General features: G+C 42.2%; 56 protein-coding genes, 2 tRNA genes and 3 rRNA genes (2 of these 61 only partly in view). 33 read left to right on the plus strand and 28 right to left on the minus strand.

Features of this window, described 5'->3' with window-relative positions:
- A protein-coding gene (locus tag AC4MC0_RS13780; RefSeq protein WP_114837564.1) for a hypothetical protein crosses the window boundary here: on the plus strand, positions 1-306 show its 3' portion. It extends 117 nt beyond the left edge of the window; 306 of the gene's 423 nt are visible here — the last part of the coding sequence; its start codon lies beyond the left edge, outside the window; it ends in the stop codon at positions 304-306.
- A gap of 7 nt (positions 307-313) precedes the next feature.
- Here AC4MC0_RS13780 and AC4MC0_RS13785 read toward each other — a convergent pair whose 3' ends face one another.
- On the minus strand, positions 314-1,324 hold the full coding sequence (locus tag AC4MC0_RS13785; RefSeq protein WP_234304534.1) for a metallophosphoesterase: 1,011 nt from the start codon (positions 1,322-1,324) through the stop codon (positions 314-316).
- Positions 1,325-1,425: 101 nt separating this feature from the next.
- On the opposite strand from AC4MC0_RS13785, the gene AC4MC0_RS13790 reads away from it, so the two are divergent.
- Complete coding sequence (locus tag AC4MC0_RS13790) at positions 1,426-3,054, plus strand: phospholipase D family protein (protein ID WP_335998874.1); 1,629 nt, start codon at positions 1,426-1,428, stop codon at positions 3,052-3,054.
- A 4-nt stretch (positions 3,055-3,058) separates the two neighbouring features.
- Here the strand turns inward: AC4MC0_RS13790 and AC4MC0_RS13795 are convergent, their stop codons facing one another.
- The gene (locus AC4MC0_RS13795; protein ID WP_335998876.1) at positions 3,059-3,883 is read right to left on the minus strand and encodes a lysophospholipid acyltransferase family protein; all 825 of its coding nucleotides are present in this window, start codon (positions 3,881-3,883) and stop codon (positions 3,059-3,061) included.
- Positions 3,884-4,270: 387 nt separating this feature from the next.
- Here AC4MC0_RS13795 and hflX point away from each other — a divergent pair, with 387 nt between their 5' ends.
- The 5 genes from hflX to AC4MC0_RS13820 all read left to right on the plus strand — a co-directional run bounded on the left by hflX (position 4,271) and on the right by AC4MC0_RS13820 (position 7,962).
- Positions 4,271-5,602, plus strand: a complete 1,332-nt coding sequence (hflX, locus tag AC4MC0_RS13800) for a ribosome rescue GTPase HflX (protein ID WP_004695107.1) — start codon at positions 4,271-4,273, stop codon at positions 5,600-5,602.
- A gap of 43 nt (positions 5,603-5,645) precedes the next feature.
- Positions 5,646-6,017, plus strand: a complete 372-nt coding sequence (locus AC4MC0_RS13805) for a hypothetical protein (protein ID WP_335998851.1) — start codon at positions 5,646-5,648, stop codon at positions 6,015-6,017.
- A 10-nt stretch (positions 6,018-6,027) separates the two neighbouring features.
- Positions 6,028-6,702 carry an LrgB family protein gene (locus tag AC4MC0_RS13810; protein WP_004695104.1) on the plus strand — a complete coding sequence of 225 codons (675 nt, stop codon included), beginning with the start codon at positions 6,028-6,030 and terminating at the stop codon, positions 6,700-6,702.
- 87 nt (positions 6,703-6,789) lie between these two features.
- Positions 6,790-7,233: a DUF2147 domain-containing protein gene (locus AC4MC0_RS13815; protein ID WP_335998855.1), complete on the plus strand. Its 444-nt coding sequence runs from the start codon at positions 6,790-6,792 to the stop codon at positions 7,231-7,233.
- A 279-nt stretch (positions 7,234-7,512) separates the two neighbouring features.
- Positions 7,513-7,962 (plus strand): DUF2147 domain-containing protein, encoded by a 450-nt coding sequence (locus AC4MC0_RS13820; protein WP_058951671.1) that lies wholly within the window; start codon positions 7,513-7,515, stop codon positions 7,960-7,962.
- A 43-nt stretch (positions 7,963-8,005) separates the two neighbouring features.
- Here AC4MC0_RS13820 and AC4MC0_RS13825 read toward each other — a convergent pair whose 3' ends face one another.
- From AC4MC0_RS13825 to pdxA, 3 genes are read right to left on the minus strand one after another with little or no spacing between them, the layout of a single operon-like run.
- Positions 8,006-8,854, minus strand: coding sequence for a symmetrical bis(5'-nucleosyl)-tetraphosphatase (locus AC4MC0_RS13825; protein ID WP_160362178.1), 849 nt, complete (start codon positions 8,852-8,854; stop codon positions 8,006-8,008).
- A 1-nt stretch (position 8,855) separates the two neighbouring features.
- Positions 8,856-9,668, minus strand: a complete 813-nt coding sequence (gene rsmA / locus AC4MC0_RS13830; protein WP_004695098.1) for a 16S rRNA (adenine(1518)-N(6)/adenine(1519)-N(6))-dimethyltransferase RsmA — start codon at positions 9,666-9,668, stop codon at positions 8,856-8,858.
- 32 nt (positions 9,669-9,700) lie between these two features.
- Complete coding sequence (gene pdxA, locus AC4MC0_RS13835; RefSeq protein ID WP_335998859.1) at positions 9,701-10,669, minus strand: 4-hydroxythreonine-4-phosphate dehydrogenase PdxA; 969 nt, start codon at positions 10,667-10,669, stop codon at positions 9,701-9,703.
- Between the two features lie 490 nt (positions 10,670-11,159).
- Here pdxA and rplM point away from each other — a divergent pair, with 490 nt between their 5' ends.
- On the plus strand, positions 11,160-11,588 hold the full coding sequence (gene rplM / locus AC4MC0_RS13840) for a 50S ribosomal protein L13 (RefSeq protein ID WP_004695096.1): 429 nt from the start codon (positions 11,160-11,162) through the stop codon (positions 11,586-11,588).
- Between the two features lie 12 nt (positions 11,589-11,600).
- A complete protein-coding gene (gene rpsI, locus AC4MC0_RS13845) occupies positions 11,601-11,987 on the plus strand; it encodes a 30S ribosomal protein S9 (protein WP_004695095.1) in 387 nt (128 codons plus the stop codon).
- Positions 11,988-12,113: 126 nt separating this feature from the next.
- On the opposite strand, the gene AC4MC0_RS13850 is transcribed toward rpsI, so the two are convergent.
- Positions 12,114-12,395 carry a hypothetical protein gene (locus AC4MC0_RS13850; protein ID WP_155115823.1) on the minus strand — a complete coding sequence of 94 codons (282 nt, stop codon included), beginning with the start codon at positions 12,393-12,395 and terminating at the stop codon, positions 12,114-12,116.
- Between the two features lie 171 nt (positions 12,396-12,566).
- Here AC4MC0_RS13850 and AC4MC0_RS13855 point away from each other — a divergent pair, with 171 nt between their 5' ends.
- From AC4MC0_RS13855 to AC4MC0_RS13885, 7 genes are all read left to right on the plus strand, one after another.
- Positions 12,567-13,220, plus strand: coding sequence for a glutathione S-transferase N-terminal domain-containing protein (locus tag AC4MC0_RS13855; RefSeq protein WP_004695093.1), 654 nt, complete (start codon positions 12,567-12,569; stop codon positions 13,218-13,220).
- Positions 13,221-13,228: 8 nt separating this feature from the next.
- Positions 13,229-13,660 carry a ClpXP protease specificity-enhancing factor gene (locus tag AC4MC0_RS13860; RefSeq protein ID WP_005400226.1) on the plus strand — a complete coding sequence of 144 codons (432 nt, stop codon included), beginning with the start codon at positions 13,229-13,231 and terminating at the stop codon, positions 13,658-13,660.
- Positions 13,661-13,677: 17 nt separating this feature from the next.
- Positions 13,678-14,337, plus strand: a complete 660-nt coding sequence (locus AC4MC0_RS13865; RefSeq protein WP_335998867.1) for a hypothetical protein — start codon at positions 13,678-13,680, stop codon at positions 14,335-14,337.
- Positions 14,338-14,731: 394 nt separating this feature from the next.
- The gene (locus tag AC4MC0_RS13870) at positions 14,732-15,091 is read left to right on the plus strand and encodes a hypothetical protein (RefSeq protein ID WP_004695079.1); all 360 of its coding nucleotides are present in this window, start codon (positions 14,732-14,734) and stop codon (positions 15,089-15,091) included.
- An 82-nt stretch (positions 15,092-15,173) separates the two neighbouring features.
- Positions 15,174-16,139: a hypothetical protein gene (locus AC4MC0_RS13875; protein ID WP_335998869.1), complete on the plus strand. Its 966-nt coding sequence runs from the start codon at positions 15,174-15,176 to the stop codon at positions 16,137-16,139.
- 9 nt (positions 16,140-16,148) lie between these two features.
- Positions 16,149-16,697 (plus strand): GTP-binding protein, encoded by a 549-nt coding sequence (locus AC4MC0_RS13880; RefSeq protein WP_004695077.1) that lies wholly within the window; start codon positions 16,149-16,151, stop codon positions 16,695-16,697.
- Positions 16,698-16,715: 18 nt separating this feature from the next.
- Complete coding sequence (locus AC4MC0_RS13885) at positions 16,716-17,123, plus strand: roadblock/LC7 domain-containing protein (RefSeq protein WP_335998872.1); 408 nt, start codon at positions 16,716-16,718, stop codon at positions 17,121-17,123.
- 189 nt (positions 17,124-17,312) lie between these two features.
- Here the strand turns inward: AC4MC0_RS13885 and rrf are convergent.
- From rrf to AC4MC0_RS13910, 5 genes are all read right to left on the minus strand, one after another.
- Positions 17,313-17,427: ribosomal RNA gene (rrf, locus tag AC4MC0_RS13890) — 5S ribosomal RNA — on the minus strand.
- 175 nt (positions 17,428-17,602) lie between these two features.
- Positions 17,603-20,496 (minus strand): 23S ribosomal RNA (locus AC4MC0_RS13895).
- Between the two features lie 420 nt (positions 20,497-20,916).
- A tRNA-Ala gene (locus AC4MC0_RS13900) sits at positions 20,917-20,992 on the minus strand.
- A 68-nt stretch (positions 20,993-21,060) separates the two neighbouring features.
- Positions 21,061-21,137: transfer RNA gene (locus tag AC4MC0_RS13905), tRNA-Ile, on the minus strand.
- Between the two features lie 61 nt (positions 21,138-21,198).
- Positions 21,199-22,736, minus strand: a 16S ribosomal RNA gene (locus AC4MC0_RS13910).
- Together the 16S, 23S and 5S rRNA genes with 2 tRNA genes alongside form the textbook arrangement of a ribosomal RNA operon.
- Positions 22,737-23,286: 550 nt before the next feature.
- Here AC4MC0_RS13910 and AC4MC0_RS13915 point away from each other — a divergent pair.
- The 6 genes from AC4MC0_RS13915 (at position 23,287) to AC4MC0_RS13940 (ending at position 28,203) form a co-directional block, all read left to right on the plus strand.
- Positions 23,287-24,189: an MlaA family lipoprotein gene (locus AC4MC0_RS13915; RefSeq protein ID WP_125274109.1), complete on the plus strand. Its 903-nt coding sequence runs from the start codon at positions 23,287-23,289 to the stop codon at positions 24,187-24,189.
- Between the two features lie 98 nt (positions 24,190-24,287).
- Complete coding sequence (gigA, locus tag AC4MC0_RS13920) at positions 24,288-25,256, plus strand: RsbU family protein phosphatase GigA (RefSeq protein WP_336000129.1); 969 nt, start codon at positions 24,288-24,290, stop codon at positions 25,254-25,256.
- Between the two features lie 112 nt (positions 25,257-25,368).
- On the plus strand, positions 25,369-25,890 hold the full coding sequence (gene gigB / locus AC4MC0_RS13925; RefSeq protein ID WP_004692241.1) for an anti-anti-sigma factor GigB: 522 nt from the start codon (positions 25,369-25,371) through the stop codon (positions 25,888-25,890).
- A 23-nt stretch (positions 25,891-25,913) separates the two neighbouring features.
- Positions 25,914-26,738 (plus strand): carbon-nitrogen hydrolase family protein, encoded by an 825-nt coding sequence (locus AC4MC0_RS13930; protein ID WP_168159490.1) that lies wholly within the window; start codon positions 25,914-25,916, stop codon positions 26,736-26,738.
- A 342-nt stretch (positions 26,739-27,080) separates the two neighbouring features.
- The gene (locus tag AC4MC0_RS13935) at positions 27,081-27,506 is read left to right on the plus strand and encodes an organic hydroperoxide resistance protein (RefSeq protein ID WP_005400731.1); all 426 of its coding nucleotides are present in this window, start codon (positions 27,081-27,083) and stop codon (positions 27,504-27,506) included.
- Positions 27,507-27,609: 103 nt separating this feature from the next.
- Positions 27,610-28,203: a hypothetical protein gene (locus AC4MC0_RS13940; RefSeq protein WP_491887133.1), complete on the plus strand. Its 594-nt coding sequence runs from the start codon at positions 27,610-27,612 to the stop codon at positions 28,201-28,203.
- Positions 28,204-28,250: 47 nt separating this feature from the next.
- Here AC4MC0_RS13940 and gspE read toward each other — a convergent pair whose 3' ends face one another.
- Positions 28,251-29,738, minus strand: coding sequence for a type II secretion system ATPase GspE (gspE, locus tag AC4MC0_RS13945; RefSeq protein ID WP_336000135.1), 1,488 nt, complete (start codon positions 29,736-29,738; stop codon positions 28,251-28,253).
- A gap of 114 nt (positions 29,739-29,852) precedes the next feature.
- On the opposite strand from gspE, the gene AC4MC0_RS13950 reads away from it, so the two are divergent.
- Positions 29,853-30,665, plus strand: a complete 813-nt coding sequence (locus AC4MC0_RS13950; RefSeq protein WP_332477296.1) for a DUF432 domain-containing protein — start codon at positions 29,853-29,855, stop codon at positions 30,663-30,665.
- Positions 30,666-30,674: 9 nt separating this feature from the next.
- Positions 30,675-31,598 (plus strand): mechanosensitive ion channel family protein, encoded by a 924-nt coding sequence (locus tag AC4MC0_RS13955; RefSeq protein WP_004692251.1) that lies wholly within the window; start codon positions 30,675-30,677, stop codon positions 31,596-31,598.
- Positions 31,599-31,647: 49 nt separating this feature from the next.
- On the opposite strand, the gene AC4MC0_RS13960 is transcribed toward AC4MC0_RS13955, so the two are convergent.
- Complete coding sequence (locus AC4MC0_RS13960; protein ID WP_336000138.1) at positions 31,648-34,344, minus strand: DUF2339 domain-containing protein; 2,697 nt, start codon at positions 34,342-34,344, stop codon at positions 31,648-31,650.
- A gap of 162 nt (positions 34,345-34,506) precedes the next feature.
- Between AC4MC0_RS13960 and polA the strand changes: the two genes are divergently transcribed.
- Positions 34,507-37,272, plus strand: a complete 2,766-nt coding sequence (gene polA, locus AC4MC0_RS13965; RefSeq protein WP_336000140.1) for a DNA polymerase I — start codon at positions 34,507-34,509, stop codon at positions 37,270-37,272.
- 138 nt (positions 37,273-37,410) lie between these two features.
- On the opposite strand, the gene AC4MC0_RS13970 is transcribed toward polA, so the two are convergent.
- The 5 genes from AC4MC0_RS13970 to ppx are packed head-to-tail and all read right to left on the minus strand — an operon-like array spanning position 37,411 to position 42,526.
- Positions 37,411-37,980: a YggT family protein gene (locus AC4MC0_RS13970; RefSeq protein ID WP_004692255.1), complete on the minus strand. Its 570-nt coding sequence runs from the start codon at positions 37,978-37,980 to the stop codon at positions 37,411-37,413.
- Positions 37,981-38,005: 25 nt separating this feature from the next.
- Positions 38,006-38,836: a pyrroline-5-carboxylate reductase gene (gene proC, locus AC4MC0_RS13975; RefSeq protein ID WP_004692257.1), complete on the minus strand. Its 831-nt coding sequence runs from the start codon at positions 38,834-38,836 to the stop codon at positions 38,006-38,008.
- A gap of 28 nt (positions 38,837-38,864) precedes the next feature.
- A complete protein-coding gene (tilS, locus tag AC4MC0_RS13980) occupies positions 38,865-40,211 on the minus strand; it encodes a tRNA lysidine(34) synthetase TilS (protein ID WP_336000143.1) in 1,347 nt (448 codons plus the stop codon).
- A complete protein-coding gene (locus tag AC4MC0_RS13985) occupies positions 40,148-40,972 on the minus strand; it encodes an acetyl-CoA carboxylase carboxyltransferase subunit alpha (RefSeq protein WP_087011556.1) in 825 nt (274 codons plus the stop codon). The genes tilS and AC4MC0_RS13985 overlap by 64 nt, the downstream gene beginning before the upstream one ends.
- A 30-nt stretch (positions 40,973-41,002) precedes the next feature.
- Entirely contained in the window at positions 41,003-42,526 is a 1,524-nt protein-coding gene (ppx, locus tag AC4MC0_RS13990; protein WP_325087606.1) for an exopolyphosphatase, read from the minus strand.
- Between the two features lie 263 nt (positions 42,527-42,789).
- Here ppx and trxA point away from each other — a divergent pair, with 263 nt between their 5' ends.
- The 3 genes from trxA (at position 42,790) to AC4MC0_RS14005 (ending at position 45,383) form a co-directional block, all read left to right on the plus strand.
- Positions 42,790-43,116 carry a thioredoxin gene (trxA, locus tag AC4MC0_RS13995; protein WP_004692264.1) on the plus strand — a complete coding sequence of 109 codons (327 nt, stop codon included), beginning with the start codon at positions 42,790-42,792 and terminating at the stop codon, positions 43,114-43,116.
- A 330-nt stretch (positions 43,117-43,446) separates the two neighbouring features.
- Entirely contained in the window at positions 43,447-44,715 is a 1,269-nt protein-coding gene (gene rho, locus AC4MC0_RS14000) for a transcription termination factor Rho (RefSeq protein ID WP_004692266.1), read from the plus strand.
- Between the two features lie 410 nt (positions 44,716-45,125).
- A complete protein-coding gene (locus AC4MC0_RS14005) occupies positions 45,126-45,383 on the plus strand; it encodes a hypothetical protein (RefSeq protein WP_005400740.1) in 258 nt (85 codons plus the stop codon).
- 140 nt (positions 45,384-45,523) lie between these two features.
- On the opposite strand, the gene AC4MC0_RS14010 is transcribed toward AC4MC0_RS14005, so the two are convergent.
- From AC4MC0_RS14010 to pheS, 3 genes are all read right to left on the minus strand, one after another.
- On the minus strand, positions 45,524-45,820 hold the full coding sequence (locus tag AC4MC0_RS14010; protein WP_004649746.1) for an integration host factor subunit alpha: 297 nt from the start codon (positions 45,818-45,820) through the stop codon (positions 45,524-45,526).
- The gene (gene pheT / locus AC4MC0_RS14015) at positions 45,817-48,198 is read right to left on the minus strand and encodes a phenylalanine--tRNA ligase subunit beta (RefSeq protein WP_058868972.1); all 2,382 of its coding nucleotides are present in this window, start codon (positions 48,196-48,198) and stop codon (positions 45,817-45,819) included. Before pheT ends, AC4MC0_RS14010 begins: the two co-directional genes overlap by 4 nt.
- Before the next feature lie 132 nt (positions 48,199-48,330).
- Positions 48,331-49,311, minus strand: coding sequence for a phenylalanine--tRNA ligase subunit alpha (gene pheS / locus AC4MC0_RS14020; RefSeq protein ID WP_004979194.1), 981 nt, complete (start codon positions 49,309-49,311; stop codon positions 48,331-48,333).
- A 157-nt stretch (positions 49,312-49,468) separates the two neighbouring features.
- Here pheS and AC4MC0_RS14025 point away from each other — a divergent pair, with 157 nt between their 5' ends.
- Complete coding sequence (locus AC4MC0_RS14025; RefSeq protein ID WP_336000155.1) at positions 49,469-50,485, plus strand: hypothetical protein; 1,017 nt, start codon at positions 49,469-49,471, stop codon at positions 50,483-50,485.
- Between the two features lie 61 nt (positions 50,486-50,546).
- On the opposite strand, the gene AC4MC0_RS14030 is transcribed toward AC4MC0_RS14025, so the two are convergent.
- The 4 genes from AC4MC0_RS14030 to rpmI all read right to left on the minus strand — a co-directional run bounded on the left by AC4MC0_RS14030 (position 50,547) and on the right by rpmI (position 52,158).
- Positions 50,547-50,759, minus strand: coding sequence for a KOW domain-containing RNA-binding protein (locus AC4MC0_RS14030; protein ID WP_078388714.1), 213 nt, complete (start codon positions 50,757-50,759; stop codon positions 50,547-50,549).
- Between the two features lie 129 nt (positions 50,760-50,888).
- The gene (locus tag AC4MC0_RS14035; protein ID WP_325087604.1) at positions 50,889-51,440 is read right to left on the minus strand and encodes a P-loop NTPase family protein; all 552 of its coding nucleotides are present in this window, start codon (positions 51,438-51,440) and stop codon (positions 50,889-50,891) included.
- 152 nt (positions 51,441-51,592) lie between these two features.
- Positions 51,593-51,952, minus strand: a complete 360-nt coding sequence (rplT, locus tag AC4MC0_RS14040) for a 50S ribosomal protein L20 (protein ID WP_004692276.1) — start codon at positions 51,950-51,952, stop codon at positions 51,593-51,595.
- An 11-nt stretch (positions 51,953-51,963) separates the two neighbouring features.
- On the minus strand, positions 51,964-52,158 hold the full coding sequence (rpmI, locus tag AC4MC0_RS14045) for a 50S ribosomal protein L35 (protein ID WP_004278281.1): 195 nt from the start codon (positions 52,156-52,158) through the stop codon (positions 51,964-51,966).
- Between the two features lie 221 nt (positions 52,159-52,379).
- Between rpmI and AC4MC0_RS14050 the strand changes: the two genes are divergently transcribed.
- Together AC4MC0_RS14050 and AC4MC0_RS14055 are read left to right on the plus strand one after the other, a co-directional pair.
- Positions 52,380-53,633: an MFS transporter gene (locus AC4MC0_RS14050; RefSeq protein ID WP_325087601.1), complete on the plus strand. Its 1,254-nt coding sequence runs from the start codon at positions 52,380-52,382 to the stop codon at positions 53,631-53,633.
- Positions 53,634-53,737: 104 nt separating this feature from the next.
- Positions 53,738-54,469, plus strand: a complete 732-nt coding sequence (locus AC4MC0_RS14055; protein ID WP_325087600.1) for an energy transducer TonB — start codon at positions 53,738-53,740, stop codon at positions 54,467-54,469.
- A gap of 105 nt (positions 54,470-54,574) precedes the next feature.
- Here the strand turns inward: AC4MC0_RS14055 and AC4MC0_RS14060 are convergent, their stop codons facing one another.
- The 3 genes from AC4MC0_RS14060 to AC4MC0_RS14070 all read right to left on the minus strand — a co-directional run bounded on the left by AC4MC0_RS14060 (position 54,575) and on the right by AC4MC0_RS14070 (position 56,034).
- Positions 54,575-55,003, minus strand: coding sequence for a YqaA family protein (locus tag AC4MC0_RS14060; RefSeq protein ID WP_281963359.1), 429 nt, complete (start codon positions 55,001-55,003; stop codon positions 54,575-54,577).
- A 1-nt stretch (position 55,004) separates the two neighbouring features.
- Positions 55,005-55,298: a hypothetical protein gene (locus AC4MC0_RS14065; protein ID WP_114836810.1), complete on the minus strand. Its 294-nt coding sequence runs from the start codon at positions 55,296-55,298 to the stop codon at positions 55,005-55,007.
- 115 nt (positions 55,299-55,413) lie between these two features.
- A complete protein-coding gene (locus AC4MC0_RS14070) occupies positions 55,414-56,034 on the minus strand; it encodes a glutathione S-transferase family protein (protein ID WP_004692287.1) in 621 nt (206 codons plus the stop codon).
- Positions 56,035-56,357: 323 nt separating this feature from the next.
- Between AC4MC0_RS14070 and AC4MC0_RS14075 the strand changes: the two genes are divergently transcribed.
- Both AC4MC0_RS14075 and AC4MC0_RS14080 read left to right on the plus strand, forming a co-directional pair.
- On the plus strand, positions 56,358-56,810 hold the full coding sequence (locus tag AC4MC0_RS14075; RefSeq protein WP_151837201.1) for an Hsp20 family protein: 453 nt from the start codon (positions 56,358-56,360) through the stop codon (positions 56,808-56,810).
- Positions 56,811-56,911: 101 nt separating this feature from the next.
- A protein-coding gene (locus AC4MC0_RS14080; protein WP_279665443.1) for an IS3 family transposase occupies positions 56,912-57,671 on the plus strand; the annotation gives its coding sequence in 2 pieces (ribosomal slippage) (positions 56,912-57,248 and positions 57,248-57,671; 1,239 coding nt in all); it runs 478 nt beyond the window's last position.

Here is a 57,671-nt window from a genome sequence, read left to right on the forward strand (position 1 = left end):
TACGATGATGCACAAGAAATCGTGACTGAACTCACGAAGCGGCATGATGCTGCACTAAAAAGCATGTATCGCCATAAACGACACCAACAACAACGCATATCAACCGCTGAATTAAGACACCACAGCTCCCTTGTGTCTGAAGGACGGAGCTTTACACAACAACAGCCACAAAGCCCGCATAGCCCAGCAGTGAATAACCTCGATACTATGCAAGACCTACAAGAGCTCCATACAAAAAACCACAACCTTTGGATTATCTTGGCTGTGGTCATTTTGGTTTTAAGCTTTATTTTTTATTGGTTCTAAGCCCAACTTAAATCAGTTCAATAATATCGATGGTCGGTGGTACACGAAAACGAAACGGCACACCCACCATGCCTGTTCCAACCGTGACAAACACATCCGCATGTTCATGTCGGTACAAACCTTTTTTGTGTCCTAATATAGACACCTTCTTCATCACATAATCTGTAAGCCATGGCAGCTCAACTTGACCACCATGCGTATGACCTGAAAGCATTAAAGGACGACTGGGTAAAGCAGGTACCATATCGACCGTGTCAGGATTATGCGACAAAATCACCCAAGGTTTGTCTCGCGGTAAATGCGGCATAAAACGCATATCTGCCTTACCTGCCCACAAATCCCCAACACCCATCAGACGAAATTCTTCGAATTCCACAATCTGACCTTCAATATCAATGACATTGTTGACCTTCAAAGCATGTCTTAATAAATTTTGAATTGGTGGTCCAGGATATTGTTCGTCATGGTTACCATTGACTGAATAGACAGGTGCATTGATTTGCTTTAACACCTCTAACTCTTCTGCCAGTTTATTTTCGGGTTCATAAGTCCAATCCCCTGCAACCACCACCAAATCAGGCTTTTGCTCATTGACTCGTTTGACAATGGTTTTCAGCTGCCGCTCATGCCCTGAAAATAGACCAATATGTAAATCGGCAATTAAGGCGATACGGACGGGTTTGAGTAATTTATAATCTTTTTGAATTTGATATTGAGTGGTTTTGACATGCACAAAATGTGGTTCAATGAAACGTGCATAGCACAATATACCACTGACCAAAAATACAAAAATAGCTTCATGCCATGAATAATAGCCCTGAAAACCTGCGTATATGCTAAAGAAAAACAAAGGAATGAGTAAATACGAAAGATAAAAAGCCAATAAATGCACAAAGGCTTTAAACGGATGAATCGTCTCCGTATTGGTTTGACTGATCCATGCCTGATACACCGCCCACCCTGCAAGCAAGGCCATCGCAATATAAAAATAGAACACGACGGAGTGTGTATTGATCATAGACTTTTACTCACAATTTGTTCATCAAGAACACATAATCTTCTGTTTATCTTTTCACAGCTCAGAATTATACTCAAACCAAATTTATAGACTTTATGATGATGGAAAAACCTCACGGCTTAGCAAAACAAACTTCATTCCGTTCATCTTCGACTCAGCAAAATGCCAAATTGTTGTTGCTGAGCTGTATGGTTTTGACTGTTCCCGCGTGTAATACCTTACCTAAACAGATACCGCAGACGCCCGTCTATGCCTTTGATCTACCAACAGATCAAACCAGTTTAGGTAAAATCGTACTGCCTTTGCGTGAGCAACATCCAGGACTGACGGGCTTTCATGTTCTTTACAACCCGCTCGAGGCATTGGCTGCACGTATCCATCTCATTGATAAAGCAGAAAAGACATTAGATCTACAATACTATATTTGGGACAATGATCGTATTGGTTCTTTAGCGCTTTATTCTATTTTGAAAGCCGCCGATCGTGGAGTGAAGGTTCGCTTACTGATCGATGATAACAATGCCAAGAAAATGGAAGGCATCTATTTAGCACTCGATCAACACACCAACATCGACATTAAACTGTATAACCCCTACCGCTTCCGTCACTATCGTGCCATGGATATGGTCTTAAACTTAAAACGCATCAACCGTCGTATGCACAATAAGAGTTTCATTGCCGATAATCAAATTTCTTTGATTGGTGGGCGCAACATGAGCAATCAATATTATAACGTCAGCGACAGTTATCAGTTTTCCGATGTTGATGTAATGTTGGTCGGCTCTGCCTCAGATGAAATTGTGCATTCTTTCGATGAATACTGGAATGACGATTATGCCTTTCCAGTGCGTCAAATTGTCAACGCCAACCATTACAGCTTGCGTTATGAAGGTTTAAAAACCCAGTTAGCGCAGCACTATCAGGAAGTGACCGTCCAAAATTATCTCGATCTGGCCAATCGTTCGCAAGCCTTTGAACACTGGTTAAATGATAGTATCCAATTCGATTGGGTCAAAGCCGAAGTGGTGAAAGACTCACCGAGTAAAATCAAATCACGGGCAAAAAAAGAAGAACATTTAAACTTCCAGTTGCAAACCCATTTAGAAAAGCCAATGGAAAGCATCGACATTATTTCAGCCTATTTTGTACCTGAACGTAAAGGCAAAAAACATCTGGCAAATCTAGCTCAAAGTGACATTCAAGTTCGCGTACTGACCAACTCATTTAAAGCCAATGATGTACCATTGGTGCATGCTTTCTATGGAAAATATCGTGAAGACTTGCTGGAAAGTGGTGTTCAACTCTATGAGTTTTTAGCCACACCTGCGGCCGAAGCCCTAAACGAAAACAATGAAGAAATTTCGAAAAAAGCCAAAGTCAGCATCAAAGGATTAAGCCGCTCGAGTCTACATGCCAAACTCATGGCCATTGATGAGAAACAGGTTTTTATTGGTTCATTTAATTTTGATCCCCGCTCTGCCAACTTAAATACAGAAATTGGGGTTTTACTGAACAGTCCACCGCTGGCCAAAGCGGTACACTACACCATGGACCAAAACCTCAGTAAATATGCCTATAAGCTGGTTTTAGATGCAAATAAAAACATTAACTGGCAAATCAAACAAGCTGATGGTTCTACCAAAACCTATACCACTGAACCCCAAATGAATTGGTTCAAACGTGCTGGTCTCAAAGTCGTCTCTTGGCTACCAATTGAAGGCTTTATGTAAGCCTTCAAGCTTGTTGCATGTTGGGTTGGGACTTCAAAACTTTGTGATGTAAATCAGCCAAACCTTGCACCATTTTTTGTTGGACCAGTGCCGTTAAACTCTCAACCGTATGTCCTGCGGTACAAATGGCTGGGAGCGCAACTAAATGTGCCGTGACTTTTGGCATTTCTAGTACTTTTTTAACATGCTCGGCAAAACTAATGTTACCGATAAACGGAGAGACTTGGTCAAGTTCGCCCTGTTGATTCACATAGCAAAGCAAACAAATTTGCACATCACGCTGGGCCTCAATTGCTGCGCCTAAAATACGTCCATGGACCTTTTTCACTTTAGAACCATCGGTGGTGGTCGCTTCTGGGAAAAATAACACAGGAATATCTTGTTTTAAAAACGCTGTAATTTGCTCTCGAATTTTGATGGAATCGCCTGAACCACGTTGAATAAACAAAGTTCCACCACTTTTTGCCAGCTTGCCAAACACAGGCCATTTTTCAATTTCAGCCTTGGCCAAAAAGAAAACTCGTGCGCCTGAACCCAAAACTGCTACATCTAACCACGAAATATGATTGCTGACCCAAAGTGCAGGCTTACGTGGAATATCCCCGTGGACATGCACATCAATGTTAAAAACCTTGCACAGGCGACGGCAAAAATACTGCACGTAACGGGTATTTTGTGGATTGTTAATGTCTTTATACAAGCCATGTCGATAGACCAAATAAAACCCTTCGGACACGGCGCCAAGCCCCGAAGCCAACTTTTTACCATACAGAAAAAGCTTAGAGACACCTTTTAGTGATGTTGTTTTTATTTCAGTATTCGATTGCATAGACGGTTCACTTGGCACAGCTTCATTCAACATTTAATCATTGATTTCGGCTCATTCTATACTGATCTTGAGTAACTTGCATTGATCATAAAAACCGAAGGACCAGATGATTATTTTCAATTTTAATCGTTTAAACAAATTAATTATAATAAATCAATCGAAATACCAAAACATGGTGTGTACATGAACGATCAAATGAATCCTCCAGCTCCAACGTTAAATCCTGTTCAGGCACTGAAATTTATTATAGGGCTCAGTATTTTATACTTTGGTACTTTACTGCTTTTGGTTCACTTATTTCGCTCAATGTAAGGTAACGGCATAACTATTTCGCTCAATCTCAGCAAATTCATCTACACTAGAGTTTTCAATGTGAGATCGAATTTAGTGGAATATTTTGAGCAGAAGCAAGGTGGCGAAAAAACCATTTTAGTCAGTGTTGCCATCCATATTCTGGAAGACCTTGATGCAGAAGAATTTCGTTTGCTTGCTAAGTCGGCAGGTGCAGAAATTCTGGAGCATGTTCACGCTCAAAGATTCAAACCCGATGCTAAATATTTCATTGGTTCAGGCAAAGCAGAAGAAATTGCTGCTCGTGTTGAGGAACTTGAAGCCACACTAGTGATTATTGACCATGCTCTAACCCCTAGTCAGGAACGTAATCTGAGTCGCATTATTAAGTGCCGCGTCATTGACCGTACACGCCTTATTCTAGATATCTTCGCACAACGTGCCCGTACCCATGAAGGGAAACTTCAAGTCGAATTGGCTCAATTGGATCACTTGTCTTCTCGACTGGTCGGTACAGGCATTAGCCTCGATAGCCAAAAAGGCGGGATTGGACTTCGTGGTCCAGGTGAAACGCAACTCGAAACTGACCGTCGTTTACTTCGTGTCCGTGTTGGACAACTTAAAGATAAATTAGAAAAAGTCCGTCAGACGCGTATTCAAGGGCGTGCTGCACGTCAAAAAGCCGCGATTCCAACCGTTTCTTTGGTTGGTTATACCAATGCGGGCAAATCAACCCTGTTTAACACTCTTGCCAAATCTGATGTTTATGCCGCAGATCAGTTATTTGCAACCTTAGATCCAACCTTAAGACGTTTGGAATGGGATGGTATTGGTCCGCTGGTTCTAGCCGACACGGTTGGTTTTGTGCGTAATCTTGCGCATGCTTTAGTGGAATCGTTTAAAGCGACGCTAGAGGAAACATTAGAAGCCAGTTTGCTGTTGCATGTGATTGACTCGAGCAGTCCTGACCATATGGAACAAATTGAAGCTGTTGAAAAAGTGCTCAAAGAAATTGGCGCAGATATTCCAATTCTACGGGTGTATAACAAGATCGATCAAAGTGGCGAACAAGCCAAAATCATTTACGCTGAACCAAATGTACCTGAGCGTGTCTATGTCTCAGCACATACAGGCGAAGGATTTGATCTACTACGCCAAGCGGTCCAAGAGTGTTTGATGGGTCAAATTCAAAACTTTGACGTCCTACTCAAACCAGCCTATGGCAAATTGCGTAATCAACTGTACGCCCTAAATGTGATTCAATCTGAAAATTATGATGATGAAGGCAACCTACACCTACAAGTGTATATTGCACCGCATAAACTCGAACAATTGATTAAACAAGCACATTTACCGATTAATGAAATTTTAGGTTTGAAAGCAAAACAATTTCATCGTGAACTCGAAGAATTTGAAATCAAAAGCTAAATCGGTTAAAACGTGATAAGTAAAATGTTAATGACAGAACAAAATGGAATGGATAAAAACTGTTGATTGGAAAGCATGGATCGGCACGGTTGCCCTGATCATCATCTTTCGTGAAGCGGCTGTGTGGATCACTGGACGTTTTGGACATCCTGAAATGGGCAATTTAATTGGACTGATTAGTTTATTAATCGTCCTTTTGGGTTGGAGAAAATTTCATAAAATTCCAGCACGTTTGGTGGATACCAACAATAAAATCATGAAAGAAAGTGCCTTTGCTTTTCTACCTATCAGTGCAGGCTCCCTGCTGATGATGACCCATTTAGGCAGTGAAATCCCAATGTTTTTGGTGGTGCTATTTGTCAGCACACTAATTCCACTGTGGGTTTACGCAAAAATGTCTAAGAAATGGCTTTAGGAGTGCGCACATGATTCCCATTATTTTCGGTTTTTTCCTAACCCTCGTTGCCTATTTACTGGCAAAGCCACTCAACAAAAAACTGCCACAGATTCCCGTGATTGTTTTTGGCATGTGCTTTGTGATTGCCCTGCTGTTGTTGTTAAACATTCCGTATGAGCAATATATGGCACAGGTAAATCCAGTGTTTAACCATCTGCTCGGTTATGTCACAGTCGCATTGGCTATTCCATTGGCTGCCATGCGCTATGACGACCTCCCCCTCAAAGCCGTGGTGGGTATCTTGGTCTTTGCCAGTATCAGTGCGGTCGGACTGCCGATGGGACTGGCTTATCTACTACATTTGTCCGATCCTACCATTATGGCATTTGCCACACGCGCAGTCACAACGCCAATTGCGATTAACATTGCAACACTGCTGCAAGCCCCTGTGAGTCTGGCAATTTTAATCGTTATTTTATCCGGTGTGATTGGTGCTGCATTTTCACCACTGATCCTCAAACATATTAATGATGAACGAGCATCGGGCTTAGCGCTAGGTCTTGCAGCTCATGCCATCGGTACAGCTCAAGCATGGCAACGGGGAAGTATTGCTGGACGTTATGCAGCCTTTGGAATGGCTGTCAATGCGGTATTTACAGCAATCTGGTTACCGTTGTTTATTCTATACTTGCAAAAAATGTGATATGTTCCTCACATAAACAATTGTATTGTTTAAAAAATCGACTTAAGATGAGTTTGTCGTTGATTAAATGATAAAAGGATTTTGTTCATGAGCAAATTGACACTTGCAATCGCATTCGCTACAACCGTTATAGGTAGTACAGCTTTCGCTGAAGATATTAGCGGCACTTGGAAAAATATTGATGACAAAACTGGGTCGTCAAAAGCCATCCTTGATATTCGCCAAGAATCAAATGGGACATATACCGCTAAGATCGTTAAAGTAACGCCTCGTCCTGGTTATACACCAAAAGAAACTTGTATTAATTGCCCTGCGCCGTATACTAATAAGCCTATTTTAGGCATGGATGTGATGAAAGGTTTGAAACACAGCGGTAATACCAATTACACGGGTGGAAAAATCATTGATCCACTGTCTGGTAATATTTATAGCTGTAAAGCAAAACTCAGTTCGAATGGCAAACGCTTAACCTTGCGAGGATACGTGGGCATATCGGCTCTAGGTCGTAGTCAAACGTGGATTCGAGAATAATCTAGGTTCTATTACTGAACAGACTTGGTCTACGCAATCACTTGATCGATTCATTTTAGATTTTGTAGACCACCACTGAGTCACTCATACATTGCATCAAACTTAGTCTGATTGTTTCAACTTCAATGAATAAAAGAGTTTCAGCTAAGCATGTATGATTTTTCAATTTTTAAAGGCAACTGCCTAACTCATATCTAAACACAAAACAGTTTGCCTTGTGCAAACTGTTAATTTTTCTGTGTCTTGGATATCTTTTTGTGAAACTATAGAGAACCTTATATGAAAAGTAAGTTTTTTATCGCGGGATTAACATTGTCCATGCTTTGCGGGGGAGCATTTGCACAGGACTTAACAGGGACATGGCAACAAATTGATGATAAGTCAGGTTCACCGAAAGCCGTTATCGAAATTCGTAAAGAATCGAATAATACTTACACTGGAAAAATTGTAAAAATTACTCCACGCCCAGGCTATACACCAAAAGAAACTTGTGTGAATTGCCCTACGCCATATACCAACAAGCCAATTTTAGGCATGGACATTATTAAAGGCTTAAAGCATGTGGACGGCACCAACAACTATGAAAAAGGTCGTGTGATTGATCCACTGTCTGGCAAACTTTATGATGCGAAAATGAAACTGAATGCCACAGGAAAGCGTCTTTCTCTACGTGCATACATCGGTGTTTCTGCTTTAGGTCGTAACCAAACCTGGTTAAGAATCGACTAAGAATAAAAAAGCCACGAACTTCGTGGCTTTTTTAATGCATGTGCTATTGAACTGGATTATCAACGGCAAATAAGGTCTCATCTTCTAAACGGTAGGCCATTAATTGATGCCCCCAAACACAACCGCCATCTACATTTTGAATCGAGTCTGAAATGGTTTTGCCTTGTAAAGCTGCCCAGTGACCAAACACAACTTTATGGGTTTGTGCCGCTTGCGAAGCAAATTCAAACCATGGTTTGAAGCCTTCAGGCATCGGGTCGTTGAGCGAGTCTTTAAAACTAAACTCCAAACGCCCAGCACTATCGGTTAAACGCATACGAGTCAAATAATTTACGATACAACGTAAACGCGCATGCCCCGTCAGTTCATCCGACCATAAGGTAGGCTCTTTGCCATACATTTCTTTTAAAAAGGCATCGACAACATCAAAATCATCCGCTGCAATGACCGCCTCAACTTCTGCGGCTAAAGCAGCAGTTTGTTCTGCTGTCCAATTGGTTGGAATGCCTGCATGCGTCAGAACCGTGGTTGCGTTCGGAAACACACACAAGGGTTGTTTACGTAGCCAATCAATCAAATCATCACTATCAATCGCATCAATCACATCACGAATGTTATCTTTGTCTTTAATTGCTTTAATGCCACGTGCAGCCGCCAGCAAAGTTAAATCATGATTTCCTAAAACTGTTGCAGCCGCATTACGCTCTACTAATTTTTTAATAAAGCGTAAAGCACCCAATGAGTTTTCACCACGAGCAACCAAATCCCCTGCAAACCAAATAAAATCTTGGTCAGGATCAAACTGAATAGTCTTTAGCAAGGCTTTTAGTGCTTCAAAACAACCCTGCACATCACCAATGACATAATTGTATCGAATCTCTGCACCTGTCACCTTAAGCCACCATTTGATCTGCTAATGCCACAAATTGAGCCAGTGTTAAAGTCTCTGGACGCGCCATCGGATCAACACCTGCTTGTTCAAAACCATCTTCAACCAACATGCCTTTTAAGCTATTACGCAAAGTTTTACGGCGCTGGGTAAAGACGTGCGAGACCAAACGTGCCAAGGCTTTTTCATTTTTTGCCACAATAGGCTTAACCGCATATGGCTCTAAACGGAACACCGCAGAAGTCACTTTGGGTGGCGGGTTAAATGAACCCGGTGGTACTTCAAACAAGAACGTAGGTTTACAGAAATACTGAATCATCACCGACAAACGACCATATTCTTTGCTATTTGGAGAAGCCGTAATACGGTCAACCACTTCTTTTTGTAGCATAAAATGCATGTCTTTAACTTTGTCACCAAACTCCAAGAGGTGAAACAAAAGTGGCGTTGAGATGTTATACGGCAAATTACCCACAACCCGTAAAGGACGACCATCTTCAAATAAATTGGTGAAGTCGTACTTCAGTGCATCGGTCTCAATAATGGTTAAACGTTCAGGATGTGGCACACGCCCTGGCAAACCTGCCGCCAAATCACGGTCTAATTCTACCACCGTAAGTGCGTCACACTCTCCAATCAACGGAGAGGTTAAGGCTGCCAAACCCGGCCCAATTTCCACAATGTTATCACCTGAGCGTGGTGCAACTGAACGTACAATCTTGGCAATCACACGTTGGTCATGTAAGAAGTTTTGCCCAAAACGCTTCCGCGTATGGTGCCCTTCATCTTTAGGGTTTAAGGCATTAATTTGATACATAAAATTTTCCAACGTGAGTTAATCACTGAACATTAGTGACGAGCTAATTCTAACGCTAAATCAACAGCGACCTGTAAGCTTGAGCTTTTCGCAAGACCCGTGCCTGCGAGGGAGAGAGCTGTGCCATGATCGACTGAGGTACGAATAAACGGTAAGCCCAAAGTAATATTAATGGCTTCACCAAACCCTTGCGATTTTAACACAGGTAAGCCCTGATCGTGATACATCGCCAAAACAGCATCGGCATCTTTTAAGTTTTCTGGGGTGAATAAGGTATCGGCAGGTAGGCTCAGGCTCATATTTATGCCTTGAGCACGGTAGCTTTCCAGCACAGGGTTAATCACCTCAATTTCTTCCATGCCCAAATAACCATCCTCCCCTGCATGTGGGTTTAAGCCACACACTAAAATGTGGGGATGCTCTTTTTTAAATTTGCTTTTTAAGTCCTGAATTAAAATACCAATCACTTGATGCAGTCGTTCTTTGGTAATCGCATCGGGTACAGCTCTTAATGGCAAATGTGTAGTAGCCAGCGCGACACGCAAGGTCTTGGTTGCGAGCATCATCACCACACGTTCAACCCCAGCAAACTCTTGGTAGTATTCGGTATGTCCACTAAAGTGAATCCCAGCATCATTGATGACTGACTTTTGTACAGGTGCAGTTGCAACACCTACGCTTTTACCGCACATGGCATAATCGGCTGAACGTCGTAGCTGCTCTAAGACATAAGGCGCATTTTCAGGATTGAGCTCACCCATTACAACAGCTTCGCTTAAAGGCACATGCTCAACATAAAGTTGACCCTGAGTTGATGATGCTTCTTGCCCTGAATATTCAATCAGTTCAATGTCCAATCCCAAACATGCGGCACGTGTACGTAGCAAGTTCATATCACCAAGGACCACGATCGGACGCTCATCTATACGAGCAGCAAGGCTTAAACAAATATCTGGACCAATCCCAGCAGGTTCACCACTGGTGACATATAAAGGCAGCATGATCAACTCAAATAAAATGCGTTTTGACTATTATACAACGTCTCACCCAGTATCTCCGCATTCACCGTACTCAACTTAAACCTATTCTTTTATATTTAAATCCTCACTTATCCTGTTTTCACATTCCATCGACTTTCAAAGAAAAAATAAAGCCTCAAACATATAAAACATGACAAAGAAATTGCGAGTCGTAACTCCTGTACTATCCGTTATTTTAAAATACTTCTATGGTGATGATCCCGCATTTCATTCAGTGAAGTCATAAAGTTCAATATCGCTGTTCCCCATTTTTTTAAAGTTTGATTTTTTTTGTGGTTTTTTAAAAAGAATAAACTTTGATCTCTTCCTTTGTACTGGGAAATACCTTAAAATACGGCTCTTGAAATTTTATATTTTCATTTGTGATTCTGAGCAACTTCGTTTAGAATCGCGTCTCCTTTTGTTTGGACAGATTCCATAGTCCAAACCAACTATAATAGGTAGTGGTTTAATGAAAACTCTCAGCGCTAAGCCTGCTGAAGTTCAACACGACTGGTACGTTGTTGATGCTTCTGGCAAAACTTTAGGTCGCCTTGCGACTGAAATCGCTCGTCGTCTACGTGGTAAGCACAAGACTTCTTATACTCCTCACGTTGACACTGGCGATTATATCGTTGTAATCAATGCTGAAGAAATTCAAGTGACTGGTAAAAAAGCGCTTGATAAAAAATACTATCGCCACACTGGCTTCCCTGGTGGTATCCGTGAGACTAACTTTGAAAAGTTAATTGCTCACAAACCTGAAGCAGTTTTAGAAAAAGCTGTTAAAGGTATGTTACCAAAAGGTCCTCTTGGTTATGCAATGATCAAGAAAATGAAAGTGTATGCAGGTACAGAGCATCCACACGCTGCTCAACAGCCACAAGTTTTGGACATCTAAGGGATACAGCACATGGCTACTAATTATGGTACAGGTCGCCGTAAGACCGCAACTGCACGTGTTTTCTTGTCAGCTGGTACAGGCAAGCTCGTAATTAACAACCGTACTCTTGAGCAATACTTCGGTCGTGAAACTGCTCGTATGGTTGTTCGTCAACCTTTAGAGCTTCTCGAAGTTACTGAAAAGTATGACCTTTACATCACTGTTGCTGGTGGTGGTATCGGTGGTCAAGCTGGCGCTATCCGTCACGGTATTACTCGTGCGTTGATCGCTTCTGACGAAACACTTAAACCTGCTCTTCGTCAAGCTGGTTTCGTTACTCGTGATGCTCGTGAAGTTGAACGTAAGAAACTTGGTTTACGTAAAGCTCGTAAACGTCCTCAATTCTCTAAACGTTAATTCGTTTACCGAATCGGACAAAAAAGCCTTGGTTTATCCAAGGCTTTTTTTATGCGTGATTTTCAAGTTTTAAGTCTATGCTTCCTGCTTTATTCGTACTACATGCCTGTAGTTGTATATTCCAGCTTATTTTGAAAATTGATGATCTTTGGGAAGTGGTGCATTACACGGCTCGTCGGTTTTCTCATCGACCATTTTCACAGGTCCATCATTATAAACAGTGACCTTACAGCCTTTTACTCTATATTCTTGCTGAATGCCGCCATACATCTCATCCTCAGATACAGAAGTAGCGACATCACAGGCTTCATCGGCAATACAAGCTGCATATTCAGCAGTCTGCTGCGCTACATCTACGTGTTCGGCTGCATCTTGAATTTGAGCATAACTACTTGAGATAGAAGTCATTAATATAATAACTGCGATCGATTGGGTGATTCTGAGCCTAAGCAGCATGGTTCTATCCTTATTTTTGATTTCTTCCAAGTTGTTCGATTGTATAAGCATATTAAAGTTAAGATGATTTTATTGGCTATTTTTAGTATTCTAACCGATTCACTTCACCTAGTTTCTTGAAATATGTCTGTCGAAACTACTCCGCTTCAAGGAATTACGCTGTATAGCCATGCAGATGATTTTCGCTCCCATTGGATTCGTTATGTACTTGCAGAGAAGCAAATCAAATACCATTTGGTTTTAAGTGATGCAGATGATGAAGATCTCGCCAGCTTAAACCCTTATAATCAGCTGCCGATGTTGATTGAAAATGATTTAAAACTATTTAATGCCAATATCATCTCTGAATATTTAGACGATCGTTATCGTCAAAACAAGCTCTATGCCGACGCACCTATGCCTCGTGCGGAACAGCGTCAGTATATTTGGCGCTTTGAACAAGATTGGTTAAAGCTTGCCGATATGATGTTACGCCATCCAGATACACTCGATGAACAAGCAAAACTGAAAGCACAAAAAAAACTGAAAGACACACTCATTTCCCTGACACCATTGTTTCAGCATTTCCCCTATTTCATGTCGGAAAGCTTTAGCATTTTAGATTGCATGCTTGCGCCTATCTTTCTACGCTTAAACAGCATGGGCGTACATTTACCCAAACAGCAATGCCGCCCAATCTATTTATATTGTCAACGTATTTTTAGTCGTCCTGCATTTTTAAAGTCTTTAACTTTGCAGGAGAAAAACCATTATCAATCTGAATTTAAACAGCCGTAGAGAACATTATGTCTGATCAAGAATTAAACCTTACGCCGACTCGTCCATATTTAGCTCGCGCCATTTATGAATGGATTTGTGATAACCAATTGACACCGCACTTATTGGTCGATGCAACCCAACCAAATACCCTCGTTCCTGAACAGTTTATTCAAGATGGACAAATTGTCTTAAACATCGTCCCTCATGCAGTGCATGCGCTACATATGAGCAACGATGCGATTACCTTCTCTGCTCGTTTTGGTGGGGTATCTCGTGATATTTATGTCCCACTTAATGCTGTGATTGGCATTTATGCCCGTGAAAATGGACAAGGCTTATTCTTCGATCCAAGTGAGTATGACAATCATACCCAAAGTGAGCAAAATGCTTTAAAATCAGACAATGAAGAAAAAACTGAACCCGCTAAGAAAAAACCAAGTTTAAGGTTATTAGATTAATAAAATGGAGTAATTATATGGCTTTTGATTTAGTACAATATTTTGCAGAGCAGATTAAAATTCAAAAGCCTGAGCTTCTGAGTCAATATTCAGATGAGGAGCGACTTCAATATCTTTCTGAGGCCAACACTCTCTCGCTTGGAAAACTCATCACTTTGATGCGTCAAGATGGCACCAAGCTCTATCAAGAGATTCAGACTCAAGATCACCTGTATATTCAAGAACTTGCAAGGCATCTCACCACGTCTCCGCAAAATGAATCACAGTTAGCGAAGGCAGACTTAGAACATAGCTTGACTACCATGTTGAGTCTGCAGTTTGCTGAACTCAAACAACTTGATGTCACGGGAAACTTTGGCGAACATGGAATTCGTGAGCTGCTTGTCGGTCAAATCGAGCACCTCTCTGGTCTGGCTGATGACTGGGTTTGGACAACAAGTGAGCTAACAGAACTGATTGGCTCTAAACCAAAGCCTGAAGAAGAGCTATCATTAGAAGAGACGATGAAGGAGTTTAATCAAATGGTAAATCAACACGCAACAGACCACTCAGATCAGCTACACACACAGGTAGTAGAGCAAAATCCAACGCCAACATGGGCAAAACTGATTGAGCCTGCTGTGGCTATTGTTATTTTATGGGGACTTTATTGCGCAGCAAGTCAAATGTTTGTCTAATTCCCAAGGGATGCACTCATTTTGCGCATCCCTTTATTTTTTAATGAAAAATAATTATATATTTCATCTTTAAAAATCAAAAAAATCGATTTCTTTTTTGCTTTTATTTGTCCAAATGGTAAAAGTTACATTTTGTTACAATAGCAAATAAATTAAACACTTTTTCAAATAACAATAAACTTTCTCACACTCCTTTTTAAAATACGCAAACCTAATCACAGAATCTGTAGCAAAAACTGACTAAAAGCCTCGGGTTTAATCGTACATTTATTCATCTTTTTTTGTTACATTTATTTATATTGATAATTTTTTCACACCGTCCATATAATTAAATCGAATTGTGAAACAACAAGTTAAAAGGATTTTAAAACTTATAAAATTAAAGAGAAAAACTATGGCTAAAGTGTCATTGGAAGCATTAGCAAATATCGATGGATTCTATGCAGCAGCATTGGTCGATGGGGAAAGCGGTTTAGCCCTAGCAACTCAAGGCGGTGGAAGCATCGATTTAGAACTCGCGGCGGCAGGTAATACTGAAGTCGTTCGCTCAAAACGACGTGTTGCACAAGCATTAAACTTAAATGACTCAATTGAAGATATTTTAATTACGCTGGGTAAGCAGTATCATCTTATTCGTCCTTTAGAAGGCAATGACAAAATTTTCTTATATCTTGTCCTTGAACGCTCTAAAGCAAATCTTGCCATGGCTCGCCATGAACTCAAAGGATATGAAAAAGGCCTAGATTTTTCTTAATTTGAATTGCCCCTTTCTCATCCTTTTGGGAAAGGGGTTGTATGCGTTGTCCTCTTCAACCTAATTAAATTAAAGAAACACTATGAATAAGCAATATATTAATATTGCGATTACCGGCCTGAGTTCAAACCATTCTGACGAACTTAAAACACAGCTACGTAATCTCATTCCTCAAGAGTATAAAATTAACTGGAGCTCCGCTGCTGACCCAACTATTGATTGTTTATTTATCCATGAAAGTTTTTATGAAACCGAAGGGATCCAAAAGATCATTCGAAGTCGTCAGTTCCCATGGCTAAAAATTTCTAAGCAAACCCATAACGAAAACCGACTCCACGAAAACACAATTTCTTTACCAATTACACATCTTGAAAGCTTCTCGAATTGGATTATTCAACATCTACTACATCCCTCTTTTGAGAATCAACAAATCCTTCCTATCGAAACTCAGAATAAAAAAACACCCTATAAATTAGAATATTTCAGCAAAATGCTGGATACCGAACGCAACTCAAAGCTACATCTTTTTGATACTTTGGGCACCATTGCCATTATTGATATTCAGAAAAATATCGCTTGGCTCAATACAGAGCGAGAACAAGCCTTTACAGATTCTGGTTTTGATTATGACATTGCTAGCACCAGTAACTTCATGAAAGTCTCACGTAAGCAACCCCATATACTTAGCGACTGGCTATGGCAGTTTTTTTGGGATTCACCCATATTTTTGAAAGAAATTGCACCTGAAGATGGGCATTTTAAGATCCATATGTGGCCTAAGCCAGCAAGCAATGTGGACAGGAAAACCATTTTTCAACTTTCCAGCTGCTTTATTCAAGGTGGTAAAATTTCAAAAATTGCAACGCAGTTGAATCTCCCTATTGAAACTGTGCAGCGCTTTATTGCAGCCAATATCGCGACCCATAATCTCTCAAAAATCAATATTTGGGATAAACACTTTAACCCACCAGAAATGCCTCAAGTTACAGAAGAAGCAGGATTAATTAAAAGCTTTTTTGGAAAACTAAGAAAAAAACTAGGTATATAGGATAATAATATGATTTTACAACGCTTTAAAATTGTTTTTGCCGGTGGTATGGGCGCGGGTAAAACGGAGGCGATTCGATCACTCTCAGAGATTCCCGTACTGCAAACGGAGGCTTTCAATACAGACGCACAGCGCCATACTAAATTAGAAACCACCGTTGGTATTGATTATGGTGAAATCACGCTTGATGAAAACCTGACCATTGGGCTCTATGGTACACCTGGGCAAAGCCGCTTCGACTTTATTTGGTCTGCCATTACCAAAGGTGCTATTGGTGCGGTGATTTTGATTGACCATCATTCAGACAACCCTATTCAAGAATTAGAAAGCTATCTGGAAACCTTCCAAAACTTTACCGACAATATTGCAATCGGCATTACACATACCGATCTTCTTTCTGAGTCAACCAAATCAACCACTATCTATAAAGACTGGTTATTACAAAATGACCTCTTTTCTCCACTCTTCTTTATCGACGCAAGAAAGAAAGATGACGTTCTATTATTATTAGAAGCGCTCATTACATCCATTGAGATCAACTCAAATATTGCCAATTAACCCTTAACGAGGTTCTATATGTTTACTTTAGCGCAAAGCCGCACAGCACCAAAAGAGTTAATTGATTTTGCAAAAAATGAGATTCAAGATGTTCTCATGAATGTCCGCAGTGTCAATTATGTCATGCTATGTAGCACAGATGGCTTCGAGTTAGCCCATGTTTATAAGAGAGATGGTTATAACAGTACTAAACTTGCAGCAGTTAGTAGCTCGATTTTAGCTGTGGTTGCAGCCTTTATGAATGAAATTCATCTCGAAGGTTGTCAATCAATTACTTTGGATGCAGACAATGGTAAAGCCATTTTAACCTCGATCCCTTCTTCAAATCACCCAATGATTATCGTAACCTTGACTGAAAAAGATGTACTCTTAGGGCAGCTACTCTATACCCTAAAAAATGCAAGCAACAAAATTATGCAATACTGATATTCTGATAAATGATAGATATTTCACATAATTTTCATTTATATAAATGTATTTTTGTATAATTTAGCGTGTATTCTCCGCTCTAATTCTCTTCTTACCCACTTAATAATTCTTTATTTAAATTATTGAATATATGTTGCATAAAAAAATCCCCCTCAGCGATTAGCGGAGGGGGATTTAGAATTAATGAGCTGGCGATGACTTACTCTCACATGGATAACTCCACACTACCATCAGCGCTAAGAGGTTTCACTTCTGAGTTCGGGAAGGGATCAGGTGGTTCACTCTTGCTATTGTCGCCAGCACAACTGTTTATGACTATTCGTTGGGTCTAACCTCAGAGCAGTGCTCTTCGTGCCTAACTTTCATCAAATGAGTTATTAACAGGTATATTTGAGTTGGATATTTTATCTAGCTTTATAACTAAATCAAGTTGTTTGCAGTGATTTGAACCACAACACCAACTGTTTGGGTGTTGTATAGTCAAGCCTCACGAGCAATTAGTATTGGTCAGCTTCACATATCACTATGCTTCCACATCCAACCTATCAACGTCGTAGTCTTCAACGGCTCTTTAGAGGACATAAAGTCCTAGGGAAATCTTATCTTGAGGTAGGCTTCCCGCTTAGATGCTTTCAGCGGTTATCCCTTCCGAACATAGCTACCCGGCGATGCGACTGGCGTCACAACCGGTACACCAGAGGTTCGTCCACTCTGGTCCTCTCGTACTAGGAGCAGATCCTCTCAAATTTCCAACGCCCACGGTAGATAGGGACCGAACTGTCTCACGACGTTCTAAACCCAGCTCGCGTACCTCTTTAAATGGCGAACAGCCATACCCTTGGGACCTGCTTCAGCCCCAGGATGAGATGAGCCGACATCGAGGTGCCAAACACCGCCGTCGATATGAACTCTTGGGCGGTATCAGCCTGTTATCCCCAGAGTACCTTTTATCCGTTGAGCGATGGCCCTTCCATACAGAACCACCGGATCACTAAGACCTACTTTCGTACCTGCTCGACTTGTGGGTCTCGCAGTTAAGCGCGCTTTTGCCTTTATACTCTACGCGTGATTTCCGACCACGCTGAGCGCACCTTCGTACTCCTCCGTTACTCTTTAGGAGGAGACCGCCCCAGTCAAACTACCCACCAGACATGGTCCTCGTCCCGGATAACGGGACAGAGTTAGAACCTCAATATTACCAGGGTGGTATTTCAAGATTGGCTCCACCGAAACTAGCGTCTCGGTTTCAAAGCCTCCCACCTATCCTACACAAGTAAGATCAAAGTTCAATGTCAAGCTGCAGTAAAGGTTCACGGGGTCTTTCCGTCTAGCCGCGGGTACACCGCATCTTCACGGCGAATTCGATTTCACTGAGTCTCTGCTGGAGACAGCGCCCCCATCATTATGCCATTCGTGCAGGTCGGAACTTACCCGACAAGGAATTTCGCTACCTTAGGACCGTTATAGTTACGGCCGCCGTTTACTGGGGCTTCGATCAAGAGCTTCGCTTACGCTAACCCCATCAATTAACCTTCCAGCACCGGGCAGGCATCACACCCTATACGTCCACTTTCGTGTTTGCAGAGTGCTATGTTTTTAATAAACAGTTGCAGGGGCCTGGTTTCTGTGGCTGCCAATAGCTCAAGGAGTAAATCCTATCACCGTCGGCAGCGTACCTTCTCCCGAAGTTACGGTACCATTTTGCCTAGTTCCTTCAGCAGAGTTCTCTCAAGCGCTTTGGTCTACTCGACCTGACCACCTGTGTCGGTTTCGGGTACGATTCCTATGTAACTGAAGCTTAGAGACTTTTCCTGGAAGCATGGTATCAGCCACTTCACTGTACAAGTACAGCTTGCTATCAGTTCTCAGCATAGAGTACCCCGGATTTGCCTAAGATACATGCCTACAACCTTCCACCTGGACAACCAACGCCAGGCTGACTTAACCTTCTCCGTCCTCTCATCGCATTACATAGAAGTATTGGAATATTAACCAATTTCCCATCGACTACGCCTCTCGGCCTCGCCTTAGGGGTCGACTCACCCAGCCCCGATTAACGTTGGACTGGAACCCTTGGTCTTTCAGCGTGCGAGTTTTTCACTCGCATTGTCGTTACTCACGTCAGCATTCGCACTTCTGATACCTCCAGCATACTTCTCAATACACCTTCATCGGCTTACAGAACGCTCCCCTACCACTTGCAATAAATTGCAAATCCGCAGCTTCGGCATATAGTTTTAGCCCCGTTACATCTTCCGCGCAGGCCGACTCGACTAGTGAGCTATTACGCTTTCTTTAAAGGGTGGCTGCTTCTAAGCCAACCTCCTAGCTGTCTATGCCTTCCCACATCGTTTCCCACTTAACTATAATTTTGGGGCCTTAGCTGGCGGTCTGGATTGTTTTCCTCTTGACTACGGACGTTAGCACCCGCAGTCTGTCTCCCGGATAGTACTCATTGGTATTCGGAGTTTGCATCGGTTTGGTAAGTCGGGATGACCCCCTAGCCGAAACAGTGCTCTACCCCCAATGGTATTCGTCCGAGGCGCTACCTAAATAGCTTTCGGGGAGAACCAGCTATCACCGAGTTTGATTAGCCTTTCACCCCTATCCACAAGTCATCCCCTGGCTTTTCAACGACAGTGGGTTCGGTCCTCCAGTTAGTGTTACCCAACCTTCAACCTGCTCATGGATAGATCACCCGGTTTCGGGTCTACACCCAGCAACTAAACGCCCTATTAAGACTCGATTTCTCTACGGCTCCCCTATGCGGTTAACCTCGCTACTGAATGTAAGTCGCTGACCCATTATACAAAAGGTACGCAGTCACCGAACAAGTCGGCTCCCACTGCTTGTATGCATGCGGTTTCAGGATCTATTTCACTCCCCTCACAGGGGTTCTTTTCGCCTTTCCCTCACGGTACTGGTTCACTATCGGTCAGTCAGGAGTATTTAGCCTTGGAGGATGGTCCCCCCATATTCAGACAAGGTTTCACGTGCCCCGCCCTACTCGACATCATCATATCAGCCCTTTCGTGTACAGGACTATCACCCACTATGGTTGCACTTCCCAGAGCATTCCACTAAAACTGATATGACTTAATGGGCTTTTCCCCGTTCGCTCGCCGCTACTGAGGGAATCTCAATTGATTTCTTTTCCTAAGGGTACTGAGATGTTTCACTTCCCCTCGTTCGCCTCGTATGACTATGTATTCATCATACGATACCTGCCTTATGACAGGTGGGTTTCCCCATTCAGAAATCTCCGGATCACAGGATATTTGCCGCCTCCCCGGAGCTTATCGCAGGCTATTACGTCTTTCATCGCCTCTGACTGCCAAGGCATCCACCACATGCACTTAATTACTTGACTATACAACCCCAAACAGTCGTTAATCCCTACAAGTAGGATTAAGACAGTCTATGATGATTTCTCATCACTTCCTTACAGTTTGTTGCTCTGTGTACTTAAACACTGTACAGCTTCAATTCAATTCACATACCAAAACGCTTGATTCAGTTAATTTCGCTAGTAACTCATTTCTTCAACCTTCATCAATCAGTAATAAATCACTGTTAATGTCGATCTTAAAAACGAGTATGAACAAATTATTTCAACTCAAATATATTCTGTTAATGATTTTTCCAGCCTTCGTCAGGTCAGGAAACTGTGATAAATCACAGAAGTTAATAAGTTATCTACTTACTAATTTCTGTAATCCAACCTATCTGCGCGAAGCATAGCTTCTTGCTTAAATTTCAAGGAAAAGCATGCTTTTCTTGTCTTGAAATTTGGTGGAGACTAGGAGAGTCGAACTCCTGACCTCCTGCGTGCAAAGCAGGCGCTCTACCAACTAAGCTAAGTCCCCAGCTTATCAATAAGTCAATGTCTCTGTTTTTCTGTATTCAGCATTTAATAATGCTTGTTAGTCAGATTTGGTGGGTCTGACAAGACTTGAACTTGTGACCCCACGCTTATCAAGCGTGTGCTCTAACCAACTGAGCTACAGACCCTCAGATACATCGTCATGAAGAACAACTTGTTGTGGATTCTTACCAATCGTCAATCTTTCGTTAAGGAGGTGATCCAGCCGCAGGTTCCCCTACGGCTACCTTGTTACGACTTCACCCCAGTCATCGGCCACACCGTGGTAAGCGTCCTCCTTGCGGTTAGACTACCTACTTCTGGTGCAACAAATTCCCATGGTGTGACGGGCGGTGTGTACAAGGCCCGGGAACGTATTCACCGCGGCATTCTGATCCGCGATTACTAGCGATTCCGACTTCATGGAGTCGAGTTGCAGACTCCAATCCGGACTACGATCGGCTTTTTGAGATTAGCATCCTATCGCTAGGTAGCAACCCTTTGTACCGACCATTGTAGCACGTGTGTAGCCCTGGTCGTAAGGGCCATGATGACTTGACGTCGTCCCCGCCTTCCTCCAGTTTGTCACTGGCAGTATCCTTAAAGTTCCCGGCTTAACCCGCTGGCAAATAAGGAAAAGGGTTGCGCTCGTTGCGGGACTTAACCCAACATCTCACGACACGAGCTGACGACAGCCATGCAGCACCTGTATGTAAGTTCCCGAAGGCACCAATCCATCTCTGGAAAGTTCTTACTATGTCAAGACCAGGTAAGGTTCTTCGCGTTGCATCGAATTAAACCACATGCTCCACCGCTTGTGCGGGCCCCCGTCAATTCATTTGAGTTTTAGTCTTGCGACCGTACTCCCCAGGCGGTCTACTTATCGCGTTAGCTGCGCCACTAAAGCCTCAAAGGCCCCAACGGCTAGTAGACATCGTTTACGGCATGGACTACCAGGGTATCTAATCCTGTTTGCTCCCCATGCTTTCGTACCTCAGCGTCAGTATTAGGCCAGATGGCTGCCTTCGCCATCGGTATTCCTCCAGATCTCTACGCATTTCACCGCTACACCTGGAATTCTACCATCCTCTCCCATACTCTAGCTTCCCAGTATCGAATGCAATTCCTAAGTTAAGCTCAGGGATTTCACATCCGACTTAAGAAGCCGCCTACGCACGCTTTACGCCCAGTAAATCCGATTAACGCTCGCACCCTCTGTATTACCGCGGCTGCTGGCACAGAGTTAGCCGGTGCTTATTCTGCGAGTAACGTCCACTATCCTAGAGTATTAATCTAAGTAGCCTCCTCCTCGCTTAAAGTGCTTTACAACCAAAAGGCCTTCTTCACACACGCGGCATGGCTGGATCAGGCTTTCGCCCATTGTCCAATATTCCCCACTGCTGCCTCCCGTAGGAGTCTGGGCCGTGTCTCAGTCCCAGTGTGGCGGATCATCCTCTCAGACCCGCTACAGATCGTCGCCTTGGTAGGCCTTTACCCCACCAACTAGCTAATCTGACTTAGGCTCATCTATTAGCGCAAGGTCCGAAGATCCCCTGCTTTCCCCCGTAGGGCGTATGCGGTATTAGCATTCCTTTCGGAATGTTGTCCCCCACTAATAGGCAGATTCCTAAGCATTACTCACCCGTCCGCCGCTAGGTCAGGTAGCAAGCTACCTTTCCCCGCTCGACTTGCATGTGTTAAGCCTGCCGCCAGCGTTCAATCTGAGCCATGATCAAACTCTTCAGTTAAAAATCATTAGTAGCTTATGGCTACAAATCTTGGCTCATCAATTTTCTGACAAATATTTCTCAAATAAACTTCGAGTAATTTTTACCATTCAATCAATGAAATATTTTCGATCGATCAATCAGTAAAAATCCACACAAGTTGTTCTTCATAATCTCTTAATGATCTTCTTACTGATTCGTCATCAGCAAGCTAGGTCGGCCATACTACTCTCTTTCAAGAAGAAGTCAACTGGTTTTGTTAATTATTTTTAAACTTATTCAAGACTTCCAGATTCTACCGCTTGGGCTAAATCCTTGTTTCTCAACAAGTTTTAATCAACATCACCGCCGATGGATGTGCATTCTACAGCATTTCCAAACCAACACAACCCCCTTTTCTCAATTATTTATAAAAAAACTTCCACTTGTTTATTTATTCAGCAAAATGTCGCTTTTTTACTAACATTTCTTAAAATTTGATTTAACAATGAGCAATAAAGAGCTGTTAAGATAGTTAAAAGATTATTTTTTTAATTCACCTGCTGATTATAAAGTTCCGGAACTCTTTTATATGCAACACATTCGCCACTTATGTGCTGGTCTACTCTTTGTAGGCTTTACAACATTTGCATTTGCTGAAGATGTAGCGCCTACAGCTGCCAGCGAAATAGATACCAGTGCTGATCCGCAAACAGCTCAATCTTCTTCGCTTAAAGAATTAAAGAATATTAAAGCAAAAGATTTAAAAGTAGATGCCAATGCAGCACAACCTGATAATGTAAAAGATCCGCTTCAACCTTTGAATAGACAAATTTTTGCCGTCAATGATGCTTTAGACCGTGCGATCGTTCGCCCAATTGCGGTGGAATATAAAGAAAAGATCCCTTCTCCGATTCGTGACTCTTATAGTGGCTTTCGTAAAAACCTCGGTGAACCTTGGAATGCAGTGAACCAACTTATACAAGGTCGTCCCGGCCGTGCCGCAAAAACTTTAGGTCGATTTACCATTAATACGGTAACTACTTTAGGTTTTGCAGATCCTGCTTCGCGCTTGGGTTTAGAAACTGAAGATGAAAACTTTGGTACGACTCTTGGCTATTGGGGGGTTCCATCTGGCCCATACCTAGTACTTCCTGTTTTTGGGCCAAGTACTTTCCGTGATGGTTTTGGCTTGGTTGTTGATGGCTATGCGCGCCCACAAAGATACATATTAGAAGATGAAGAAGTCCTGTATTGGGCCGAACAGACTTTACGTGGTATTGATGTGCGATCACAACTGATTGATATTGAGGGTGCGATTCAAGGCGACAAATATTCCTCAATTCGTGATATTTATTTACAACGTAAAAACTTCATTATTGCTGAGAAAAAAGGCCAAGAAGCTGAAGGAATGTTCATTGATGAGGTCGGTGATGATGATTCTTCTAGCTCTCCATCAACCAATGAATCGCATCAAATGTTAGATACGGAATAACAATGTATTGCAGCTAGAGTTGAATTTTTTTTCTCTAGCTGTAATTTGCTTGTTATAGTAAAGCAATAGCTTAATGCTAAGGATAAGCCATTTTTTTTATGTATTTCATTCAACCTTCTCGCCATATTCCATATTTAGAACAGGTGCTAGACACACTACCAAGTGTGCAAATGATTCGCATAGAAGACATTGATCTTTATGACCCGACTATTATTGCTATTGCCGATATCCAAGATTATTTAGATTATAAATGGACACTTCCCACCATTGTCCTTGCCTTTGAAAATGAAGGTAGTGCTTTAGCCCAAGCTTGGGAACTCGGTGCTTTAGCAGGTTGGATGTGGAATAAACTCCCCAGCAATCCTCAACAATCCTTGCTCAAAATTGATGCACAATATAAACGTAATCAAGATAGTCGAGATCTGCCTTCCGCAGCAGAGTTACAAAAGCGACTTTTACCAAATCCTATAGAACTCCAAAATTACACCGTTGAAACATTTTTTCAGCCTTCTGCTTATTTGTCTGGAGACTGGTTTGATTATTGGAAAATTAGCGATAAAGAAGTGATGTTCTATTTGGCTGATGTATCCGGTCACGGGGTCACCAGCAGCTTACTAACCTCTTGGATGGCGGCTTTTCATGGTCGTGCCAAAACACCACGTGAACTCATTAAGAAACTTAATGGCATGTTGGTTCAGGAGAATATTGAAAAGCACATCACCATGATTGCAGGGATTTTAAATCTCGAAACACATCAACTTCGTTGGTCGAGTGCAGGACATTACCCCCCCGCAATTATCTTTGAACCAAATCAAGCTCCCAAAATATTACATACCAGTAGTTTTCCTTTGGGCCTTACTGAAGAGCTAGAAGTTGAAGAGCATGAATGTGTCCTCAACCGCCATGCCCGCTTCATTATTTGCTCCGATGGCGCACTCGAACCCTTCAATGGTGGACTGAATGATCAGTTCACACAATTGGTTTATCATTTGCAAAATCAATCCTTTGAAGCACCAGAACATGTTGCAGACGATATTACCATTTTAAGTTTACGTCGAATGAATTAATCAAATTATCAATAACTTATTACAATATCCTATCTTCTAAGACTGTTAGATACTTGAGTAAGTATTTGCCCTATGGGATAATTTCCTATCCTTCTCTGCAAATGGCATTTATATGTCAACAGGTCATGTTGAATATGCAAGCTTGAATGGAACGCATATTTTTAAGCTTATTGGCGAAGTGCGTGCCCAATCTTGTATCAGTCTAGACAAACTTTTAAACCGTATTGAACAACAGTCAAATGTTGTTGGTGCAATCGTAGATTTAACCCAAACTACATTCATCGACAGCACTGTGTTAGGCATTTTGGCAAAGTTAGGCTTAAAGCTTAAACAGATCCATAATATCCAAGCTGTCATGTTGTCCACCAACTCTGATATCACTACCTTAGCCAACAGTATGGGGCTAGGGCAGGTTTTTGTGATTTTAAACTACTGTGGCGATCCAAACGTTTGTACCCTCGAACTGATGGAAGAACACATTACGCATCGTAATATGTTAAACACCGTACTAGATGCGCATAAGACTTTGATGGAACTGAATCAAAGTAATCAAAATATGTTTGAACCTTTGGTCAAACAGTTGCAAAAAGAACAAGACAGCCTCGATCAAGTGTCACAGCAACAAAACGCATAACAACAATTTTTGTAGGCCCATTTATGACTTTACTTTCTGTTGTACAGATGAACTCTCAAAATGACATTGAAGCAAACTTTCTTGTCATTGAGTCTCTCATTCAACAGAGTAAAGCTAATGGTGCTGAACTTATTGTGTTTCCCGAAAACTTCGTTTGTTTTGCTGCAGGCAAACAACGTGAGACCGCAGCACAGTTTGAAGACATTCAAAAGCGTTTAGAAAATCTTGCTCATCAATATCAGATCTGGATCGTCGCGGGTACTCTCCCATGCCCGTTCCGTCCAGATGGTTCTGTTATTGAAGATGGTCGTGTTCGTACAGTTAGTCTTTGCATCAGCCCTGAACGGACCGAAGCACGTTATGACAAAATTCATTTGTTTGACGTACAAGTTGGCGATGCTGTGGGTGGCTACCAAGAATCTAAGTTTTTTGAACCTGGTACAGATGTCGTTGTGGCAAAAACACCTTTTGGTAATATTGGCTTAATGGTTTGCTATGACTTACGCTTTCCTGAACTGGCTTTAACTTTACGCGCGCGTGGTGCAAATATTTTGACTGCTCCTGCTGCATTTACCTACACCACTGGGCAAATGCACTGGCAGTTATTATTACAAGCCCGTGCGATGGATAGCCAAAGCATCGTGTTAGGCGCAGCGCAACAAGGTTGGCATGGTGAAAAGAGACAAACTTGGGGACATGCAGCAGCAACCAATAGCCGTGGTCAAGTTTTGGATTTGATTCTTAACCCAGGCGCGCAGTTGATTACTGTACCTTTTGACTTGGCGGAACAAGCTCAAATCCGTGAAAGCATGCCGTTAATGCAACACCGAAAATTAGTGCAATTTTAATCAAGCCGCGATCATTTAAAATAACGTCAGTCTTCGCACAAAAACTTCATATTGATTTGCTGCTCTTGCATTGAGTAGCTCTAGCTCTCATAAAATACATGACTCTATTTATCTTTAAAAATTAATAATCCCTCGAATCCCTCTCAGTTTTCATTCACATCGACAAGCCCCGATTGCAAATGTTAAAAAAACAATAATAGGATTCTATACCATTGATTTTTAATTAACTAAACCCTCAATTTAAACGCAAGCATACTCTGTATAAATTTACAAAAACACTGCTTATTCTTTATGCAATTTAGGACAGGATAAGAACTCAAATAGAATATTCAGGGAATCACAATGTCTTTAGAAAAAGTAGTTTATACAGCACATGCTAAAGCGACAGGTGGCCGTGATGGTCGCGCAACCTCTTCTGATGGAATTTTAGATGTAAAACTCACCGTTCCTAAAGAAATGGGCGGCGCAGGTGGTGGAACGAACCCTGAACAGCTTTTTGCCGCAGGTTATTCTGCATGTTTTCTAGGTGCAATGAAGTTTGTTGCTAACCGTGACCAATTAAAAATTACACCTGATGTTTATATCGAAGGTGATGTAGGTATTGGCCCTATTCCAACAGGTTTTGGTATTCAAGTGACCTTGAACATTCATTTAGAAGGTTTAGAGCAAGCAGAAGCGCAAAAATTAGTGGATGCAGCACATATTGTTTGCCCTTATTCAAATGCAACACGTGGCAATATTGATGTGACATTGAATGTGATTGTTTGATTTTTAAATGAACATCCACCTAAAAATAAAGACTAATTTTTAGGTGGATTTAATTTATTCAAATATTCTATATTGACTTAAACAATGTAGTAAAACATCTAAAATGAAACGTGACAAATCAAATGATGAAACTTTTCTTCAACTGACTAATATTGCAAATAATTTTAAATCGACCGAAGAAAATTATCTCCTTTCCTATCCTTATTTTTTAAATTACTTCCAAAATTTAGAATCTATCAATTTAGAGAATTTGGTAATCGGAATAAGTTTTACTTATTCTTGGATGCCCACGATCCTAAAAGCGCTAAATCTTAAAAATACAGAAGAAGTTCTCTTCATCTTAAATGAAGTCAAAAAAGGCAAACTTATCGATGAACAACAACTTACAACGCTAAAAAATACCTTTAACAATTCACTTGTTGGTACATCAAAACTCTTACATTTTATAAACCCAAGGCAATATGCGATTTGGGACAGCCGTGTTTTTAGATTTCTAAACAATGTAGAACCACATAAATACAGATTAGAAAAGCCCAAAGCTTATATTGAGTATTTAAAGCTGATCGAAGAGCTAAAAAATGAAAAAGCCTTCACAACATTTTTTGAGTTAATGAAACACAAAGTTGGTTATGACATTACGGAATATAGAGCTTTGGAACTTGCATTTTTTAAAGGCACTCAGTTTCAAAATAAATGAGCCCCTCTAAAATTGGATTTTTTAAATTTAATCTTTAGCTTTACTCATTACTCAGCCGCTTCATTGGTCACACGCAATACTTCTTCCAGTGTGGTTTTCCCCGCCAAAACTTTACGCAAACCATCATCACGAATAGAGCCTGAGTGTTGTCGGGCATAACTTTCTAATTCATATTCAGCGGCATTGCCATGAACTAAACGGCGCATCTGATCGTCCACAGCGACAATTTCATAAATCGCCGTCCGCCCCGTAAAACCCGTATGTGAACAACGTTCACAGCCATTCGGTTGAGGTAACTGAAGTTCTGATTTTGGGCTCAAATGCTGAAATAGTTGTGTTTCAAAAGTATCGGCTTCATGCCATGTCACACAATGGCTACATAAGGTTCGCACTAAACGCTGTGCAATGACACCAATCAAAGAACTCGACAACAAAAACGGCTCAATGCCCATATCTTTTAAACGGGTCACCGCACCAATGGCCGTATTGGTATGCAGTGTAGATAAGACCAAATGCCCTGTGAGGGATGCTTGGACCGCAATTTCAGCCGTTTCCAAGTCACGGATTTCACCGACCATCACCACATCTGGGTCTTGACGCAGCATGGCCTTTAAGGCTCTCGCAAAAGTCATATCGACTTTGGTGTTGACTTGCGTCTGTCCAATTCCTTCCAGTTGATATTCAATCGGGTCTTCTGCGGTCAAAATATTTTTCGAACCGTCATTAAGGTCTGAAAGTGCTGCATAAAGTGTCGTGGTTTTACCCGAACCTGTCGGTCCTGTGACCAAAATAATCCCGTGTGGACGATGCACTAATTGAGTCAAGCGTTCATAGTCAGGTTTCAATAAGCCCAAATGGGTCATGTTCAAACGACCGGCTTGTTTATCTAATAAACGCATCACCACACGTTCGCCATGTGATGAGGGCAAAGTCGATACACGTACATCTACTTCACGCCCAGCCAAACGCAGTGAAATACGCCCGTCTTGCGGAATCCGTTTTTCTGCAATATCCAATTTTGCCATGACTTTAATACGAGACACCAACAGCGGTGCTAGTTCACGGCGTGGCTGCACAATTTCACGTAATTGCCCATCGACACGTAAACGCACCGATAGTTTCTTTTCAAAGGCTTCAATATGAATATCAGATGCGCCAACACGAATGGCTTCAGACAATAACGCATTAATCAAACGAACAATTGGAGCATCATCTTCTTGATCCATCAGATCTTCAGCTTCAGGCACTTGGTCAGCTAAACTGAGTAAATCGGGATGATCTTCTAAACCTGCTGCCACTTGTTGTGATTCGCCACTGTCCCCTGCATAGCTACTGCTTAAAAGCTGGTGAAATTCTTCATCACTACACAGTTGATGTTGTGCTGCCACACCTAAAAAACGACGTGCCTCTTGCAAAGCCAACAACGGCGTACTTTCACGGCGCACAATAAAGGCTTGATCGCCTTCGTAACGCAACAGCACGCCATGACGCTTCGCAAAACTATAGGGAATTTGTAATTGTTTAAGCACTTGCATCTTAAAATTATAATAATGATGAAAAATATTATTTTGAGTGTACTCTAAGCATATGACAGCGTGAAGTCTGTTTTTCACTGATTTGCAATATAAGGAAATGTGCTGTTGCCTAATATGAATGAACTGTTTGAATCGGATAGCCCCAATTTAAAATGGTGGGGGGAATACAACTTTGAGTTGAATCAAGCTCGTGCGTGGCAGTTCGGCTCATTACTTTTTCGCCTCACCCGCGGTCTACAAGAATGGCGTTTAGAGTTTCATCGTCCTCAAGTTCAGTATGACTATGAGCAAAAATGGCATGCGATAGAAGATCCACATTTTGCCTTTCCACACCCCGTTGAAATTAAACGCTACATGTTTAAAAACACTCACCATACGATCCAACTGATGCCACGTTTGGCCGATCGTTCAGTGGTGATTAAACCTGTCGATCCGATTTATATTCCAGCAGGTCAGCGCGGGACGTTGTATATCAGCACTCCGTTATGGATTTCGGGTTTTATTGAAGGTCAGCGCGATCCCTTATTTGATATTCCTGTGATTTTACCCAAAGAAACTTGGTTTGGGCCAAACCACCGTACAGGTGAAATTGCCTACGCTACGGCTGTCGATGGTCGAACTGAATTGCATCAACTCAAACCACGTGCATTTCGTGCAGTGACGCCCATTGAGTTCCACAACACCAGCCATTTACAACTGCGTTTTGACCGCATGAACGTACCTGTTTCAGCCCTGCCTTTATTTTATAGTGAAAGTACGGGACGACTTTGGACATCGCAAATTAAAGTCTTACATGAAGGCGCCGATCGGCCACCGCGAATCCGTATCGAGAACCGTACGCCTCCGCATGCAGGCAAAGTGATTTATGTGCATCCACCGCGCTCTTCGGCGAGCGCATTATTTAATATGTTTGATTCATTCTTCTAAGGGGGACAGATGCCAAACTCAAATATTCCCCAAGAAATTACCAGTAGCCTAAAAGGCATTTTTACCAACATCAATACAGAACGATTAACAGAAATCTTAATTGCCTTAGTGCTGTGTTTTGTTGGTTTTCTCTTGGCACGTCTGGTTTCAAATACATTTATCCGAACCATTGGCACCAAGTTTAACGCCCACCAACGGTTGGTCTGGCGTCGTGGTATTTTTTACTTTATTTTCCTAATTTTTGTGATGGCTAGCCTCAAAGAAGCTGGTTTTAAACTCAGTGTGTTTTTAGGCGCAGCAGGTATTTTGACGGTTGCTTTGGGTTTTGCCTCACAAACCTCTGCATCCAACTTAATCAGTGGATTATTCCTGATTGGTGAAGGTTCTTTTGAAATTGGCGACACCATTTCAATCACCCTTATACGTGGCAATACCATTGAAGGTGAAGTTATTTCAATTGACCTCCTCTCGGTTAAGTTACTCACTCAGGACAACATTTATGTACGACTGCCGAATGAACAACTGATTCGAGCACCTGTTCATAACCTCTCTAAGTTTCCAATACGGCGTATTCCAATCACCCTAGCCATTAACTTTCATGAGAACATCATTAAAGTACGCGAGGTGCTGATTGATGTGGCTAATAAATATCCTTTGGTGCTTGCAGACCCTAAACCTGCCGTCACCGTCACCGCCTTTCGTGAGTCCTCGATTGAATTATTATTTGCCGTATGGTGTCAGCAAGAACACTTTTTGCAAGTGCGTGATGAAATGCAGGAACGTATTCGTAATGGTTTCTTAGATAACCAAATCGAAATTCCTGTGCCGAAAATGGGCTTTGTCGATCATCCGCTTTCGCGTCCTTTATCCAATGAAGAAATTGATCAATATGCCAATGCACAAGCCTTGAAACGAGAACCGAACATCAAATAAATCTCTTCAGCTCCTTATGATCCATGCAGACATAAGGAGCTGAACTTGTTTAATTGGTCTTTTCCTCAAGTTCCGGCATCGGCGCAATATACGCAATCACCAACATCACCAAACCCGCGCCTAAAAATGAAATCACGCGGGTGAGTGTCCCAATGTGAGATAAGTCAAACAAGACCAATTTCAGCGTCACAAGAACTAAAATACACCCACCAAAAATCCACAATGAACGCAAGTTGCGTTTGGTTGCCGTCAGCATGCAAATGAAAGCCAAACTGACCCAAAGCAAAGTAAAGCTCAGTTGCACCAAGGCATTTTCCCACATTTCCCAGTCATTATAGGGTGTGAGGAAATAGACATGCAGCGCACGTAGCACCACATAACTACTGAGCCAAAGTAGACTCGACATCATCAAAATAGCACCCAGACTTTTTTCCAAACCCGCTTTCATTTGTAAATTCAGCATCCAAATGACACCAATCAGCATTGCAATACTGACCAAGTCGAATGGATTGAAAATGGGTAACCTGTACCCTGCAAAAGCTTGTTGGCTAAAGATCTGAGAACACACGATCCAAAACAACATGAGCACTAAGGTATTGCGTGCTTGCCAAAACTGTCTCCATCGCGTTTGAGTCGGTTGTGTGTAGCACCATGCAGCAAAGGCCAGCGGTAAAATGACCATGCTCAAATACGGCATACTTGGAATGAGAGTTAAGCTGGTGAGCGCCAAACTCAGTAAAGCCCCCAAACTCACCCACTCCTGCTCATCCGCTACACCCTGTAACGGGCGCAACCACAGCAACGTGAGTAATCCACTTGTTAAAGCAAAGAATAGGCGGTCTAAACCAGACGACCACATAATGATGCCATCATGGCTCAAGCCCACCAAGAAAATGAAGGCAACGGCATAGAGCGGAATCAAACCAATCCATTTGGGTAATAGCCATGACCAACTGGCTTTGCGGTAGAGCAACCATTCATTTAGCACCGTATATAAAAGCACAATGATCAGCAGCGCCATCGTTACCTGACTTTTACTGTCGATTTCATCCAAAAGTAAAATAAACAACATGCTGGTTGCTGAAAGCAGTTGTAAGCAAAAAAAGGCAATGGTGGCAAAAGACAACTGTTGTCTAAAGCGCTCTACACTGTTGGCAACGGCAACCACAGCAAAATAACTCAGACACAGCGCCCAATAGACTTCCGTTGGAAAACGATTGAGCTCCACCACATAGTACAGACTTGAGAGCCCTGCCACGGCCAGTAAGCCCATCGCCAAATAACGACTCAGGGCGGAATTTCGATATAAGGCATACATAAAGATCAGTGCACCCTCAATACTCCAACCCACCACCCCCCACTGATCAGGCAGTAAAATAGGGGGAATCAGCGCCAAGAAGACCAAAGTCAGACTGAGATAACTTTGCGCAATCAGCTCAACGCTATGGGCTCTTTTTAGCAGTTGATAAAGCATGGCATAGAGCGCTGCAAAGCCCAGACTAAAGCCTGCCTGCCAAATCGTTTCCTCAAAATACATCACATACAAAAAAGCAAAAGCAACAATAGGGGCAGCAAAAATCAAAGCCACATCCAAGATCGGTTTTAACTTAAACTGAGTTAAATCCTCACGCGCCAACAGTTGACTATAACGAAAACTCAACCAAATAAAGACCGTACTATGTGCCAAAACCAACACGGCTAGCATGTCTCGCTCTGACGCTTTACCCTGGTAAAAGGCATAAGCGCCGCCTACGACCACCGTCATTAAAAAAGCAATTTGGTTAAGGACTTTCCACGGCCTGAACGTGCTTAAAACAGCAACCGCAATATTGATGACCAAATAGTAGGCCACCAGTTCTATCGCAGTGGCATTCCGTACAGGCAAAGTAAAAGGTGCCAAATAAGCAATGATCAGTGCCATCAACGCCAGCTCAATCGACTGTTGTTTTAAACTGAGCCAAAGTGTAACCGCCATCACCACCACAAAGCACAGGCTCGCAATCGCTAAACTTGCAATCACACCGTTGTAGTAAGCAAAAAACAAAGTCAAAAATAAACCTGACAGTCCAAGTGCTTCCAAAGCCAAAGCAAAACTGCGGTTCTTTTGTAGGAGTGCGCAACCAAAGACCACAACACCTACACTTACAGCAGCAACGAGGCTAAGCTTTACCGCGAGACTCAACTGCCAATGTTCGGTGGCAAAGCGTAATAATAAAATAAGCCCAATCAGCAGTATCACAATCGCAACTTTTAAGACAGGATTGCCCTGCCAAAGCCAGCGTTTCACTTGCTCACTGAGACTTAAATTATCTGTGTTGTTTAGAATAGTGGGTAACGAGGGAGAATTTTCAGATTCTGGGAATCGGTCAGATATCACCTGATGTGGCTGTGCTTGCACGGATAACAATAGATATTCTAAACGACGCAACCATCGAAAGAAAAAGAACAACCAACCACTGATCCCCAATCCAATGAGCCCACCCCATTGCCCCACCATGCCGACTAAAATGACGAAAGCAGCAAGGTAAAGCGGCACTTTTGACGTTGGCTGGAAAGTAATGTCCCGTTGTTCCGCCAAGGTCGTACTGGGGTGTTCAATGCTATCAACATAGTGCATGACACTCATGATCAAAGCGATTCCACACAATGCACTCAACAGCGGTACGGCCAGAAACCATGCTGCAATAGCAACAATCGTGAGCCCCATTAACCACATCATGCGAATTTCACGCTGTCCAGTTTGCATCCGTTCTCGATCTCTTTTTCTCATCTTCAAATAATACATCAGCTTGTAGTACATCTTTAAGCGCATAACCGTAACCATCTATGCCAATCGGTACATCAATACACTTTGTTCTGCGTCAAAATCACGTACAATAAACGGGTTATTTGGATAAGGAATCTTGCAATGCCACCATTTGTCTTGGTCGATGGCTCATACTTTTTATTTCGTGCTTTTCATGCTTTGCCACCGCTCACCACGTCAACTGGCTTACATACCAATGCAATTCGTGGGGCAATTTCTGCCATCCAAAAACTGATGCGTCGTACCCAGCCAACACATATGGCAGTCATTTTTGATACACCAGAACCAACTTTTCGTCATGTGCTGTCGCCGATTTATAAAGGTGACCGCCCAAGTATGCCTGAGGAATTATCAGAGCAAATTCCATATTTGCATGCCTTAATTCGTGCTTTGGGTATCCCCTTATACATGCTCCCAGGTGCAGAAGCAGATGACATCATCGGGACTTTAGCCAAACGTGCGGAAGCCGCGGGACAGCAAGTGCTGATTTCCACAGGCGATAAAGACATGGCACAGTTGGTGACAGATAAAGTCACCTTAGAAGACAGCTTTAAAGACAAGCCGATGGATGTAAATGGCGTGTTTGAAAAGTTTGGGGTGTGGCCAAACCAAATTATTGACTATCTGACTTTAATGGGCGATGCCTCTGACGGCATTATGGGTGTTCCGGGTGTTGGTGCAAAAACTGCGGCAAAACTGTTAACAGAATACGGCTCGATTGGTGGCATCTTAGAGAATGTCGATCAAATTAAAGGCAAAGTCGGTCAAAACATCAAAGAACATGCCGATGGAATTGCTCTCGATCATCAACTGGCAAGTATTGTCTGCGACTTAGAGACAGGACTGACCTTTGACGATCTCAAACTCCAAGATCCGAATACCGAAGCCTTGCGTTCACTGTATACAGAACTTGAATTCCGTCAACAGTTGCAATCGCTTGATCATCCAAACAATCCCAATAGTGCAACCTACAAACAAGCGACGCAACACATTGCTAAATCAGCGCAGTCTGAAACCGTCATCAATACAGAAGATCAAGCCGTTCAAAGCAGTGTCGATGACCAACTGGGTCAAGCGAATTACCATACTGTGCTCGGTGCAGAACAGTGGACTCAATTATTCAAACGTTTAAGTACAGAAAAACGTTTTGCCTTTGATACTGAAACCACCAGTTTAGACTATCGTGTAGCGCAAATTGTTGGTTTTTCGGTCGCGTTCGATGCGCAAGATGCGTATTACGTTCCACTTGCGCATGATTATGAAAATGCACCTGAACAACTAAATCGTGAACAGATCTTGGCGCAAATCAAACCTATTTTAGAAGATGAGTCGGTTCAAAAAATTGGTCATCATTTGAAATATGATGCACATGTCTTGGAAAATCATGGTATTGAACTCAAAGGTTGGTATTTCGATACCATGTTGGCATCTTATGTACTCAATGCTGTAGCAACGCGTCACGGGATGGATGATGTTTCACGCCTCTACCTCAGCCACTTAACCACGACCTTTGAACAGGTGGCGGGTAAAGGCGCAAAACAAAAAACATTTAACCAAATTGAGATCGAAACCGCCGCGCACTATGCCGCTGAAGATGCCCATGTAACCTATCGCCTGTTTGAAGTTCTCGATGCCAAACTGCAAAAGCACCCTGAACTGGTCAATATTTTACACAATGTCGAAATGCCAGTTGCCCGTGTCCTGACCATCATGGAAGAAAACGGCATTGAGCTCGACTTAAGCTTCCTTGACCAACTCGGTGTTGAGTTTGCCAATACCATGGCCAATCTTGAAAGCCAGATTACCGAACTGGCGGGACAAAGTTTCAATGTCAGCTCTCCGAAGCAAGTCGGTGAAATTCTGTTTGATAAACTCGGACTTAAGGGCGGCAAAAAAACCGCAACAGGTCAGTACAGTACCTCTGAAAGTGTTTTAGAAAAAATTGACCACCCAATTACCGAGCTAATTTTAGACTATCGCGGTTTATCGAAACTAAAAAGCACCTATACCGATGGCTTATTAAAACAAGCCAACAGCGATACTCATCGTGTGCATACCAGCTACCACCAAGCACTGACCGCAACTGGTCGTCTATCTTCGACCGACCCCAACTTACAGAACATTCCTGTACGTGAGGAAATTGGCCGTCAAATTCGTAAAGCCTTTATTGCACCACAAGGTCGCGTGCTCTTGGCAGCCGATTATTCACAAATTGAACTGCGTTTAATGGCGCATTTCTCACAAGATGAAGCCTTGGTCGATGCCTTTAATCATGGGCAAGATGTACACCGTCGTACAGCGGCTGAAGTCTTAGGTGTCGCACTTGAAGATGTCACGTCAGACCAACGTCGTCAGGCCAAAGCCGTCAATTTCGGTCTACTCTACGGCATGTCTGAGTTTGGCTTAACCCGTCAACTCGGTTTTAGCCGTGAAGAATCGCGTGGCTATATTGCGAAATACTTCCAGCGTTATCCGGGCGTGCTCGACTATATGGAACGTACCCGTCAAATTGCACGTGAACAAGGTTTTGTCGAAACCATTTTGGGCCGTCGATTGTATACGCCCGATATTATGGCAAGCAATAAAATGATCAAACAAGCGGCCGAACGTGCCGCAATTAATGCACCGCTGCAAGGTTCTGCTGCGGACATTATTAAAATGGCGATGATTGCTGTTGATCAAATGCTGCCTAAAGATCAAGCCAAAATGCTACTACAAGTACACGATGAATTGGTTTTTGAAGTCGATGAAAGTATTGCGGATGAACTGGCTTCGAAACTGGCAGACGTGATGCAGTCTGTTTTGCAGATTTCTGTGCCATTGTTGGTTGAAGTCGGCAAAGGTCGAAACTGGGATGAAGCCCACTAAAACATTTGAGCCTTTCTCCTAGGAGAAAGGCTGGTATGGAGGTCATTTGCTTCCTAGAAGAAATATCAACGTCTTCACCTGAAAATTTCAACCACAAAAAAAGGACTCACAATCGAGTCCTTTTTATTCGCTACAATCTTATAAACCAGTGAGCAGAACAATCGCCACTTCATTCATAATCATTTCAGCAATATACAACGCCAAGAACGCTACGATTGGAGAAAGATCAATCATGCCCATATTGGGCAATAAACGGCGAAACGGGGCCAATAATGGTTCGGCAAGCTCTTGAATCACTTCGATATAAGGTGAGCGTGACTGCGTAAACATCACCACCCAACTTAAAATAATCGTTGCAAAAATCAGGTAACGACAGAAACGAATCAAGTCCTGAATCATGGTCACAAAAGTTAAAATGACCAAATGCACAGGACTATTCGGCATCGCTCCAGAGAGATACATGACGCCAAAAATTTTCAGTAAGTACAATAAAACCAAAAGCACTAAAGCCGCTGAGTTAACGCGGCCTTTCGCTACATTTGGAAAAATACGACCAAACATATCCACAATTTTTGTGGCTTTTACGGTCGACATCACCACTGGGTTATAAAAGTTAACCGCTGCCAACTGCATGAGAAAGCGGAAGAACACCAGTAAAATTGCAACGTTAATAATGATGCCAAAAATTAGCGCAGAGTTTGCACCCATACTTGAACTTTCCTAAATAAAACGATTATTTGCTACTTTCACTCAGCTCTTGAGCAAGTTCCTGACTTCGCTTTTGAGCAGCAGCCAATGCAGCTTGGATATTTTGTGAAATTTGTGCACGATCAAACACTTCAAGTGCCGCTTGGGTTGTACCATTCGGTGAAGTGACATTTTTACGCAATTCAGCTGGTGTATTTGAGCTCGTGATTGCCATTTGTGCCGCACCCAATGCAGTTTGCAACGTCAACGCCGTTGCTACTTTTTCATCTAGACCGAGGTTTTTACCTGCACGGATCATGCTTTCCATCATATAGAAAAAATACGCAGGACCTGAACCAGACACCGCAGTCACAGCATCAATTTGCGCTTCCTCGCCTACCCATAAAGTCAAACCTGTCGCAGCAAGTACTTGGCTCGCCAAATCACGGTCTTCTTTATCTACAGCCTCAGTGGCATATAAACCATGCGCACCTGTTTGTACTAAAGCAGGTGTATTTGGCATTACACGAACAATACGATTACTGCCAGCTAATGCAGCAATCGTTGCAATTTCAGCACCCGCAACAATCGAAATAATCAACTTACCGTCAAATAAACCGTTTAATGGCTTTAAAACATTGGCTAAAACTTGAGGTTTAACCGCTAAGACCACGACATCGGCTTCACGAATAGCAGATGCGTTATCCTCAGTCACCACCAAGTCTTTTTCAGCCAATAAATGACGAACTTGTTCAACAGGATCAGAAACCGTAATGCGAGTTGAAGGTAAACCACGTGAAATCAAGCCACCAATGAGGGCTTGAGCCATGTTACCACCGCCGATAAAACAAATATTACGATTCAACACTGCGCTCATGATTATTTCTCTATCCTGAATTTTTTAACTAAGCGATTAAATTTGGTTGCCATCCACCCGCTTCACAATAAGCCGACTCGACCAACCAAAATCCTTTAGGCGTAAAAACACCAAGCATAACATTATCTATGCTTAATATTTGTATTGTATGACGTTGCCACGGAAAAATTTGTGCGCTCTGAATGGCTTTTTTCAACGGCCAAGCCCCAACACGCCCATACAAATGCAATTTTTCCCCACCTAAGCGCGGTTTTATCTGTAAAGGCTGCTCCAATAATGCAGAAGACAGTCCATATTTTTGTGTTTCAATGTGATATTGCCCTGAAGCCAATGCATAAGCTTGATCTAAACTAAAATGCTGCTCAATTGACTCAATCGTCTGGAATTGTTCCGCCAAATACTCTGCTTTACTGACACGAAAGAGCTGTTGTTGATAGCGCACATAATAATATTGGTTCCAGTGCAATGCGGCTTGGGCATCCACTTTGGATTCAATCACTTCATCAAACAAGCGTTGCACCATATCAAAAGCGGGGCGATATAAATCCTCACCTTTCATCCAAGCGGACAACAACTGTCGCTGTCTCGGTGCAGATAATTGACGAAATGGGGTTAAATTTAAAGCCGCAGCATTCCCGCAACTGGCCCAATCTTGTGTCAACACATCAGCCAAAATCGTTTCGGCATCTTGCATCAAATAACTGGTGCGTGCCAAAGCTTGCTGCATTTTCGGAAAGCGTTTTTCTAAGATTGGCCACAATTCAGCTCGGCACCATGCCCGATCATAACTGGTATCAAAATTGGTTTGGTCTTGAATATTTCTTAGCTGCATCTCAGCGGCCCACAGCTCAATTTGCTGTCTGGACAAAGCCAATAGCGGGCGCCAAATTGTAAATTGCTCTCGTATGTCGATGCTCTGCATGGCGGCAAGTCCATGAATTCCCGCACCAGAGAGTAAACGGAGTAAAACGGTTTCAGCTTGATCTTGTTGATGATGAGCGAGAACTAAAATTTCATTGGCAAGAAGATGCTTCTGAAAGGCAGCATAACGTGCACTACGTGCTTGGCTTTCTACATTGCCTGTATCAACATCCACCGCTTGAATTACACATGGGACATCCAAGACATAGCATTGTTCTTGAACAAAGCTACCCCACTGCGGGCTGACATCCTGCAATTGATGATCAATATAGATGGCGCGAATGCGCTTGGGAAATAAATGAGACATCAAATGTAGCAGCAGCATGGAATCCATGCCACCACTACATCCGATTAAAAAATGAGGCTGTTCAGGTGTATCCTGAAACTCAGTTAAGACACTAGCCCTAAATTGTCGCTGCCAAACTTCATTAAACGTTGGTAACGTGCTTCGCATCGTTCATTCGCATCCATTGGTTGCAACTCAGCCAATGCATCTTTTAAAACGTTTTTTAAAGCATGCATGACTTGTTCTGGGTTGAGATGAGCACCTTCACCTTCATCGACCACATATTCAACAATACCAATTTTCTGTAGTTTTTCCGCAGTCAATGCTAAAGCTTCGCTGGCTTGCTCTGCTTTTTCAGCTGTTTTCCATAAAATAGATGCACAGCCTTCAGGTGAAATGACTGAATAAATACTATGGGATAACATCACCACACGGTCAGCCACACCAATACCCAGTGCACCACCTGAACCGCCTTCACCAAGTACGGTTGCAATCACAGGCACTTTCAAGCTTGAAAGTTGTGCCAAAGATGTTGCAATTGCTTCAGCCTGACCACGTTCTTCTGCACCAACACCTGGATATGCACCCATGGTGTCAATAAAGGTAAAGACGGGTAGATTAAAACGTTCAGCCATATCGAGTAAGCGTTGTGATTTACGGTAACCTTCTGGGTTACTCATACCAAAGTTATGTTGTAACTTTTCACGCGTACTACGACCACGGTGTTGACCCACAATCATGACTGGCTGACCATCAAAGCGAGCTAATCCACCGATCATTGCACCATCATCACCAAATAAGCGATCACCATGCAAAGCATCAAATTCGGTAAAAATTTCACTCACATAATCTAAAAATTGCGGACGCTCAGGATGACGTGCAATTTGAACCGTCGTCCATGCTTTGGATTGCGCAGCTTTATTCTTCATAGCTCAACCATAAATCCCTAATTGACCAATTTATTCATCGACAAATTGTTCTGATTGGATATCCAGCTCAACATCCCAATGCTTAAATTGCGCTTGCTCATCATGCAAGTCTGCAACCAGCAAAGGCCATTGCGCGGCATTACCAGAAACACTCAGTTGCCATTGTTGCGCATTGCCTACTGTTAATTCAATGGCAGGAAGCATCTGATCGCTACGACTATGATTCAGTAAAACAGCGAGGCGAAGTAACAAACACAGATAGACTAATTTGTTGCCGCCAACCTTCATCACATCGACACGCGCGTCACTGCGCAGCTTACGACGGTGATGGGCCACCAAATGCGACAGATGGTTTTGATCAATTTGTGAGAAGCCCGCAATGTCAGAATGTTGCAATAAATATGCGCCATGACGATGGTAGCCCGCATGACTAATCGCTAAACCAATTTCGTGCAGATAAGCTGCACGACGCAGTAAATCACTGTCTTCTGTGGTTAATTTCAGTAAATCCGCCACACCATCAAACAAATGCTGAGCCATATTCACGACCCGTTCAGCTTGTTTTGGATCGGCGTTATAACGGCCCATTAACGCTTGTACAGAACGATCTCGAATATCTTCATGTTGAAAACGTCCCAGCAAGTCGTACATCACCCCTTCACGCAGGGCACCATCCGAATACACCAGTTTATCCAGTTCGAGTACATCAAAAATGGCATACAAAATAGCGATTCCGGCTGGCAAAACTGCTCGACGGTCTTCTTTCAGACCATCAAACTCCATCTCAGCGACATGTTTGTATTTGAGCAATTTTTCTTTAAGCTTATCTAAACCGTCACGGGTGAGTTCTTCTTTTTCATTACTCCAGCCCATATTCACGGTAATTTGATGACACGCTTTGATGGTTCCACTCGAACCGACCACCGTATCCCAACCCGCTTCTTTATAGGTATTGGCAATACCAGACAGCTCCTTACGCGCTGCTACCACAGCTTTATCAAAACTTTTTTGGTTAATTTCACCGTCGACAAAGAAGGCTTTTGTAAATGCTACACAGCCCATTTGTAAAGATTCGGTATGAATGGGCTCAAATTCTTCACCAATAATCAGCTCTGTTGACCCCCCACCGATATCAATCACAAGGCGGCGCCCACTGTTTACCATGGTATGAGATACACCCAAATAAATCAGTCGAGCCTCTTCACGACCTGCAATAATTTCGATGTGCTTCGGCAAAATTTCTGCCGCTTTTTGAATAAATTCATGGCCATTTTTGGCTTGGCGTAGCGCATTGGTCGCCACAATTCTTAAACGATTCGGCTGAACCGAACCTAAACGTCCGACAAAGCGAGATAAACAGGCTAAACCACGCTGCTGTGCGGCTTCTGTTAAATTTTTATTTTCATCTAGACCCGCTGCTAACTGTACTTTTTCTGACATTGACGCAACTTTTTTCACTTCGCCATGGTCCACTCGAGCAATTGCTAAGTGGAAGCTGTTCGACCCCATATCGATGGCAGCAAGTAACTCTTCATCAATCAAAAAATCAGACATGATTTAATATAAACCTATACAGAATTGTGCTTAGATTAATTCACCTCCATGCAATTTAAAAGCCATTTGTGGTCAGAAATTGACGAGCCTTTAAAATTTCGGCATATATGACAATTGTGTTACACGATCAGTAACATCGTGAGCTTCAATTAGACAAATTCAAACTAAAGGTTGAAAATTTAGTAATCCATCTACTCAGCGATAGTAGGCTATGACATACTATTAGCCATAAAACTATCCAAAAATTGAAACTGGAGCTATCCATGTCTGGCAATATCGTAAATACAACTGATACAAACTTCGACGCTGATGTACTTCAATCAGACGTTCCTGTGCTTGTTGACTTCTGGGCAGGCTGGTGTGCGCCATGTAAAGCAATTGCACCTGTATTAGAAGTATTGGCGAACGAATACGAAGGTAAAGTGAAGATTGTTAAAGTTGACGTAACTTCTTGCGAAGCAACGGCTGTGAACTATAACATCCGCAACATTCCTGCATTACTTATGTTCAAAAATGGTGAAGTTGTTGCTCAACAAGTGGGCGCTGCACCAAAATCGAAATTGACTGCTTTCATTGAAGAAAACATTTAAGCATCCGTTTAGATTGAAAATGAAATACGCTGCCTAAACAACAGCGTATTTTTTTCGGCTATAAATTGACAAGTCTGTCTTTCTCTCTTATATTGCATGATCAAGAGATAAAGGATTATTCAATCCTGTCATTTTCTTAAAAGACACAACACATAAGATCGCCGCTCGGCAATACAAATTGTTTTGACACGTTTCTCTTCAAACAATGAATCAGTCCTCTGAATTGTTATAGTTCAAATACAATTGCGTTACTTCATTGCATGTCTGCGGCTAAATGTTGCTTCCTTTTCATCCTGTAATTTAGAATTTTTGATTCTTATCTGACCTCCTATGAATTTAACCGAACTCAAGAAAAAACCGATTGGCGAACTCATCAAAATTGCTGAATTTATGGGCCTCGAAGGAATGGCTCGTAACCGTAAGCAAGACATTATTTTTGCCATCTTAAAGCGCCATGCGATGAATGGCGAAGAGATCTTTGGGGATGGCGTTTTGGAAATTCTGTCAGATGGCTTCGGCTTCTTACGCTCTGCAGCGGGTTCTTACCTTGCAGGCCCAGATGACATTTATGTTAGCCCATCTCAAATTCGTCGTTTCAATCTACGTACTGGTGACACCATTACGGGAACCATTCGCCCACCCAAAGAAGGCGAACGTTATTTTGCACTGTTAAAAGTGAACCAAATTAACTACGACACGCCAGAAAACTCACGTAACAAAATCTTGTTTGAAAACTTAACCCCACTTTTCCCAACCGAGCAATTGGTGATGGAACTTGGTAACGGGACGACAGAAGATTTAACCGCACGTGTAGTTGACTTGGTTGCACCTATCGGTAAAGGCCAACGTTCAATTATCGTAGCACCGCCAAAAGCGGGTAAAACCATGTTGTTACAAAACATCGCTCAGTCGATTGTGCGTAACAACCCAGAGTGCTTCCTGATCGTTCTTCTCATTGACGAACGTCCTGAAGAAGTGACCGAAATGGAACGTACTGTTCGTGGTGAAGTCATTGCATCAACGTTTGATGAATCTCCTGCTCGTCACGTTCAAGTGGCTGAAATGGTGATTGAAAAAGCAAAACGTTTGGTTGAGCACAAGAAAGATGTTGTGATTCTGCTCGACTCCATTACCCGTTTAGCACGTGCTTACAACACGGTTGTGCCTTCATCTGGTAAGGTTTTAACTGGTGGTGTGGATGCACATGCGCTGGAACGCCCTAAGCGTTTCTTCGGTGCAGCTCGTAATATTGAAGAAGGTGGCTCACTAACCATCATTTCTACAGCCCTGATTGAAACTGGCAGTAAAATGGATGAAGTGATCTACGAAGAATTTAAAGGTACAGGTAACCAAGAAATTACACTGGATCGCCGTATTGCGGAAAAACGTGTCTTCCCTGCGATGAATATCAAAAAGTCGGGCACCCGTCGCGAAGAGCGCTTAATGTCTGAAGACAATCTACGTAAAGTTTGGATTTTACGTAAGTTACTTCATACCCAAGATGAACTCGCAGCAATGGAATTCTTACTTGATCGCATGAAAGAAACCAAAACCAACGATGATTTCTTTGATCAAATGAAGCGTAAAGCAACTAGTTGATCCGACCTGCTTCACCTAAAAAGGCTGTCTTAACGACAGCCTTTTTATTTGGTTGACGTAGTTTACACAAAGCAACATTTCATCCCATTCTCTGTAAACTTATTTGCAAGTTTTTGATAAACAAAAATTTGAAATAAAAACCTTCATCTTTTTAAATGTTTATTTAGTACTTATCCAATACTAACCTCATCATTGATTGTTATTTTCTGTTAAAAAAGCCCTGTTTTTAGACCTTTTTTATCACTTTTTTCATCCCAGCTAGTAGCAATTCAAAATGCGCAGTGATAGCATATTTGCAGACCAGTTAGGCTGCTCCTGCATTGTTAGTCCCTAACAAAATTAGGAACAATAAAAGCATACAACAGACTAACGTCGGTTTTTTTTAATCTCATATTTTAGAGAGTGATGCCATGTTATTCAAAAAAATCGCTATTGCTGCTGCAGTTGCTACTACTTTAGCTTTCGTTGGCTGTGCTAAGAAAGAAGAAGCTCCTGCTGCTGAAGCTGCATCTGAAGTTGCTGCTGCATCTGAAGCTGTTGAAGCTGCATCTGAAGTTGCTGTAGATGCTGCTGCTGCTGCTTCTGAAGCTACTGTTGCTGCTTCTGAAGCTACTGCTGCTGCTTCTGAAGCTACTGTTGCTGCTGCTTCTGAAGCTAAAGCTCACTAATCTCTTAGAGATTAGTCAAAAAGAGAGCCTGTGGCTCTCTTTTTTTATACTCAAATTTTATCAAAAAACGACATTCTATTATTTTGCAAGCATTGAATCAGCCAAACGATCACCCAAAATTTTAAGCAAAAAAAAGCAGATCAATCGATCTGCTCATTTCCCACACGCTGGCGGAATTTCTGCCCTGCGCGGAAGGTCACTACACGGCGTGCAGAAATCGGAATTTCTTCACCCGTTTTCGGGTTACGACCTGGACGTTGACGTTTATCACGCAACTCAAAGTTACCGAAACCAGAAAGTTTAACTTGCTCACCAGAGATTAGCGCTTGGCTAATCTCATCAAAGAACAACTCGACCATTTGCTTAGCTTCACGACGGTTTAAACTCGTGAGCTCACTTAAATGGTCAGCCATTTCCGCTTTTGTTAATGCTGTCATGAAGCCCTCAATGTCGCCTGATAAGTGTTTTCCAACACTTGTAAAATATGATCCATACCAGATTTAATTTCAGCATCTTCAAGCGTACGTGATGGGTGTTGCCAAAGAAGTGCAAATGCCAATGAGCGCTTACCATCTTCAACGCCTTGCCCAGTGTACACATCGAACAACCAAATCGAGTCCAAAAGCTCACCGCCTGTTTTTTCGATAAGTTGCTGAATTTCACTTACATTTATCTTATCACTAATTAAAAGCGCAATATCACGTCTAACCGACGGAAAACGTGATAATTCTGTAAAATTAGATACATAAGTTTGCAAAACAGCCGATTGATCAAGTTCAGCCACCCAAGTTGTGCTCAAATCCAGCACATCTTCTAAAGATGGATGTAATCGACCAAAGTAACCAATAGATTTGCCATCGACTAAAACCTCAGCAGACTGTCCTGGATGCAACCAGCTACGCTCAGAGCGAACATATTCAACCTGCACACGACCTGCTGCCAATACTTCTTCAATTTCACCTTTGAAATCAAAGAAATCCATAGCTTGAGGTTTAGCATGCCAAGTTTCTGAAGTTTTTGCACCTGTTGCAATCACTGCAAGGGTAGGAATTTGTTTCAAATCATGAATAGATTCAGCATCTTGATAGTCAAAACGTAGGCCCAATTCAAAAAAACGTACACGACTTTGTTGGCGGTTAACGTTGTATTGCACACACGGAATCAAACTAGAGAGCAGTGTTGAACGCATCACGGCTAAATCGCTTGAAATCGGGTTAGCCAAAGCCAAAGGATTCACAGCCGCATTGAGTTGCTTCTCAAGCTTTAAGTCTGCAAAGCTAAAGCTAATCGCTTCTTGATAACCCAAAGTCACGAGAGTTTGACGAAGCTGAGCTATTTCAAATTGGTCTTGATATTGCGCCAATTTCGCTTCAATTTTTGGCAAACTGATTTGAATATTGTCATAACCATGAATACGCGCAACTTCTTCAATCAGGTCTTGGTAGATTGCCATATCATAACGGTGTGAAGGCGGTACTACAGACCACTGACCTTCTGCTTTAACCGTCACAGCACAACCTAAACGGGTTAATGCATCTGCAATAAATGCAGCATCTACGCGATAACCAAGCAATTGATCCACTTGTGCTTGTTCTAGCTCAATCGCTTCACGCTTCGGTAAAACAGCCGCTTGTTCTGCTATCGTAATCGGACCGAACTCGCCACCCGCCAATTCAGCAATCAATTGTGATGCGCGGTGCATCGCGAGCATTGGGAGTTCAAAATCCACGCCACGCTCATAACGCTGTGATGCATCGGTATGCAAACCAAAGCTACGGGCACGACCAGCAATGGCTAATGGAGCAAAGAATGCAGACTCTAAGAAAATGTCTTGAGTTTCATCGGTAACAGATGAAGACAAGCCACCCATGATGCCTGCAATCGCCAATGCTTTTTCATCATCCGCAATCACCATAACTTTTTCATTAAGCTCAACTTCTTGTTCATTCAGTAGAACCAATTTCTCCGCCGTATTCGCTTGACGAACTTGGACTGAACCTTGAATTTTTGCTGCATCAAAAGCATGGAGTGGTTGCCCTAACTCCATCAGTACATAGTTGGTAATATCAACCAAAATACTGTGCTGGCGAATCCCTGAGCGAACCAAAGCACGTTCCATCCACTCTGGGGTTGCTGCTTTAGTATTCACGTTTTTAATCACACGACCTAAATAGCGTGGGCAGCCTTCAGTGCTCACCACAACTTTTTTCTCATCAGCAATAGTCGCAGCAACGGCATTAATTTCAGGTGCAGTCACAGTCAGTTGGTTAATTACCCCAATTTCACGGGCAATACCACGAATACTGAAACAGTCACCACGGTTTGGCGTGATGCTGATATCAATGACATGATCATCTAAATTTAAATATTCACGAATATCCACACCGACAGGTGCATCAACGGGCAGCTCTAAAAGGCCATCAATTTTGTCTTCTAGATCAATTTCAGATGCACCACACAACATCCCTTGTGATTCAATGCCACGAAGTTTGCCTTTCTTGATTTTGAAATCGCCTGGAAGCACAGCACCAATGGTTGCCACTGGGACTTTCATACCAACCCGTACGTTTGGTGCACCACAAACAATTTGTAAAGGTTCCCCTGAACCAATATTCACTGTGGTCACACGTAAACGGTCTGCATCAGGATGTTGCTCTACCGTCAACACTTCACCAACAACCACGCCAGTGAACGGTTTTGCCGCAGGCGATAAATCATCGACCTCTAAACCCAACATGGTCAGTTGATCAGATAAAGTATTGCTATCAACGGCTGGATTAACCCATGTACGCAACCAATTTTCGCTAATTTTCATTTTGTTAAAAACCTATAAATCTAAATTTTTGAATCCCCCTCTAACTCCCTCTTTTGGAAAAGAAGGAGAACCCCGAGTCATCACAAATAACTCCTCTCCTTCAAGGAGAGGCTGGGAGAGGTATAAATCTGTTTAAGCAAATTGGCGTAAGAAACGCACATCGTTTTGGTAGAACATACGTAAGTCATTGATGCCATAACGAAGCATCGCAAAACGTTCCACACCTAGACCGAAAGCAAAGCCTTTGTATTTTTCAGGATCAATCCCTGCTGCCTGCAAGACATTTGGATGTACCATGCCACAACCAAGCACTTCTAACCATTTACCACGCTCATCCATAATATCCACCTCAGCACTTGGCTCTGTGAATGGGAAATAAGATGGACGGAAACGCACTTTTAAGTCTTTTTCAAAGAATTCGTTTAATAGATTAACCAACAAACCTTTCAGTTCTGCAAAGCTGGTATTTTCAGCGACATACAGACCTTCAATTTGATGAAACATTGGCGAATGCGTTTGGTCAGAGTCACAGCGGTATACACGACCTGGACATACAATACGAATCGGGGGTTGCTGGGTTTCCATGGTACGAATCTGCACACCAGAAGTATGGGTACGTAACAAATGTGTCGCATCGAAATAGAATGTATCGTGCATTGCACGCGCAGGGTGATGCCCTGGAATATTTAAAGCTTCAAAATTGTGGTAGTCATCTTCAACTTCTGGCCCAGTTTCAATCACAAAGCCCGCTTTGGTAAAGAACTGACAAATACGCTCTTGTACTTGAGTAACGGGGTGAATACTACCAATCGTTTGACCACGACCCGGTAAAGTAATATCCACCGTTTCACTTGCAAGTTTTTGCGCCAACGCTGCTTGTTGTAATTGTGTTTGGCGTTCAGTCAAAGCACCGGTAATCGCTTCACGGACTGCATGAATTTGCGCACCAAAATTTTTACGCTCTTCAGGGTCCATTTTACCTAAAGCTTTGGATTGCTCAGCGAGCTGGCTTTTCTTACCCGTAAACTGCACTCGTACTTGATCGAGTGTAGCAAGGTCCTCTGCTGCTGCAATCGCAGCAAGCGCTTCAGTGGTCAGGGCTTCCAGTGACATAGTAACTCTCAAAGCAACAATTTATAAAATTAATAAAACCCCATATTCTATCAGTTTTTAAGCACGTTGATGAAGCTCTACGATCAGGAAAATTTGTTTAGTACATGGTTTTATAAACAGGTTAAGATAGTGTCATCACAGAAGAGAACAACAAACGATGTCGCTTGATCCTATTTGGCAACAACAACTTACTTTAGTTACTTATGGCAATGAATATTTACGCCACAACCTAAGTTTCCAACGTTGGTTAGAACATGCCATTTTTGACCGACATTGCTTTCAGTTTCGTGATCTGAATAGCCAACATTTACTGGCTCAGCATTTTCAAGTGTGGCTTGAAGCCTTAAAAAAACAAGGGGTCAAACAGCTCAGTCTGCATAGCTCAACATTGCTAGCAGATGAAAAGAACCCTAACCCAAATGTTGAACTCCTTGCTACCCCACATATTATTGTGAGCCATCAAGCACAGCAAAAAACTGCTTGGATTTTTGGTAAAGAACTGGCGGAGTGGTACAGCGCTGAACACGATTTTATAATTCCCAAAACACAACAAAGCTCAATCCGTAGTGAAAATTTATGGCGTTTTGAACTGAATCACAAACTCAGCAAACGCATTGAAGCAGACTTACAAACGCCGAAATGGGATGAAATCGAAAACTTTACCGAACAAGAACTGTTTAGTGCGCCATTTGCACAAGGTTTAGTAGAGCCTGAGACGGTAAACTTACCTTACTATGGACAACAAGATGCCTCAGATGAAGCCCATCATCTCGCTCTTTTACCAACAGACTACGCTGCTGATTATGCACACCAAACGCTGTATCGTTTAGATGCACTATCAGCATTGATCCAGACTAAAATTCAACATCCTTACAATGCAGAAGGCCACGTGCTCACGCCAGATGAGCAATTGAATCTACGTCATTTTGAACAAAAGATTGATGATTTAAGTACCAAGTTTATTGTGAAAGTAGCAAATCACTATCAAACCGCGCAGCTCACACCCAAAGATACGACCACACCACTGGATGCACGTAATCATCCAACACCTAAATTAAGTGCGATAGAGACCAAGCCTCATGAAACACACCACAAATCGGGGAAAACTGGGGTATTTGCTTTAATCGTGATTACGATTTTGATCTGCCTAGTTGGCTATTATTTTGGCTTATAAGTTATTACCGAGATATCTAAGCGTTCCTCTCAATGAGCGCTTTTTTATGGATTCAATTTCTTTAGGCAGTAATTAGAAGATTGAAGGGCCGAATCTTGATTTGTACCTTATGCTGATTGGCATGTTGATTAATATAATGATTAACTGAAACCACCTCGCCTTCTAGCTCCGCATCAGGTCCATACATAATTTTAACTGACTCGCCTTTTCTGGGAATCATTTCTAATTCCACCGTAATACTTCCCTGTCCCATCCCAGTAATTTCTGCAAGCATATCCTGCTCCTTTTCTTTTTAATCTTTTTATTTATTAGGCATCGACCACCTTTGAGATTAAAGCAGATTTATGTAACTAAAGCTTAACAATTCATCTTGATCGCTGAGTATGCACTGATATTTTTTTATTTAAACGTTATGCTTTTCAACAGCCAACTGGTCTAAAAAACGACTCACCTGTTTTGGTGTCTTTAAATGAATCCACTGTATATGTTGATATTCAGGCATCTGCATCATTTTTAAGTATTTCTGTCGGTTTTTAGCATGTGTTTTGATCATCCACCAAATAATCGAGTCCCGACCAAACATCCGTAGCAAGCTTTCCCGATTATTCGAGTTTTCCCATAAATCCTGTTGCGCCCATGCCCGCTGAACCGCACGCTTCACAGAACGGTAAAGGTTGACTGGAAACGGTAAGTCCAACCAAATGACAGTATCAATTTCCGCCCATTTCACCGGAATGGCGCGGGTATAGTTACCATCGATCACATAGCCCTGTGTCGCCTTTTGTACTTCTGACTCAATCTTGGCAAAGAACACCTCATCGGGACATTCTTGCCAGTCGTCTAACCAAAACAAATTATCCAACTCGATATAGTGCAAATCTAACTTTTCAGCCAAAGCTCTGGAATATGTAGATTTGCCTGTAGCAGAGGTTCCTACAACATTGATTCTTTTCATTGTACTGGCCTAACGCTGATGCGGTCTTTCTTATCATATGTAATTATGGTTGTATCACAGTCTCACCTTTGACCCATAAAAAATTTGACTCAAAAAATAATCGGCCATAAAAAAGACCGCTAAAAAGCGGTCTTTCTTTAAGTCTTAAAGACTTATGCAGCTAATGCATCTTTAGCTTTAGAAGCTAAAGCAGCAAATGCAACTGCGTCATGCATAGCGATGTCAGCAAGTACGCGACGGTCGATAATCACTTGAGCTTTTTTCAAGCCAGCGATCATACGGCTGTACGATAAACCATTTAGACGAGCACCAGCATTAATACGCGCAATCCATAGAGCACGGAATTGACGTTTTTTCTGACGACGGTCACGGTAAGCGTATTGACCCGCTTTGATTACTGCTTGGAACGCTACGCGATATACGCGTGAACGAGCGCCGTAGTAACCTTTAGCACGAGCAAGAATTTTTTTATGACGGCGATGAGCCTGTACACCACGTTTTACACGAGCCATTTATAATCTCCTTAGATGTATGGGCACATACGACGAACTGAAGCAACGTCACTCACGTGAACCATTACACAGCCGCGTAATTGACGAATACGCTTAGCAGATTTTTTGGTCAAAATGTGGCGTTTGAACGCTTGTTTACGCTTGAAACCGTTAGCAGTAGCTTTAAAACGCTTAGCTGCACCACGGCGAGTTTTCATCTTAGGCATAACAACCTCTTTTGAACACCTGTTCGGAACGTTTGCACCATTGCAAAACGACCTGCAGGTAAGGGAGCGAATATTCTAATCGAACTTTGTCTAAAACAAAAGCAAATAATCAACAATAAAAGCAAGCTTAGTTTATTTCCCGATAAGCTTTAAGCGATGAATTTATAACCGAGGTTTAGTCCAAGTCGTATAATGCCTCATCCATTCCATACGGTTCCCTTATGAACGCTACACAGGATGCTTTTGCCGCACTCCGATACCGAGACTTTTCTCTTGTTACACTCAATCAATTTTGCCTGACGCTTGCCATTTTAATTCAGGAAATTATTGTGGCGTATTCTTTGTATAAAATCACCAAAGACCCACTCACTCTAGGCTTGATTGGTCTGGCAGAAGCAATCCCCTTTATTGCGCTCTCCTTATGGGGCGGCTATTTTGCAGATCGCTTTAATAAGCAAACCATCATGAAAATCTGCTTATTCTTTGCCATTCCACTGCCCTTGGTTTTATGGGGTTTATTTCATGCTTATGGCTTAAAGCAAATTGAACTCTCCACCCTGTCATGGGGTGTTTATGCCGTGATCTTTGGCCTAGGAACAATTCGGGGGTTCTATAACCCATCTGCAACATCACTCAAACCTTTTTTAATTCCTCGGGAAATTTATGCCAATGGTGCTACATGGACCACCATCGGTTGGCAAAGCGGTGTGATTATTGGCCCGATGCTCGGTGGATTTATGCTGGCATTTTTAGGCCGTGAAACCAGTTTAATCAGTGTAGCGGTACTGCTCAGCCTATGTTTCTTACTCGTCAATCTTTTAAGCAAACGCACTTTTCCTAAAATAGAAACGGAACGTGTACTACAAAGTTTAGGTGAAGGTTTTCGCTTTATTGCTAAAACTAAAATTGTCCTCTGGGCCATCTCACACGACTTAGTCTCGGTACTGTTTGGTGGTGTGATTGCTTTGCTCCCGATCTTTGCTGAAGATATTTTGAAAATTGGGCCCGAAGGATTGGGCTATTTACGGGCAGCACCATCGATTGGTGCACTCATCACCATGATTGCGCTGACGCGTTTTCCGCCCACCCGACATGCATGGCGCAATATGCTGCTTGCTGTTGCAGGTTTTGGCCTATTCACCTTATTGTTCGCTTACTCAAACTCCCCCTGGTTGTCTTTGTTTGCTCTTGCTATGACGGGTGCATGTGACAGTATTTCAGTGGTAATTCGTCAGACCATTTTACAAATTTATCCTCCTGAAAATATGCGAGGCCGTGTTGCAGCGGTAAATGGCATGTTTGTGTCGAGTAGTAATGAACTGGGGGCATTTGAGTCAGGTCTTGCAGCAAAATATCTAGGTCCTGTGATTGCAACGGTTTTTGGCGGCAGCATGACACTCTTGGTGGTCGCACTCAGTTGGGCTAAAACCAAAGACTTATTTGGTGTAGACATCACCCAAGCCGAGCAAAAATAGTTTTAATTTAACAATATAACTTGCGAGTCTTTCTAATTCAGGAAATACTCGCAACAATTATTTAAGTCATGCGCACTGGATGCGTTATAAAAGAAATCGATCATATGAAACCACTCTTCTTGCTCGCATTATCTACACTGCCCTTTCATCTCAGTCATGCAGCTCAACCACCATTAGAACTCACCATTCAAAAAAGTTCAGCTCAATCGGCGCATTTGACCACGCGTATTCAATGGCTAGATTTTCCCAAACCCCAATATAAAAATAGCGATTTAAATCAACAAAACCGTGCAGCAATTATTCGTGTGTATGCAGATGAAACAGGTGATGTAACCAAAGCGACAGTCCAAGAAACGACTGGACTCAAAGCTTTGGATGAAAAGCTGGTGAATGCTGTGCTTCAAGCCAAAGTAAAACCATTTATGGAGGACGACACCGCTTTAGCCGTCATTGGTTATCAAGTTTTTAATTTAAACCTAACCCCAGATGATGCCGAAGCATGTAACTATAGCTTTGACTCGAAGAACTGGCGTGCGCAGCAACAGCAGCAAAAAGTGCCTTTTCAATATCAGGTTCAACCTAAGCTTGCGCTAGATTCTACGCAGTTGAATGGTCATGACCATCAAATTAAATTTAGCTTTAAAGCCGATAAACACGGCAACATTAAGAAGCCCAAAATCACCAAAGGTTCAGGTATTTACGCGCTTGATCAACAAGTTTTACAAGCCGTTGCAAATAGCAAAGTCAGTGTTAAACGCACAGCAAGCACACTGTGGCTCTATAAAAAATCTAAATTTAAAGATGCGATTGAATTCGATTTGAATGCTTGTCGTTAAAATTTAACATGACACGAGTTTTCACTCACTCGTGTCATCTCTCTATATAAACTTTAAACCCATTCAGCACATATAAGCATGTGGCTAGTTGGTCTCTGAAAATAATTAGAACTGACTAAACATCCAATACACAAAAAGATAGCGTCCTATTTTTGCAATACTCACCATCACGACAAAACGAACAAAGTTTTCTTTGAGTAATCCTGCAATGAGGGTAATCGGATCACCAATAACGGGCACCCAACTGAGTAATAAAGACCAAAAACCATATTTTTGATAAATGCCCTGCGCCTGCAACATCTTTTGCTCTGAGACGGGAAACCATTTTTTGTTTTTGTATTGCTCAACTTTCAAGCCGAGCCACCAATTCACACAGCTACCTAGAATATTGCCTTGACTGGCAACAGCTACCAACAACCATACTGGATACTGTGTCTGAGCCAACAATCCCACCAAGACAGCCTCTGACTGCAAGGGTAGCAGTGTCGCTGCCCCAAAAGCAGAAAGGAAAAGTAGTCCTAAGGCCCACATCATTTTATGATTTTAAACCTAGCTTTTTCTTGGTTGAGCTATAGGCAAAACTTGACCAGATCAATGCCAGAATCAACAAAGACCAACGTGACCATGAATATTTATCGGCAATCGGTTCAATTGCAGCTCGGAGTACCACCTGATCTTTGGTATTCAGCAGTTCAATGATTTTTTGAATGTGTACCGCTTCAGCTACAAATAGCACCAAACATCCTGCAATCCCCACAATAATACTGAGATAGATTTTTGGATTCGCTTCAATAATACGGGTTAAATTGAGGAAAAACTCTTTTTTCATTACACTAATGTCCAAACAACCTTTCAACAAAAAAGCCACCCATCGGTGGCTTTAAAGAATGGCTTATACCTTGAAGGCGCTAAGCTTAACACAGTTCAAGTCAGCGCTTCTGTAACTAATTAACTTGAAGCGCCAACGCACGCTGAACTGCAGGACGCGCTTGAATACGCTCCATATAAGCCTTCACATTTGGATAGTCATTTATGTCAATTTGCTGCCACTCATAACGCAAAATCCATGGGAAAATTGCCATATCCGCTATCGAATACTCTCCAGCTACATAGTTTTGACCAAAAAGTTGCTTATCTAGTACACCATACAAGCGCTTGGTTTCATTGACATAGCGTTCAGTTGCATACGCAATACGTTCGGGAGCAAATTTACTGAAGTGATGGTTCTGTCCAAGCATTGGACCAAAACCACCCATTTGCCACATCAACCACTGCTCAACCTCAACACGAGACTGTTCATCGCTTGGATAAAACTGCCCTGTTTTACGCCCTAAATACTGCAAAATCGCCCCTGACTCAAACACAGAAATGGCTTCACCTTTGGGACCATCTTGATCCACAATCGCAGGGATTTTATTGTTGGGTGAAATGCGTAGAAAGTCGGGTTGGAACTGATCATTTTCTAAAATATTGATGGGAAAGACTTGATACTCCAAACCCATCTCTTCTAATGCAATGCTAATTTTATGTCCGTTGGGTGTTCCCCAATAGTACAAATCGATCATGTGGTTATCCTGTTACTTTTCTCGTTTTAGTTCATATTGTCGAGGTTTAATACTGTTTATAGCATGATTCCATGCTTAGAAACATCAGGTTAAACTGAAATTGAAATCCTAAAATATGCATGATTAACTTCATATAAATAGAATAATTATCAACCAAAGAGAATTTTAAAAAAATCTTTTTTTTAATCTTGAAATTTCATAGAGCATCCAAATATTAAAAGTACAGCAAACATCCACACCGATTATTGCTGTGACAACCATGCTAACCGAGTCGCATAGGTTGCTTATTTATATCACTTTTCCTAATAGTGGAGGTTTTATCAATGAGTAATTTAAGCTTAATGCCATTATTCCGTCGTAGTATCGGTTTTGACCGTTTAAACGATTTGTTTGATCATGCAATGCTCAGTGAAGCACCACATTATCCTGCGTACAATATTGAAAAAGTCGGTGATGATCACTACCGCATTGTCGTAGCTGCGACTGGTTTTAACCAAGATGAGCTCGCGATTGACTTAGAGAATCAGGTACTTAATATTTCAGGTCAACATGCTGATCAGACCAAAGACAATCATGCTGAGTTCTTACATAAAGGCATCACACAGCGTTCATTTAAATTATCTTTACGTTTAGATGAACACATTGAAGTACAAGAGGCCAATTATGAAAATGGTTTACTCACCATCCAGCTACAACGGATTGTTCCAGAAGAAAAAGCGCCATGCCGAATTCCAATCGGACAGAAGAAATTAACAACTGAAAACACTGCGGCATAGTCAATCAACAAAATAAAAAAAGCACTGCATAGGCAGTGCTTTTTTAAGATCAATGGATGTCCCGTCCTGAAATAAGTTTACACCTTTAAGAGGCTTATTTTATGGAACATGAACGAGAACAAAGAGTTAAACGTACACAAGGTGATTATAGCTTTGCCTTTAAAATGATGGTTGTACATGAAGTAGAAAAAGGGCAAATTACTTATAAACAAGCTCAGGCAAAATATGGTATTCAAGGAAGATCAACTGTGCTGGTATGGTTACGCAAGCACGGACAACAGGACTGGACTTCGAATATGCCGCCTTCTTCTAAACGCCAATTAACACCCCAACAACGAATCCGCCAATTAGAAAAGCAGTTAGCCGCAGAAAAGCTTAAAACTGAATTTATTCAGGATGTGATTTATCACATTGATAAAGAATGTGGGACTGATCTTGGAAAAAAGTATACCGAGCACGTTTCAAAGATTGGCAAAGCCAAAGAGGACTAAGCGTTTCACGTTATTGTCAGTGGTTGGGAATCACCCGACAAGCTTATTATCAAGCAGAAAAACGTGCTCAAATGACTGCACAAGTAACCGAACAAATACTCGAGTTGGTTATGGAGTATCGCTGTCTCATGCCAAGTATCGGAACACGTAAGCTGTATTGGCTTATTAAAGGCAAATTGTTGCAGCGTGGTTTAAAGTGTGGACGGGATCAGTTATTTAAAATATTGAAAGAGCATAATTTATTGATTCGCCCCAAGCGTCGCTATACAAAAACTACGGATAGCAAGCATTGGATGAAGAAGCATCCAAATTTATTAAAGGATTATTCAGCAGTGCAAGCCAACGAAGTCTTTGTTAGTGATATTACTTA

The organism is Acinetobacter sp. CAU_H_S139_7, from assembly GCF_058599305.1.

Excerpts from the sequence above, each read along its gene's own strand:
- AC4MC0_RS14060 (WP_281963359.1), bottom strand. The coding sequence starts at position 55,003 with ATGATGTGGGCCTTAGGACTACTTTTCCTTTCTGCTTTTGGGGCAGCG.
- AC4MC0_RS13850 (WP_155115823.1), bottom strand. The coding sequence starts at position 12,395 with ATGACTTCTATCTCAAGTAGTTATGCTCAAATTCAAGATGCAGCCGAA.
- gigA (WP_336000129.1), top strand. The coding sequence starts at position 24,288 with ATGTATTTCATTCAACCTTCTCGCCATATTCCATATTTAGAACAGGTG.
- AC4MC0_RS13805 (WP_335998851.1), top strand. The coding sequence starts at position 5,646 with ATGGAATGGATAAAAACTGTTGATTGGAAAGCATGGATCGGCACGGTT.
- AC4MC0_RS14005 (WP_005400740.1), top strand. The coding sequence starts at position 45,126 with ATGTTATTCAAAAAAATCGCTATTGCTGCTGCAGTTGCTACTACTTTA.
- AC4MC0_RS13795 (WP_335998876.1), bottom strand. The coding sequence starts at position 3,883 with ATGCAATCGAATACTGAAATAAAAACAACATCACTAAAAGGTGTCTCT.
- AC4MC0_RS13955 (WP_004692251.1), top strand. The coding sequence starts at position 30,675 with ATGCCAAACTCAAATATTCCCCAAGAAATTACCAGTAGCCTAAAAGGC.
- gigB (WP_004692241.1), top strand. The coding sequence starts at position 25,369 with ATGTCAACAGGTCATGTTGAATATGCAAGCTTGAATGGAACGCATATT.
- trxA (WP_004692264.1), top strand. The coding sequence starts at position 42,790 with ATGTCTGGCAATATCGTAAATACAACTGATACAAACTTCGACGCTGAT.
- AC4MC0_RS14065 (WP_114836810.1), bottom strand. The coding sequence starts at position 55,298 with ATGAAAAAAGAGTTTTTCCTCAATTTAACCCGTATTATTGAAGCGAAT.
- AC4MC0_RS14075 (WP_151837201.1), top strand. The coding sequence starts at position 56,358 with ATGAGTAATTTAAGCTTAATGCCATTATTCCGTCGTAGTATCGGTTTT.
- AC4MC0_RS13915 (WP_125274109.1), top strand. The coding sequence starts at position 23,287 with ATGCAACACATTCGCCACTTATGTGCTGGTCTACTCTTTGTAGGCTTT.
- rsmA (WP_004695098.1), bottom strand. The coding sequence starts at position 9,668 with ATGTATCAAATTAATGCCTTAAACCCTAAAGATGAAGGGCACCATACG.
- AC4MC0_RS14030 (WP_078388714.1), bottom strand. The coding sequence starts at position 50,759 with ATGCTTGCAGAAATTACTGGGATGGGACAGGGAAGTATTACGGTGGAA.
- AC4MC0_RS14010 (WP_004649746.1), bottom strand. The coding sequence starts at position 45,820 with ATGACAGCATTAACAAAAGCGGAAATGGCTGACCATTTAAGTGAGCTC.
- pheT (WP_058868972.1), bottom strand. The coding sequence starts at position 48,198 with ATGAAAATTAGCGAAAATTGGTTGCGTACATGGGTTAATCCAGCCGTT.
- pheS (WP_004979194.1), bottom strand. The coding sequence starts at position 49,311 with ATGTCACTGGAAGCCCTGACCACTGAAGCGCTTGCTGCGATTGCAGCA.
- AC4MC0_RS14050 (WP_325087601.1), top strand. The coding sequence starts at position 52,380 with ATGAACGCTACACAGGATGCTTTTGCCGCACTCCGATACCGAGACTTT.
- AC4MC0_RS13960 (WP_336000138.1), bottom strand. The coding sequence starts at position 34,344 with ATGCAAACTGGACAGCGTGAAATTCGCATGATGTGGTTAATGGGGCTC.
- AC4MC0_RS13930 (WP_168159490.1), top strand. The coding sequence starts at position 25,914 with ATGACTTTACTTTCTGTTGTACAGATGAACTCTCAAAATGACATTGAA.
- AC4MC0_RS13940 (WP_491887133.1), top strand. The coding sequence starts at position 27,610 with ATGAAACGTGACAAATCAAATGATGAAACTTTTCTTCAACTGACTAAT.
- rho (WP_004692266.1), top strand. The coding sequence starts at position 43,447 with ATGAATTTAACCGAACTCAAGAAAAAACCGATTGGCGAACTCATCAAA.
- polA (WP_336000140.1), top strand. The coding sequence starts at position 34,507 with ATGCCACCATTTGTCTTGGTCGATGGCTCATACTTTTTATTTCGTGCT.
- rpmI (WP_004278281.1), bottom strand. The coding sequence starts at position 52,158 with ATGCCTAAGATGAAAACTCGCCGTGGTGCAGCTAAGCGTTTTAAAGCT.
- AC4MC0_RS13935 (WP_005400731.1), top strand. The coding sequence starts at position 27,081 with ATGTCTTTAGAAAAAGTAGTTTATACAGCACATGCTAAAGCGACAGGT.
- AC4MC0_RS13870 (WP_004695079.1), top strand. The coding sequence starts at position 14,732 with ATGGCTAAAGTGTCATTGGAAGCATTAGCAAATATCGATGGATTCTAT.
- AC4MC0_RS14070 (WP_004692287.1), bottom strand. The coding sequence starts at position 56,034 with ATGATCGATTTGTACTATTGGGGAACACCCAACGGACATAAAATTAGC.
- tilS (WP_336000143.1), bottom strand. The coding sequence starts at position 40,211 with ATGCGAAGCACGTTACCAACGTTTAATGAAGTTTGGCAGCGACAATTT.
- AC4MC0_RS14055 (WP_325087600.1), top strand. The coding sequence starts at position 53,738 with ATGAAACCACTCTTCTTGCTCGCATTATCTACACTGCCCTTTCATCTC.
- proC (WP_004692257.1), bottom strand. The coding sequence starts at position 38,836 with ATGAGCGCAGTGTTGAATCGTAATATTTGTTTTATCGGCGGTGGTAAC.
- AC4MC0_RS13865 (WP_335998867.1), top strand. The coding sequence starts at position 13,678 with ATGGCTTTTGATTTAGTACAATATTTTGCAGAGCAGATTAAAATTCAA.
- AC4MC0_RS13860 (WP_005400226.1), top strand. The coding sequence starts at position 13,229 with ATGTCTGATCAAGAATTAAACCTTACGCCGACTCGTCCATATTTAGCT.
- rplT (WP_004692276.1), bottom strand. The coding sequence starts at position 51,952 with ATGGCTCGTGTAAAACGTGGTGTACAGGCTCATCGCCGTCATAAAAAA.
- AC4MC0_RS13815 (WP_335998855.1), top strand. The coding sequence starts at position 6,790 with ATGAGCAAATTGACACTTGCAATCGCATTCGCTACAACCGTTATAGGT.
- ppx (WP_325087606.1), bottom strand. The coding sequence starts at position 42,526 with ATGTCTGATTTTTTGATTGATGAAGAGTTACTTGCTGCCATCGATATG.
- AC4MC0_RS13855 (WP_004695093.1), top strand. The coding sequence starts at position 12,567 with ATGTCTGTCGAAACTACTCCGCTTCAAGGAATTACGCTGTATAGCCAT.
- AC4MC0_RS13885 (WP_335998872.1), top strand. The coding sequence starts at position 16,716 with ATGTTTACTTTAGCGCAAAGCCGCACAGCACCAAAAGAGTTAATTGAT.
- AC4MC0_RS14025 (WP_336000155.1), top strand. The coding sequence starts at position 49,469 with ATGTCGCTTGATCCTATTTGGCAACAACAACTTACTTTAGTTACTTAT.
- AC4MC0_RS13880 (WP_004695077.1), top strand. The coding sequence starts at position 16,149 with ATGATTTTACAACGCTTTAAAATTGTTTTTGCCGGTGGTATGGGCGCG.
- AC4MC0_RS13950 (WP_332477296.1), top strand. The coding sequence starts at position 29,853 with ATGAATGAACTGTTTGAATCGGATAGCCCCAATTTAAAATGGTGGGGG.
- AC4MC0_RS14035 (WP_325087604.1), bottom strand. The coding sequence starts at position 51,440 with ATGAAAAGAATCAATGTTGTAGGAACCTCTGCTACAGGCAAATCTACA.
- AC4MC0_RS13790 (WP_335998874.1), top strand. The coding sequence starts at position 1,426 with ATGGAAAAACCTCACGGCTTAGCAAAACAAACTTCATTCCGTTCATCT.
- AC4MC0_RS13875 (WP_335998869.1), top strand. The coding sequence starts at position 15,174 with ATGAATAAGCAATATATTAATATTGCGATTACCGGCCTGAGTTCAAAC.
- AC4MC0_RS13785 (WP_234304534.1), bottom strand. The coding sequence starts at position 1,324 with ATGATCAATACACACTCCGTCGTGTTCTATTTTTATATTGCGATGGCC.
- AC4MC0_RS13970 (WP_004692255.1), bottom strand. The coding sequence starts at position 37,980 with ATGGGTGCAAACTCTGCGCTAATTTTTGGCATCATTATTAACGTTGCA.
- rplM (WP_004695096.1), top strand. The coding sequence starts at position 11,160 with ATGAAAACTCTCAGCGCTAAGCCTGCTGAAGTTCAACACGACTGGTAC.
- gspE (WP_336000135.1), bottom strand. The coding sequence starts at position 29,738 with ATGCAAGTGCTTAAACAATTACAAATTCCCTATAGTTTTGCGAAGCGT.
- AC4MC0_RS13820 (WP_058951671.1), top strand. The coding sequence starts at position 7,513 with ATGAAAAGTAAGTTTTTTATCGCGGGATTAACATTGTCCATGCTTTGC.
- AC4MC0_RS13810 (WP_004695104.1), top strand. The coding sequence starts at position 6,028 with ATGATTCCCATTATTTTCGGTTTTTTCCTAACCCTCGTTGCCTATTTA.
- pdxA (WP_335998859.1), bottom strand. The coding sequence starts at position 10,669 with ATGCTGCCTTTATATGTCACCAGTGGTGAACCTGCTGGGATTGGTCCA.
- AC4MC0_RS13985 (WP_087011556.1), bottom strand. The coding sequence starts at position 40,972 with ATGAAGAATAAAGCTGCGCAATCCAAAGCATGGACGACGGTTCAAATT.
- rpsI (WP_004695095.1), top strand. The coding sequence starts at position 11,601 with ATGGCTACTAATTATGGTACAGGTCGCCGTAAGACCGCAACTGCACGT.